The sequence below is a fragment of the Aeromicrobium sp. CnD17-E genome (assembly GCF_024124745.1).
Classification (GTDB): domain Bacteria; phylum Actinomycetota; class Actinomycetes; order Propionibacteriales; family Nocardioidaceae; genus Aeromicrobium.
Genome location: NZ_JAMXRU010000015.1, coordinates 1 through 43,548 on the forward strand (window position 1 = coordinate 1; position 43,548 = coordinate 43,548).

The following is a 43,548-nucleotide window of genomic DNA, read 5'->3' on the forward strand; positions in this document are numbered from 1 at the left end:
GGGCCCGCGGGTGCGGAGGTGGCGCGAGCGTCGCTGCGCGAGGGCGTCGCCGTCCTCGTCGGCGAGGTGGAGGCGGAGACGGTGGGCGGGCGGCGGGTCCGTCTGCTGCCGCGACGCGACGGCGGGAGCACGGTCGTGCTCCTGCGCCCGGACGGTCATCCGCTGGTGGTGCACGAACCGGAGACGGCGCTGGCGCGAGCCCTCGACGCCGCCTGCCCCCGGGTGGGGGTGCCGGTGCCGTGACGACGTTCACCTCCGCCTTCCTCTTCCCCGGTCAGGGCGCGCAGTCGGCCGGCATGGGGATGCGGCTCAAGGAGCGCTTCCCCGACCTGCTCGACGACCTCTACGCCGAGGCCGACGACATCGTCGGCTACCCCCTGACCGCGCTGTGCGCCGAGGGGACCCGGGCCGTGCTGCGGGACATGACCGTCACGCAACCCGCCGTCTTCCTCACGAGTCACGCCGCCAGCATCGTCGCCGACGACCTCGGGCTGCGTCCCGACGTGGTGGTGGGGCACTCCCTCGGCGAGTACGCGGCGCTCGCGGCCGCCGGTGTGCTCGACTGGCGCGACGCCCTGCGGCTGGTCCACGTGCGCGGCAAGCTCATGCGCAGCGTGCACCGTCGGACCGACGGCAAGATGGCGGCGGTCATCGGCGTCCCCGTCTCGGTCGTCGACGACTTCTGCGCCGACGTCCGTGCGGAGCTCGGCCAGGTGGTGGAGATCGCCAACGAGAACGAGCCGACGCAGGTGGTCGTCTCCGGCGAGAGCGGCGCCGTGGACGCGCTGCTGGAACGGATCGACGCCGCCGGCGCCGAGCGGACGCTCGTGCTGCGCATCGGAGGACCGGCGCACAGCAGCCTGATGGCCGACGTCAGCCGGACCTTCGAGCACGCGATCACCGCCACCTCGTTCGCTGACCCGACGCTTCCCCTCCTGTCGAGCAGCACGGCGGGCGTCGTCCCCGACGGCGCTGCGGTCCAGGCGGCGATGCGGCTGCAGCTCGTCCGCCGCGTCCGCTGGGTCGAGACCATGACGCTGCTCGTGCACTCGGGACTCCGCCGGACGCTCGAGCTGGGGCCCGGGAAGGTCCTGACCGGGATCGTCCGGCGACAGCACCCGCAGATCACCACCTACCGCACCGAGGACGAGAAGAGTCTCGGTACCGCCGTTGAGGAGTGGTTCCATGCATGACGTCCCGATGGGCGCCGACATGCGCGTCCAGGTGAAGGCGCTCGACAAGCTGCGGCAGGAGGCGCGCGGCGACCACGACGAGATCGGGACCCGACGCCAGCACGAGAAGGGCAAGCTGACCGTCCGGGAGCGGATCGACCTGCTCTTCGACCCGGGCAGCTTCGTCGAGATCGACACCTTCCGCCGGCACCGGTCGACCAGCCTCGGACTCGCGGACAAGAAGCCGCTCACCGACGGCGTCGTGACGGGATGGGGCGACATCCACGGTCGCCGGGTCTTCGTCTACGCCCACGACTTCCGGATCTTCGGCGGCTCCCTCGGCGAGGAGCACGCGAAGAAGATCCAGAAGGTCCTCGACCTGGCCCTCAGGGCCAGGTGCCCGGTGATCTCGCTCAACGACGGGGCCGGGGCGCGCATCCAGGAGGGCGTCGCGGCGCTCGCCGGCTACGGGGGGATCTTCACCCGCATCGTCAAGGCGTCCGGCGTCGTCCCCCAGATCAGCGTGATGCTCGGGCCGTGCGCGGGTGGTGCGGCCTACGCGCCGGCGCTGACCGACTTCGTCTTCATGGTCGACGGCTCCTCGCAGATGTTCGTGACCGGTCCCGACGTCATCAAGGCGGTCACCGGCGAGCTGATCTCCCAGGACCAGCTCGGCGGTGCGCGGGTCCACTGCGAGACGTCGGGCGTCGCGCACGGCTTCTACGACGACGAGCGCACCTGCCTGGAGGAGGTGCGGTACCTGGTGTCGATGCTGCCGCAGAACAGCTCCAGCGCGCCGACCCCGTACGTGCTGGAGGACCCGGTGGACCGGGAGTCCCCCGAGCTGCTGGACCTCGTCCCCACCAGTCCGACGGCGAGCTACGACATGCGCGACGTCATCGAGTGCCTCGTCGACGACGGCGAGCTCTTCGAGGTGCACGCGCACTGGGCGCGCAACATCGTCTGCTGCCTCGCCCGGATGGGTGGTCGGGTCGTGGGCATCGTCGCGAACCAGCCGCAGGTGCTGGCCGGCGCGCTCGACATCGACGCCTCGGACAAGGGGGCCCGGTTCGTGCAGATGTGCGACTCCTTCCGGATCCCGCTGCTCACCCTCGTCGACGTCCCCGGCTTCCTGCCGGGTGTGCACCAGGAGCACCACGGCCTGATCCGGCACGGCGCGAAGCTGCTCTACGCCTACTGCAACGCCACCGTCCCTCGGGTCTCGGTGGTCGTGCGCAAGGCGTACGGCGGAGCGTTCATCGTGATGGACTCCCAGTCCGTCGGGGCGGACGTCGCGCTGGCCTGGCCGACGAACGAGGTCGCGGTCATGGGCCCCGACGCCGCGGCCAACGTCATCTTCCGGCGCGAGATCGCGGCGGCCGACGACGGCGTGGGCGAGCACCGGCGCCGGGTGGAGCAGTACCGGGAGGAGTTCATGCACCCCTTCTACGCCGCCGAGCGCGGCCTCGTGGAGGACGTGATCGACCCGGCGCACACGCGGCGGATCGTCATCGACTGCTTCCGCTCGCTCGCCGGCGAGACGGACCTCGGTGTGCCGGCCTCCGCGCACGGGAACCCGCCGACATGAGCGAGGTCGTGTTCATGTTCCCCGGCCAAGGGAGCCAGTTCGCGGGCATGGCGACCTCCCTGCGCGAGGACCGGCGCTTCGACCGGGCGATGGACGACTGCCTCGAGGCGCTCGGTGAGGTGGGGCACCGATGCGCAACGGCGTGGACGTCGGGTGATCCCGACCTGGTGGACGTGGGGAGCATCTCCCAACCCCTGCTCATGGCCGTCGGGACGGCGATGGCCGCGTGCGCCGAGGACGCCCTCGGTCGTCCGGCGGACATCGTCGTCGGCCACAGCATCGGGGAGATCGCCGCGGCCCACCACGCCGGCGTCCTCGACCTGCGCGCGACCGGCACGGTCTGCGCCGAACGGGCGAGACTCCTGGACGAGGGGCCGCGGGGACGACTGATCGGGGTGGCGGGCACGTGCGAGGCGGTGGGCGACGCGCTGACCGGCCTGCCCGAACCGGTGTGCATCGCAGCGGTGAACGGACCACGGCAGGTGGTCGTCGCCGCGCCCGAGCACCTGGTCTCGGCGGCCCGCGCCGCGCTGCGCACGGCAGGTCTCGCCACGATGCTCGCGGGGGCGACGGAGCCGTTCCACAGCCCGGTGATGGGGGAGGTCGCACGGCGCTTCACCGCGGCCCTGGCGGGCGTGCCGCTGGCGCTGGCCGCTCGCTCACGCATGGTCTCCTCGCTCACCGCGGCCGACCTGCAGGACGTCGAGGCCGTCGACCCCGCCTTCTGGGGAATGCAGCTCGCGCGGCGCATCCGCTTCTGGGACGCCATGCGCCACCTCGACGCGCCGGGGCGGGTGTTCGTCGAGACCGGCCCCGGGCGCGTGCTGTCCGGTGCCGCCCGCCAGCTGACGTCGGTGCGCGAGGGCACCTCGCGCGTCGTGACCATGTTCCCTTCGAGCCGCACCGACCGCAGTGGCGCGGCGTGGCGCGAGAGCCTGACGACGCTCGCCGGGCTGGGCTAGGGGTGCAGGAGCGTGGCGACCATGGGAGACGCGACCTCGACGATGCGGTCGATGTCGGCGTCGGTGAGGTCCGGCAGTCCGATGATGTGCCGACCGCTCGCCAGGCCCATCATGATGGCGGAGAAGATCGCCGCGCGCAGGCGGGCCTCGTCGGCGTCGATGTGCCGCTCGATGACGTCGATCGACGCGCGGGTCATGTGCTCGCGGAGCATGCTCGCGGCCATCTCGCTCGTCATGCTGGTGCGGAGCAGGACGGCCATCGGCGAGTGCGGGTCGGTCTCCCACATGCGCAGCATCGTGGAGACGTACCGGTGCGCCGACTCCTCGCGACCCTCCGTCGTCAGTGCGTCGATCGGGATGTCCCACGTCACGCACTCGCGGAACAGGTTCTCCTTGGTGCCGAAGTACTTCATCACGGAGGACTTGTCGATCTCCGCCTCGTCGGCCACGCGACGGATCGTCGTCCGCTCGTACCCGTGCGTGGCGAAGCACCGACGCGCGCTGTCGAGGATTCGCTGCCGTGTCAGTCCTCCCTTGGAGGTCGGACTGAGTGGTGCGATCTTCTCCATGGCGTCCCATCGACTCGACTCAACGGCTCCCGCAGCGCGGAAATGTTATCGCGGCCCATTGTGGCCCGCGCGGACCAGTGAAAGTATACAAGCGTTGCCCTCGCCGTTCGTCGCTCCCTCGCGCAGCACCGGGAGCGGCTCGTATCGGCCTGCACCGGCCGGACAAGGAGACCCACCGATGGACCCGATCGAGAAGACCCCCGTCGGCACCTGGAAGGGTGTCGCGCCGCACGACGGCCGTGAGGACGCGTTCCTCCTGTCGTTCGCCGACGACGGCACCGTGGCCCTGCGGACCCCGGCGAGCGAGGGGCACGGCGCCTGGACGTCGCGAGCCGGAGGGTTCTCGTACACGCTCGTCGAGACCCTCTTCGACCGCGAGCACCCGGTCCAGGTGCACATCGCCGTCGACGCCGTGATCGACGGCGAGACGTACCGGGGCAGCGGCACGGCCGAGGTCCAGGTCGCCGGCCGGACGGTCGCCTCGACGACGACGGACTTCGTCGCGTCGAGGACGGGGTCGGGGGTGGCGCCGTGGCACGTCGTCGCCCCGGGCCCGGGGTACCTGCGCGCGGACCTCGACACGACGGTCGCGGCGTTCGCGGCGCTGTCGGAGCCGATCGCGACCCTCGTGCCGCAGACCGACGAGGACTGGCGCGGGTGGAACCTGACCCTCGACGTCCCGCCGGCCCTCGTCGTGCGCCCGCGGGACGGGCGCCAGGTCGCCACGGCACTGCGCGTGGCCGACGACCACGGCTGGCCCGTCGCCGTGCAGGCGACCGGGCACGGCGCCTCGGTCGAGCTCGGACGCTCGATCCTGCTGGACCTGTCCGGGCTCGACGACGTCGAGCTGCGACCCGACACGGTCGTCGTCGGCGCGGGAGTCCGCTGGCGCGACGTCCTGCCGACCGTCGTCGCAGCCGGACGGATCGCGCTCTGCGGCTCCTCGCCCGACGTCGGCGTCGCGGGCTACCTCTCCGGGGGAGGCCTCCCCGTCCTCGCCCGCAGCCACGGAATGGCGGCCGACACGGTGCGGTCGCTGGAGGTGGCGACGGTCGACGGCGAGCTCCGCGTCTGCTCGCCGTCGCAGCAGCCCGACCTGTTCGCCGCATCGCTCGGAGGCCGGGGCAACGCCGGGGTGATCGTGTCGGCCGAGATCGCCACCCCGGTGCTCGCGTCCTTCGTCGGCGGCAACCTCACGTTCGGGGAGGAGGACGTCGACGAAGCCATCCGCACGTGGGCCGCCTGGAGCCGAGACCTGCCGCAGGAGATGAGCTCCTCGCTCGTCGTGCTCCGCTTCCCCGACCTGCCGCAGACGCCGCCGGAGAAGCGCAACCGCTACTTCGTCCAGGTCCGGGTGGCCTACGTCGGGTCCCTCGACGCGGCCGACGCGCTCCTGAAGCCGCTGCGCGCCCTGACGGTGGAGGCCGACACGGTCGGGCCGATGCCCTACGACCAGATCGGCCAGGTCTACCTCGACCCGCCGCGGGCCACCCCGGCGTGGATCGAGACCCGGGTGCTCGACGAGCTTCCCGACGAGGCGGTCGAGGCCCTCGTGTCCGTCGCCGGGCAGCACGCGACGCTTCCCTTCGGCGGGGTCGAGCTGCGGCAGCTGGGCGGCGTGCTTGCCTCGACCGCGTCGGTGTCGACGGCCAGCCACGCCCGCGAGGGCTACCAGCTGTTCGTGACCAACCCGGCGTTCGAGGACCGTCGCGAGGAGGTCTTCGCGGCGCAGCGCTCGGTGCTCGACGCGCTGGCGCCGTGGCTGCCCGAGAAGGCGCTGCCCGGCTTCCTGTTCAGCAAGGACCAGACACGTCGTCGGGTCCGACGTGCCTACGACGACGCCGACTGGGAGGCGCTGTGCGCGGCCAAGGAGACCTACGACCCCATGAACGTGCTCCGGGTGAACCACAACATCAGCCGGGGCTGAGCCGGACCGGAACCGCCGGGCCGAGGACGAAGGAGTGAGCGAGATGACGATGAGTGTGACGAGGCAGGACGCGGCGGCCGAGGCCGACCGCGAAGGTCGACTCCCCGACGCGACGTACACGCGGCTCGTCGAGGACGGATTCGCCCGGTGGTTCGTCCCGACGGACCGAGGCGGCGACGAGCGCAGCTTCGAGGACCTGCTCGAGGCCGTGAGCAGCCTGGGGGAGGACTGCACCTCGACCGCGTGGATCGCCTCCCTGACGGCCTTCGGTGGACGCTACGTCCGATGTCTGTCTCCCCAGGCCCAGCAGGACGTCTGGGCCGGCGGTCCGGACGCCAGGGTCGTGGCCTCCATCAAGCCCCAGGGTCGGCTCCAGCAGGTCGACGGCGACATCGTGCTCGACGGGGTGTGGTCGTACGTCAGCGGTGTCGAGCAGAGCGACTGGGCCCTGTTGTCCACCCCGGGCGGACCGCCCGGCGCCGGACCCGCACCGATCATGGCGCTGGTGCCGAGGTCGGACTACTCGATCGTGGAGGACTGGTCGTCGTTCGGCATGCGGGCGACGGGCAGCCACTCCCTGCGGCTCGACGCCGTCCGGGTGCCGTCCCACCGCACTGCGCCTCGTGGGCCCGTGATGGCCGGGGTCCCCTGGGGGCGACCTGACCTGCCGGCGGTACCGAGCACGGCCGTCAACGGGATCACCTTCGTCGCTCCCGCGCTCGGGGCGGCGCGGGCGGCCCTGCGCGACGTGCTCCCCGCCCTGGCGGGCCCGGTCACCGGCCCGCGTGCGCTGAGCGTCCCGTCCTACCAGGTGGAGCACGCCCGGGCGTCGGCCGAGGTCGACGCCGCGGCGCTGCTGCTGCACCGCCTCGCCGTGGGAGCGGACGCAGGCCGGGCCGACCCTGCCACGGTGGCTCGCAGTCGCCGCGACGCGACGTACGCCCTGGAGGTGCTGGTGACGGCTCTCGACCGCTGCCTGCGGGTCAGTGGCACGCGCGGCACCAGCCGGGGGACGTCCATCGAGCGACGCTGGCGTGACGTGCACTCCATCGCGTCGCACGCGGTCATGCAGTTCGAGCCGGCTGCGGTCGAGCACACCGTGCTCCTCACCCAGGAGCCGGCGTGATCGTCGTGACCGGTGCCACCGGGACGGTCGGACGCCACGTCGCGCGCGGGCTGCACGAGCGCGGGCACGACGTCGTGGCCGTGTCCCGCGACCCTGACCGGGCTGCGAGCCTGCTGCCGTCGGGCGTCCGCCGCGCCACGGTCGATGACGTCGACTGGTCGGCGGCCGGAGGTCTGTTCGTCAACCAGGCCGCGTTCCCCGACGGCGTCGGGGACCTGCTCGACGCGGCCGTGGCCAGGGGTCACGTCGAGCGGGTCGTGGCGCTCTCGACCTACACCGTCCTCGACGACGACCCACGCAACGCCATCGCGACGAGGCACCGCGCGATGGAGTCGTGCGTCCGGGCTGCGGGGGTGGACTGGGTGTTGCCCCGCCCGGCCGGTGGCTTTGCGAGCACGGCGCTCGAGTGGTCGAAGGAGATCCGCGAGACCCGTACGGTGCAGGCGCCGTACGGCGACGCCGAGGGAGCGCCGATCCACGAGCAGGACATCGCCGACGTCTGCGTCGCCGGGTTCGAGGACGACACGCTCGTGGGGACCGCGCCGATGTTCAGCGGACCGGCCTCGCTGTCCTACCGCGAGCGGGCTCGCACCATCGGGGAGGTGCTCGGCGAGCCCGTCGAGTTCATCGAGCTCGACGACGCCGCGGCCCGCGAGCGGATGACGGCCGTCGGGGTGCCACCCCATGCCGTCGAGGCCCGGCTGAGGATGTTCGCCGCGCTGGTCGGCGTCCAGCACGAGGTGCACGACTCGGCCCCGTTCACCGGTCATGCGCCCCGGACCTTCCGCGACTGGGTCGAGGACCACCGCGATGCCTTCGCCTGAGGTGCTGGTGCCGCGGCCGCCGGACGTCGTCGCGGGGACGCCGCGGGTGCTGCTGGTGGTCGGCAGCGGACGGTCGGGTCGCACCGGATCGCGCGTGGGCCGGTGGACGGCCGACCGGCTGGCGCGGGTCCTGTCCTACGAGGTCCCGTGCGTCTACACCTCCGATCTCGGCCTCGCGGACCTGCCCGTCGAGCTGCTCTCCGAGCGCGAGCGTCGCCTCGTCGACCGGACGTCGCGGCTGCTGGCCTGGGCGACGTCGGTCGTGGTGGTGACACCGGAGTACAACCGCAGCTTCCCGGCCTCGCTCAAGGCCTTCATCGACGCCCACCGCGACGAGTGGGTGGCGACGCCCACGGCGTTCGTGAGCTACGGCGGAATCTCGCGTGGACTCCGGGCGGTCGAGCAGCTCGGCTCCGTGCTCGGCGAGCTCCACGCCGTCCCCGTGCGCGACGGCGTCCCCCTCGACCCCGGCCAAGCGGCGGTACTCGACGTCGAGGCGGACCAGGGCGGCGCCGAGGCCGGCTTCTCCCGGATGGTCGACCACCTGCTCTGGTGGGACGCCGCGCTCACGGCCGCGGTGCGGAGCTCTCCCCATCCCTCGTCCGCGACGGTGGGACGACGTCGATCAGGCTGAGCCGGCAGACGCAGGCTGCTCGGACGGGCTGGTCGGGCCCAGGCTGGGCGCGAGGCGCCGGGCGGTGGCTCGCACGAGGGGGTGCATCCGGAAGACCTGGTCGTCGACGGGCAGCAGCAGGTGGCACTCGTCGAAGGCCATGCACGCGCGTCGCGCGTCCTGGTGGCCGCGTCCGAGTACCCGACGGATCGACTCGACCGTGATGATCTCGACCGGGCTGGCGGCGAGCTGCAGGAACTCCCTGCGGCGCTCGTCCTGCAGCTTCAGGACCGACTCCGCCAACGTGTCGAACAAGTCGATCCCCGGTGCCTCGACGTCCAGGACGTCGGGCACCTCGTCGTTGAGCCAGGCCTTGCAGTCCCGCATGGACGCGGACAGCACCTGCGCGCACGCGAGCCGGAGCCCGAGGGGCAGGTGCCCCGCCCACTCGACGAGCCCGGCGAGCGTCTTCGGGGTCAGGTAGGGCGCCCTGCCGTCGAGGTAGGTCGTCAGGATCTCCAAGCAGGTCTCGGACGACGGTGGCGCGAGGCGTACGTGCTTGGCGCCCGCCAGGGCGCCGAGGAGCCGGCGGGAGGTGACGAGCATGGCGGCGTGCGGTGACGTCGGCACGAGCTCCGAGACCGCTCGCGTGCTGGAGGCGTTGTCGGCGACCACGAGAAGGGCCCGGTCGCGGGTGCGTGCTCGCCACATCGCCAGTCGCGCCGACGGCGAGCTCGGGATGTCGGACTCCTCGCAGCCGAGCTGGACCAGCAGCGACGCGACGGCTGCGTGCGTCGGCATCGCGTCACGTCCCGGCGTGTAGCCCAGCAGGTCGATGAACAGCACGCCGTCCGGATAGCGGTGCTGGACCTCGTAGGCCGTGCGGACGGCAAGGGCGGACTTGCCGACCCCGGCCATGCCGGAGAGGGCCACGATGTCGGTCGTGGACCCCGTGCTCGGATCGAGTCCGGCGATCGCCTCGCGCAGCTCGTCGGTGCGACCACGGAAGTCGCGCACGTCGCGGGGCAGGGAGGAGTGGCGCACGGACGGGGGCTCGAGCGCGATGCCCGCGGGCTCGCGCGAGGTCGTCGTCCTGGTGTTCAGGACCTGCCGACACTCCGCCAGCAGGTCCTGGGCGTCGAGGGAGTCGGCGTAGAAGGACTGCGCCTGGAGGACGTAGTGGCGTGCCTGGAGCCCGATCCCCGACTCGGCGAAGGTCCGTGACATGGCGAGGAGGAAGAGGACGTGCTCGTGCCTGAGAGCCTCGATGTCGGCCTCGGCGCCGTGCGGCACGCTGCCGGTGACCGGGGAGCCTCGCCAGAGACGGGCGGCACGGTGGAAGTCCTCGATCTGACGGTCCTCGAGGGTGCCCCTGCTGGGAAGGGCGCCCGACAGCGCCCGGAAGCGCAGGACGTCGGACTCCGTGGCGCCCACGCTCAGCCGGTAGCCGCCCGCCGTCGTCTTGACGACCTCCCAGGAGTCCGTCGCCAGCAGGCGCAGCGAGGAGACGAGCTTGCGCACCTGCTGCTCCGCGGTCGCGGGTGGCCGCTCTCCCCAGGCTCCGGCGACCAGGTCCTCCATCGCGACGGACTCGTCAGGACGGAGCGCCAGACGTGACAGGATCCGGCGCGCCACCGGTCCGCCGAAGCTGACTGCTCGGCCGCTGGCCCTCAGCTCGAGTGGACCGAGCGCGTTGACCGCGAGATCCATGCTTCCCCCCGGGACGGTGAACTCGTCGTCGGCCTCGACGCCGGCGGGCGGGACGGACGGACGGACCGTCGCCTCGCCCGCCGATACGAGGCACACGCGTGAGACTAAGGTGTACAGTTGTTGCTGTCCATGGAAGCGGGAACCTTCATGACCAAATCCGGTGAAATTTCCAGTTCGGCCGGTGAACGCCCGGTGGCGCACCTGTTCGCGGGTCAGGGAGCGCAGCGCGTGGGCATGGGGGCGTCCGACCTGGAACGGTGGCCAGAACGCGTGGAGGCTGCCTCCGACCTGCTCGGGTACTCCGTGCGGAGCCGATGTCTGGAGGGTCCCGCCGACCTGCTGGCCTCCACCGACGTCACGCAACCGCTGCTCTACGTCGTGGAGTGCCTCTCCTTCGACACCTGGCGCGCCGAGGGGGCCGAGAGGGAGACCGTGCTCGCGGGCCACAGCCTCGGGGAGTTCGCCGCCCTCTACGCGGCAGGTGCCTACGACTTCGTCGAGGGGCTGCGCGTGGTGAGGGAGCGGGGCCGGCTCATGAAGGCTGCCGCCAACGGCGCGATGGCGGCGGTGGCACGCGTCCCCGTCGAGGACGTGCAGGCCCTCGTCGCCGAGGGCGTCGTGCCTGGGCTCGAGGTCGCCAACATCAACGCGCCCACCCAGTGCGTCGTGTCGGGACCCCCGCACGCGGTCGCCGACGAGGGCCTGGCCGCGCGGATCGCCGCGCTCGGCGGACGTCTCGTCAGGCTCAAGGTCGGCGGGGCGTTCCACTCCTCCCTGATGCTCGACGCCCAGCAGCAGTTCGCGACGTTTCTCGCCGGAGTGGAGCTCGCTCCTCTAGGCGCCACGGTGCTGTCGAACGTGACGGGCGAGCCGATGCCCAGCACGGGATACCGCGAGCTGCTCGTCCGTCAGCTGGCCTCACCCGTGCAGTGGCGGGCCTGCTGCACGTGGCTGCGCCGGGCCGGGATCGAGGACGGCGACGTCGTCGAGCACGGTCCCGGCAGCACGCTGACCAAGCTCTACCAGCAGAACGGGGCCGCCTGAGGCGCGTACGCCCCAGTGCTGCGGGCTCGTCGGGCCGCGGAGAGGACTGGCCCGGGAGCTCGGCGTGGAGGTGAGCGGTCCCGGTCACGCGGTCTGGACTTTCCCGACTGACGTCTCGGGCGGGGCGCATGTGCTCCCGAGAGCGGTGTCGATCCCGGCGGCCTCGCACCGGCGGACGTCGGCCCAGTCGCTCGGGCGGAATTCACGGACGTCGACCGTCGTCATGTCAGGCCGTCGTGGGAGTCCGCAGGATGTCGGCCAGCCCGTCGAGCGCACCCGGGACGAGGGCGTAGAAGGACCAGGTCCCGCGCTTGGAGCGGGTGAGCAGGCCAGCATCGACGAGGACCTTGAGGTGGTGCGAGACGGTCGGCTGGGAGAGGTTGACCGGCTCGGTGAGGTCGCAGACGCACGCCTCGGCGCCTTCGTGCGCAGCCACCAGCGAGAGCAGGCGAAGGCGCGTCGGGTCCGCGATGGCCTTGAACTTCACCGACAGTGCGGCGGCGTTCTCAGGGCTCAGTGCGTCGCGGACGATCGGGGCGCAGCAGATCTCTGCGGTCGTATCGAGGACGGGGAGCGAAGTGGCCATGACACCAGTATGGCCCATGCATTGACATTCGTCGATGGACTGCTACGGTCCATGCATAGACGTTCATCAATCAAGACGAACGTCGAGTGAACGGGATCGAGGAGTTCAGTGAGCGACGCAGCGCACGAGAAGCCGGTCGGCAGCAGCGAGGACGCCGTGGTGGCTCGGCTCTCCCGCTTGGACCGCTTCCTACCGGTCTGGATCGTGCTGGCCATGGCTGCCGGACTTCTGCTCGGCCGGTTCTGGCCGGATCTGACCGAGGCCCTCGACGCCTTCAAGGTCGGGTCGGTGTCCGTGCCGATCGCCATCGGGCTCCTCGTCATGATGTATCCGGTACTGGCCAAGGTCCGCTACAGCGAGACCGCCCGCGTCACCGGAGATCGTCGCCTCCTCGCCGCCTCGCTGGTGCTGAACTGGCTGATCGGCCCGGCACTGATGTTCGCGCTGGCCTGGATGCTGCTGCCCGACCTGCCCGAGTACCGCACGGGCCTGATCATCGTCGGCCTCGCCCGCTGCATCGCCATGGTCCTCATCTGGAACGACCTGGCTTGTGGTGACCGCGAGGCCGCGGCAGTGCTGGTGGCGATCAACTCCGTCTTCCAGGTCATCGCCTTCGCCGCCCTCGGCTGGTTCTACCTCCAGACCCTCCCCGGGTGGCTCGGACTCTCCACGACCAGCGCCGACTTCTCCGTCTGGGCCATCACCGTCAGCGTCCTGGTCTTCCTCGGCATCCCCCTGCTCGCAGGCTTCGCCACCCGACAGATCGGCGAGCGAGCCAAGGGCCGCGACTGGTACGAGAACACCTTCCTGCCCCGACTCGGACCCTGGGCCCTCTACGGGCTGCTCTTCACCATCGTCCTGCTCTTCGCACTCCAGGGCGAAGCGATCACGAACGCCCCCTGGGACGTCGTGCGGATTGCCATCCCACTGCTTGCCTACTTCGCCATCACCTTCACGCTCGGCATGCTCATCGGGCGCGGCCTCGGGCTCGGGTACGCCAAGACCGCCACCCTCGCCTTCACCGCCGCGGGCAACAACTTCGAGCTCGCCATCGCCGTCGCCATCGGCACCTTCGGCATCACCTCCGGCCAGGCCCTCGCCGGGGTCGTCGGACCCCTCATTGAGGTGCCCGTCCTCGTCGGCCTCGTCTACGTGTCCCTCTGGGCGCGCAAGTACTTCACCACCCCCGAAGGAGTCCGGTCATGACCACCACCGACACGCAGCCACTCGACACGCAGGGCATCGTCGAAGAACTGACCTACGCCTTCGACGGCGTCTTCACCTCCGACGAGGTGACCACCGCCGTGCACGATGCCCGCTCGGCGCTGGAGCCGACCGCCACGGTCCGCACCTACCTGCCCGTGCTCGTCAAGCGCTACGCGAGGGAGTTGCTGACCGCAGGTGCACAGGCCGACGGTCGCCTCGCCAAGACCGTGCCCGAGGTCCTGTTCGTGTGCGTGCAGAACGCCGGCCGCTCCCAGATCGCCGCCGCGCTCACCGAGCACCTCGCTCCCGGCAAGATCCACGTCCGCTCTGCCGGATCGGCGCCCACCGGCGAGCTCAACCCCCTGGCCGTCGACGTCCTCGCCGAACGCGGGATCACGCTCACCGAGGCCTACCCCAAGCCGCTGACGGACACGGTCCTCCACGCCGCCGACATCATCATCACGATGGGCTGCGGCGACACCTGCCCCATCTTCCCCGGCAAGCGCTACGAGGACTGGGACGTCGCCGACCCGGACGGGAAGACCCTCGACGAGGTCCGCGACATCCGCGACGACATCCAAGGCCGCGTCACCACCCTGCTGCGCGACCTCGACCTCTGAGACCAGGAGAATCATGACCAAGCCCACCGTCCTCTTCGTCTGCGTCCACAACGCCGGCCGCTCCCAGATGGCCGCCGGTTTCCTCAGGGAGCTCTCCGCGGGCAGCATCGAGGTCCTCTCCGCAGGCTCCATGCCCGGCGACCAGATCAACCCCGTCGCCGTCGAGGCCATGGCCGAGGTCGGCATCGACATCGCAGGGGAGCAGCCGAAGAAGCTCTCCACCGAGGCCGTCCAGGCGTCCGACGTCGTCATCACCATGGGCTGCGGCGACGAGTGCCCGTACTTCCCGGGCAAGCGCTACGAGGACTGGGAGTTGACCGATCCCGCTGGCAAGGGCATCGAGACCGTCCGCGAGGTGCGTGACGAGATCAAGACCCGGATCGAGTCGCTCATCGAGTCCCTGCGTCCCGTCCCCGCCGAAGAGAACTGATCACGGACATGGCTACCTCCGACCTACCCGTCATCGTCATCGGCGCCGGACCCATCGGGCTCGCCGCCGCCGCCAACCTCCACCAGCGCGACATCCCCGCCCTCGTCCTCGAAGCAGGGGAGAACGCGGGTGCCGCAGTTCGCGCCTGGGCGCACATCAGGCTCTTCTCGCCCTGGTCCGAACTCGTCGACCCCGTCAGCGCCACGGTGCTCGACCGGGCCGGATGGGACGCGCCGAACGCGAAGCGGTACCCCACGGGCGCCGACTGGGCCGCCGGCTACCTCCAGCCGCTCGCCGACGCGCTCGGAACCGTCCGGTACGAGCACGTCGTCACCGGCGTGGCCAAGGAAGGCCGAGACGTCCTCGTCGACTCCGGGCGCGACCGGCAGCCCTTCACCGTCCACGTCACCACCCCCGACGGCGAGCAGCGCCTCCGAGCCCGAGCCGTCATCGACGCCACCGGCACCTGGGGCATCCCCAACCCACTCGGCAGCGACGGCCTCCCCGCCGTCGGCGAGCAGACCCATGCCGACAACATCACCTACCGCGTCCCTGACCTCGAGGACCCTGCCGTCCGAGCCCGGTACACCGGCAAGCACGTCGTCGTCGCAGGCACAGGAGCGTCCGCCAAGACAGCGCTCATCGCACTCGGCGACCTCGCGCAGCAGGACCCCGGCACCCGCGTCACCTGGATCGTGCGCCGACCGAGCACCGTCAACGCCTTCGGCGGCGGACAGGACGACGAGCTCAGCGAACGCGGCGCGCTCGGCGACCGCGCCCGACACGCCGTCTCCCAGCCAAGGACCACCACCGTCACCGGCTTCCGGACCGCCGCAGTGGAGACCCGCGACGACAGGATGGTGTTGACCTCCACCGACGGCGACACCCTCACCGACGTCGACGAGCTCATCGTGCTCACCGGGTTCCGACCCGACCTCTCCTTCCTGTCCGAGGTCCGCCTCGACCTCGAGAGCGTCCTCCAGGCCCCGCGCCAGCTCGCGCCCCTCATCGACCCCAACGTCCACTCCTGCGGGACCGTCTACCCCCACGGAGCGGCCGAGCTCGCCCAACCCGAGACCGGGTTCTTCATGGTCGGCATGAAGAGCTACGGGCGCGCCACGTCGTTCCTCGCCCTCACCGGCTTCGAACAGGCACGCTCCGTCGTCGCCAAGCTCGCGGGCGACGACGAGGCAGCCGCCCACGTCGACCTCGTCCTCCCCGAGACCGGGGTCTGCGGCGGCGCAGGGGACTTCGACGAGTCTGCGAGCGACTCGGGAGGCTGTTGCGGTGCGCCAGGCGACGCGGGCACGTTGCAGGTTGGTCTTGGGACTCGCTGAACGAGTCCCTTGGAGTTCAGTGCATCGCGGTCTTGGGTCGAAGATGAGCCGGGCGAGGCCCTGACGGCGCAGTACGCGATGCTCCACTCGTTCGCCGTGACCCCGCGATTGGCCGTCCTCCGCGGTGAGCATCCGCCGCGGAGACCGCTACTTCTTCTTCGTGCCGTACGGTGACTGATTCGTGGGCTTCAACGAAGTCCCCTGCTTTGCGGCCTGTCCTCGGATCGAGTCCTCGCTCCGCCCCATCTTGACGCCGATGACACGCGTGGGCGTGTTCCCGGCGGCAAGGTCCTTCAACTGCTTGCGGTCCGCAGCCGTCCAGGGATTGCCATGATTCTTCGGAGTCTTCGCCATCGTTCTGCCTTCTTTCGCATGCGCGGCGCCGACGCAGCCGCGTCGCTTTCGAGACTAGCCCCGGAACCGGACGAAAAGAGCGGATGGCGCCCTGTGTGATCGCTCTGGGATGACCGGCGCCGCTTGGGAGGCCGCTGGCCGTCGACATGCGAAGTGTCTCGCGAGACTCCGAGCCGATGAGAAGATCGAGTATGAGCGCCGATGCTGCCGCCGTCGTGTCGGCTATCGCGGCTGCGGCTAGCGCCGTGCTCACACTGATTGCCGTCGTCATCGCGGCCGCAACGCTCATCGGTGCGCGCAAGGACGCACAGCGCGCTACGGCTCAGGCAGAGACTGACCGCAGGGAAGATCTGCGGCCCTACCTCACGCCCGAACTGGAACGAGAACTCCTTAGCCACGGGACCTTGAACCTCGTCATCAAGAACTGGGGCCGCACGGCCGCACGCGACGTCCAGGTCGCCTTTACGCCTCCGCCCCCGACCGACTTGGTGTCGCTACCCGACAGCGACATGATGAAGTGGCTCTACGAGGCTTACGCAAAACCGATCACGCTTTGGCCGCCGCGGTGGCGCATGACGAACGTCTACCGCGCGGGACAGGACGAGACGGCGCCGGTCAGTCTCAAGATCACGTACGAGGGGCCCGATGGACACCAGTACGAAGACGACTTCACGCTCGACCCCGCGCCGCTGCTCAAGACCACTGCGAGCAGCCCGAGCGACCCTTCCACCTCTGACCCAGGCGCACGACAAGAAGCGTGGCTGAAGCGCATCGCTCGTGGTTTGGAAGCGCTCACCCGGACGATGCGGTGAACCCAAGGTGCAGTCAGCGGGTTCGAAGTACGCGCGCCCGCTCCGGTCTCGAGGTGCATCGCACACGACCGCACGAAGGCATCAACTGACAGGGGCCTCGTAGGACGCGATCGCTTGCGCGAGGAGCCGTTCGCCAGCGCGCACTGAACGTGCGTCACCCTCGAGGGGAAGAGATCCGACACGCTGATATCGAGGGCCTGGGCAAGCATCGGGAGATGACTCGCGCCAAGGTCCTGTTGGCCACGTTCGAGTCTCGACAGCGTGGAGTGGTGAACCCCAACGGCATCGGCGACAGACGCCAGGCTCAGGCCAAGTTCAGTTCGACGCGCAGCAACGCGGCGGCCCAGTTCGGTGAGGGTCGCTCGACGGCCTTCGGACCTGCCCGGGGTGTCAGTAACGGGCATCCACTCACTCCTTGATCGCGCAGGTTCAAGAGTTCAAACCCTCCCGCGACTTCCGCGGGCCTTCTTTGATCTGAGTCTGGGATTGGAGGGGTGGAGGGGAAACAATTACCCTGGAAAGCAGTCCCACTTACCGGGACCGCTCAGGTGGTCAGGAGCGGGGTCGAACCGCTGACCTTCCGCTTTTCAGGCGGACGCTCTACCAACTGAGCTACCTGACCGTCGCCCGTCGTCGTGCCGGGCGACGATCACCTTATCGCACGTCCTCGGGAGGATGCGCAGGCGGTGACCGTCGCCCGCGACGAGCGGGCTCAGACGACGGTGACGGCGTCGTCGAAGGAGATGCGCGGCAGTCGGTCGCCCCACGCGTCGGGGCCGGGGTGACCGATGTTGATGACGTACTCGGAGCGCCACGACGTGCCCGCGAGGAACTCGGCGTCGACGCCGGCGCGGTCGAAGCCGGCCATCGGACCTGCGGCCAGACCGGCCGCGCGGATGGCGAGGATCAGGTAGCCCGTCTGGAGCGCGGTGTTGAGACGTGCGTTGTCGACGCGCAGCTCGGCGTCGTCGTCGAACATCTTGCGCACACCGGGCGCGTGGGGGAAGTGCTCCGCGAGGCGCTCCTGGAAGGCCTCGTCGGCCGCGACGATGACGACGGCCGGCGCCGACGCCGTCTTCGCCTTGTTGCTGCCGCCCATGTGCTGCACGAGGCGCTCACGGGCCTCGGGGCTCTGCACCACGACGAGGCGCAGCGGCTGGTTGTTCATCGCCGTCGGGCCGAAGCGGAACAGGTCGTGGATCGCGCGGATGTCCTCGACCGTGACCGGCTCGTCGGTGAACGTGTTCGCGGTACGCGCCTCACGGAACAGCGCGTCGAGGGCCGCGTCGTCGAGGACGTACGGCGTCGTGCTCGTGGAAGTCATGGAACGTTCAACGATGTCCGGCGAGGGCCGATTCCCGGTGTGACGCAGACCATGTGCGGTCGGCGGTTTACCACGGTCCCGTGGTAAACGTCGTCGTCCCGAGGCAAGGATCCCGCGGGACGACGACGTTTCCCGCGGGAAGTTTGGACCGCGGGAGGGCGACGGCTGCCGGCTCCCGGGCAGGACCGCAGGACGAGGAAGGGCCCACGCCTCGCGGCATGGGCCCTTCCTCGTGCTTCTCTGCGACCCCGACGGGACTCGAACCCGCGACCTCCGCCGTGACAGGGCGGCGCGCTAACCAACTGCGCCACGGGGCCTTGCAGTGCGGCTCAACCGCGGACGCAACTGTATCCCATGCCCGCGACCACCCACACCAGGGCCCCCTCCCGGGTGGCTGGGTCGGGGGGCGCGGCTGCGCGGACCTAGCACGACCGACACCTCGCCAGCACCGCTCCCGCATCCTGGGACGTCGTCCGCGCGGACGCCCGGGACGGTTCGATCACACCCATGAGCCCACGACGTCGCCGCCACGCCCTGCCCCTCGCGCAGCTCGTGGAGCAGGCGACCTGTGTGGCCGAGCAGGTGCGGGCCGAGCTCCACTCCGTGCACGCCGACCCCGACGAGCGGTGGCACGTCCGCCTGCACCACGACGCCGACGTCGACGTCTGGCTCATCTCCTGGACGGAGGAGCAGGGCACGCAGCTCCACGGCCACGGCGGGTCCAGCGGCGCGTTCACCATCGTCGCCGGCGAGCTCGACGAGCTCGTGTGGGACCCGGGCACGCGCGACCTCGAGGAGAGCACCCGCACGCGCGGCGACGTGGTGGCGTTCGGCCCCGGCTACGTGCACGACGTGCGCAACACGCGAGAGGCCACCGCCGTCAGCGTGCACGTGTACTCGCCCCCGCTCGAGCGGATGGACTTCTTCGACGTCGAGCGTGGCTCGGACGGCGCCGACCGGCTCGTGCGCCTCGCGCACGTCTGGAGCGACGACCCCGAGATCGCCGCCCCCGAGAGCGTCCGCGGCCCCGCGGCAGGACGGGTCGCGTCGTGAGCGCGCTGCCCACCGAGCCGCCCGGACGGCGCGCCCGCTTCGCCTCCGTCGACGCGCTGCTCGCCGACGCCCGACGCCAGCTCGTGCGCGTCACGCCCCACCAGGCTGAGCACCGTGTCCGCGCCGGCGCCGTCCTCGTCGACATCCGACCGCAGTGGCAGCGTGAGGCCGACGGGGTGGTGCCGGGGGCGCTGCACATCGACCGCAACCACCTCGAGTGGCGTCTGCACCCCGAGTCGGGAGCGAGCCTCCCGCAGGCGGCGTGGGACGCCGAGTGGATCGTCCTGTGCACCGAGGGCTACACGTCGTCGCTCGCCGCCGCCGCGCTGCGCTCGCTCGGCCTCGACGCCACCGACGTCGTCGGGGGCATCCATGCCTGGCGTGCGGCCGGACTCCCGGTCTCGACCTTTCCGATTGCCGATGTCAGTGGGGCCGGGGAGACTGTCGTCCCATGATCGAGTACCGGTCCGTCGGGAAGACGTTCCCGGACGGGACCCAGGCCGTCGCCTCCTTCGACCTCACCATTCCCTCGCGCACCACCACCGTGTTCGTCGGCTCCTCCGGCTGCGGCAAGACGACGCTGCTGCGGATGGTCAACCGCATGGTCGACCCGACCGCCGGCCAGGTGCTCATCGACGACGTCGACGTCGCCACGCAGAACCCCGTTGCCCTGCGACGTAGCATCGGGTACGTCATGCAGCACGCCGGCCTGCTGCCGCACCGCAAGGTCGTCGACAACGTCGCCACGGTGCTCCGGCTCAACGGCTCCGACAAGAAGTCGGCGCGGGAGCGGTCGCTGGAGGTGCTGCACACGGTCGGGCTCGACGAGACCCAGGCGCGCAAGTACCCGGGCCAGCTGTCCGGCGGGCAGCAGCAGCGCGTCGGGGTGGCCCGCGGTCTCGCGGCCGACCCCAACATCCTGCTCATGGACGAGCCGTTCGGCGCGGTCGACCCGATCGTCCGGCTCGAGCTGCAGGCCGAGCTGCGCCGGCTCCAGACCCAGCTCGACAAGACGATCGTGTTCGTCACCCACGACATCGACGAGGCGTTCGCGCTCGGCGACCAGGTCGTCATCCTCAAGAAGGGTGGCGAGGTGGCCCAGGTCGGTGCCCCCGCCGACATCCTCGCCCGGCCGGCCGACGACTTCGTCGCCAGCTTCGTCGGCCTCGACAAGGGCGGCCGCTCGCTGCACGTGGAGGACCGCGAGGGCCGCAAGGTCGTCGTCGACGCGTCGGGGCGTCCCGCCGGCGTGCTGGAGGGCTGACCGGTGGAGTGGGCGTGGCGCAACCGTGACCAGGTGCTCGAGCTGTTCTGGCAGCACACCTGGCTGAGCGTCGTGCCCCTCGTGATCGGGTTCGCCGTCGCCGTGCCGATCGGCTGGTACGCCAGCCGGCACCCGCGGCTGCGGGGCACGCTGCTCGGCGCGGGCAGCGTGCTGTACACGATCCCCTCGCTGGCGCTGTTCGTCACGCTGCCCGGCATCATCGGGACGGGCTTCCTCGACCCCCTCAACGTGGTGGTGGCGCTCAGCATCTACGCCGTCGCGATCATGGTGCGCACCGCCGCCGACGCGTTCGCCTCCGTCTCGCCCGCCGTGCTCGACTCCGCGACCGCCACCGGGTACTCCTCCCGCCAGCGCGGGTTCGGCGTCGAGCTGCCGCTGGCCGGCCCGGTCCTGCTGGCCGGCATCCGCGTGGTCAGCGTCTCGACCGTCAGCCTGGTCAGCGTCGGTGCCCTGATCGGCGTCTCCAGCCTCGGGTCGCTGTTCACCAACGGCTACCGACGCGACTTCCTCACCGAGATCGTCGTCGGCCTCGTGGGCATCGTGGTCCTGGCGCTCGTCCTCGACGCCCTCCTGGTGCTCGCCGGACGACTGCTCATGCCGTGGAGCCGAGCGAGCAGTCGCCCACGCGGCCCGCTCTGGCGCCGTCTGGTCGGACGTCCGAGCGCTGTCGGAGGGGTCGCATGAGCGTCGTCTCCGACGCCGTCGACTGGCTCACCGACGGCGCGCACTGGACCGGCGACGCCGGCATCCCGAACCGCGTGCTCGAGCACCTCGGCTACACCGGCCTCACCCTCGTCGTCGCCTCGGCGATCGCCGTGCCGCTCGGGCTGTACATCGGTCACACCGGACGCTTTCGCGGCCTGGCGATCGGGGTCACCGGCGCGCTGCGCGCCCTGCCCACGCTCGGGGTGCTGACGCTCCTCACGCTGCTGCTCGGCCTCGGTCTCGAGGCGCCGATCCTCGCACTCACGGTGCTGGCGGTGCCGCCGCTGCTCGCCGGCGTGTACGCGGGCGTGGAGTCCGTCGACCCCCAGACCGTCGACGCCGCCCGCGCGCAGGGCATGACCGAGTGGCAGGTGCTCACTCGCGTCGAGGTCCCGCTGGGCCTGCCCCTCGTCGTCGGCGGCTTCCGCGCCGCGACGCTGCAGGTCGTCGCGACCGCGACCGTCGCGGCCTACGTGTCCCTCGGCGGCCTCGGGCGCTACATCTTCGACGGCCAGGCCGTGCGCGACTACCCGCAGATGGTCGGTGGGTCGGTCGTCGTGGTCGTCCTCGCGCTGCTGCTCGACGGTCTGTTCGCCGTCGCGCAGGCGGCGGCCGAGCGGCGGGCCCGCCCCTCCCGACCGGCCACCAGCGCTTCCTCCAGCACCGATCCGACCCCCACCAGCCAGAGCACGACCACCCCCTAGGAGAGACATGTCCGTGCACAAGATCGGGCTCGGCGCCGCGCTCGCGGCCGCTGCCCTGACGTTGACCGCCTGCGGCGGCGACCCCACCGAGTCGGGCGCCTCCAGCTCCGACTCCGACACGATCGTCATCGGCTCCGCCGACTTCGGCGAGTCCGAGATCATCGCCGAGATCTACGCCCAGGCGCTCGAGGCCAAGGACGTCAAGGTCGAGAAGAAGCTGCGCATCGGCGCGCGCGAGGCCTACATCCCGGCGCTGGAGAACGGCGAGATCGACCTGATCCCCGAGTACACCGGCAACCTCCTGCTCTACTTCGACAAGAACGCCACGGCCACCGAGTCCGGCGCCGTCGACGACGCCCTCGAGGACGCGCTGCCCGAGAAGCTCGAGACCTTCGAGCCGGCCGCCGCCGAGGACAAGGACTCCTACAACGTCACGTCGGAGCTGTCGGAGAAGGAGGGCATCACCTCCATCGGCGACCTCAAGAAGCTCGGCACCGTCAAGGTCGGCGGCAACCCCGAGTTCGAGACCCGCTCCTACGGCGTGCCCGGCCTGAAGAAGGTCTACGGCGTCGAGGACGTCGACTTCACGGCGATCAGCGACTCCGGCGGACCGGCCACGGTCAAGGCGCTGAAGGACGGCGACGTCGACGTCGCGAACATCTACTCCACGACCCCCTCCATCGCCGCCAACGACCTGGTGACGCTCGAGGACCCGGAGAACCTCATCGCGGCGCAGAACATCGTCCCGCTGATCAACGAGGCGAAGGCCAGCGACACGGTCGAGGACACCCTCGACGCGGTGTCGGAGCAGCTCACCACCGAGGACCTCATCGAGCTGAACGGTCGCGTCGACGGTGACGAGAAGGCCGACCCGGCCATGGTCGCCAAGGAGTGGCTGCAGGAGAAGAACCTCATCTGAGGTCGCCCACGCCCACCCGACGCCCCCTCCTCACGGCCTCTTCCGAGGCGCGCGGAGGGGGCGTCGTCGCGTGCGAGCACGCCGCCTCGACCTGTGGCACCCTGTGACTCGTGCCACACGCCGACCTGCGGGGGATCTCCTTCCACCACACCGACACCGGTGAGCCCTGGCCGGGTGCTCCGACCCTCGTGATGGGGCACGGTCTGCTGTTCAGCGGGTGGATGTTCCACCCGCAGGTGGCTGCGCTGCGCGACCGGTACCGGTGCATCACCGTCGACTGGCGCGGGCAGGGCGACACGCCGGCGGCCGAGGACGGGACCGCCGACATGGACTCCCTGACCGGCGACCTGGTGGCCCTGCTGGACCACCTGGGTCTCGGAGCCGTGCACTACGCCGGTCTGTCGATGGGCGGATTCGTCGGCATGCGACTCGCCGCCCGGCACCCGGAGCGGGTGCGCTCGCTCGTGCTGCTCGACACCAGTGCCGGTCCCGAGGACCCGGACAAGGTGGCCCAGTACCGGCTGCTGGCCCGGGTCTACCGCTGGCTCGGCATCGGACCGGTGCGCGGCAAGGTCGAGCCGCTGATGTTCGGGCCGCACCTGCTCGCGTCGCCGCGGCGCGCGGAGGTCGTCGACCCGTGGGTGGCCAAGCTGCGCACGGTCGACCGGCCCGGCATGCGCGCCGCCATCCTCGGGGTCACCGACCGGCAGCCGGTGGTCGACGAGCTGCCCCTGATCACCGCTCCCACGCTCGTCGTGGTCGGCGCCGACGACGTCGCGACGCCCGTGGCCAAGGCGGAGGCGATCGCGGCCGCCATCCCCGGCGCACGGCTCGAGGTCGTGCCGGACGCTGGGCACTCCAGCACCGTCGAGCAGCCGGAGGCGGTCACCCGGCTGATGGAGTCGTTCCTCGCCGAGCACTGACGGCCCGGACCACGCTGCGCGTCGCGCCCGCTCAGCCGAGGACGGTCCACGGCCGACGCGGCACCGTCGCAGGGTGGAAGGACTCCAGGAGCTCCGCTGGGGTGTCGCCGACGAGGCCCAGTGACTCGACGACCATCGACCACGCGCGGTCGCGACCGAGGTCGGTCAGGGTCACCGCACCGTCACGCTTCGCGAGGCGACGGCCGTCGACGTTGACCGCCAGCGGCACGTGCGCGTACGTGGGCTGGGGCAGGTCGAGCAGCGACGCGAGGTAGGCCTGGCGGGCTGCCGAGGTGAGGAGGTCGTCGGCCCGGACCACCTGGTCGACGTCCTGCGCCGCGTCGTCGACCACCACGGCGAGGTTGTAGGCGGGGGTGCCGTCGTTGCGGCGCAGCACGACGTCGTCCACGACGCCCTCGACGTCACCGTGCAGGACGTCGTGCACCGTCCAGGAGGTCACGGCGGCGCGTAGCCGCAGGGCGGCGGGCCGCGCCGTCGCCCGGGCCTCCCGCTGCGCGTCGGTCAGGTCGCGGCAGGTTCCCGGGTAGGCGCCCGGCGGCAGGTGCGGTGCGGAGGGCGCCTCCTGGACCTCTCGACGAGTGCAGAAGCAGGGGTAGACGAGGTCGGCGTCGGCGAGCGCCTGGACGGCCGCGTCGTACGCCGCGAGGCGCTCGCTCTGGTGGACCACCGGTCCGTCCCAGTCGAGCCCGAGTGCGACGAGGGCGTCGAGCTGTCGCTGCTCCGCGCCCGGACGGACACGGTCGAGGTCCTCCACGCGCAGGACGAAGTCCCGCCCGGTCGAGCGCGCGAACAGCCAGGCGAGCAGCGCCGTGCGGAGGTTACCGACGTGCAGGTCGCCGGACGGCGAGGGAGCGAAGCGTCCGGCGGGCATCTTCGGAGTATGTCGGATGGGTCTCGACGTAGCGGACGACCATCGTGACGAGGCGGTGGGCCCCGAGCAGGAAGATGGCGCCGACGAAGAGCGTCAGGACGAGGCTGAGGAAGGTGAGGAAGACGACGACCATGACGCCACTGTAGGTCGCGAACTACACCGTTCCAACTCGGATCTGCGCAGGTCAGACGGTATCTCTGGAGATTCGCCCACAATGTGACGAAGATCACTTCTGCGGTCTCGCGCGAGTGCTCCTGCGGTTGCACGTGCGGGCGGACGGGACGCACGACCGACGGTGGCGGGTCCGGGGGCGCGGGTGCCCGCTCCCGTAGGATCGGCTCTCGTCGGGCAGTGCGCCCGAGACCTGAGGAGGCGTGGTGGTGGCGGAGTCGAACGCGTCGACGATGCGCTCGCTCGACCGCGCCATCGACGTGCTCGAGGTCCTCGAGGCCGCGCCGCACGGGCTGCGGCTGAGCGAGATCGCCCGCCGCTCGGGTCTGCACGTGGCCACCGCCCAGCGGATCCTGGGAGCGCTCGAGACCCGTGGTCGGGTCGAGCGCGAGGACAACCGGTACCGCGCCGGGGTCGGCCTGCTCTTCGGGGCGCACGCCTTCCTGACCGGCAGTCCGCTGGTGCTGAACGCCCGTCCCGTGCTGCAGGATCTCGCCGCCGAGACCGGGCTCGCCTCGTCGGTCTTCGTGCGCACCGGCACCAGTCGCGCCGTCATCGCCCGTGTCGAGGGCTCCAACCCGCTGCGCTACGAGCTGCCCGTCGGGGAGCGACTGCCGCTGCACCTGGGAGCGGGCAAGGTGCTCGCCGCCTACCTGCCGGAGTCGTTGCAGCAGCGGGTGGTCGACGAGGCGGTGCCGTTCGTCACCGCCAGCGGCGTCGAGATCGACGTCGAGGCGTGGCGCGAGGCTCTGGTGACGATCCGAGCGCGCGGCTACGTGGTCTCCGAGGGAGAGCGCGTCATCGGTGCCCGCTCCGTCGCGGCCGCCGTGCGCCTGGGCGACGACGTCGTGGCCGCCCTCCAGGTGGCGGGCACGACCGAGACGTTCCCGGAGTCGCGGATCGAGGCGTGGTCGGCAGCCGTGCGCAACGCCGCCTCGGCACTCGGTCGCCGGCTCTGAGCCCTGCTCGCCGGAGCGGCCCCCTCGCTCAGCGCAGCGCCGTCGCGTTGGCCGGCGAGCCGACCCCGCCCTCGAGGTGCAGCGGCTTGACGACGACGAGGCACTGCCAGCGCTGGTCCTGCGCGCACGCCGCCGCGAGGGCGTCGAGACGCCACAGCTCGCCGAGCGGCATCCCGAGGGAGGCGATCAGCTCCTGGTGCATCATCCCGGCGTCCTCGACGGCCGACGCGGCGAATTCGCTGTCGGGCACCACAGGCAGCCGCTCGACCGCGAACGTGTCGGTGGCGAACAGGGCGACCCGGTGGTCCCAGAGCCACCGGGGGAGTGCGCGGCGCTGCGCGAAGCCCGTGGCGCAGCGACGGTCGCGGACCTCGGTGCGCGCCTCGCGGTCCAGGCCGAGGTACCACGACGCCCAGCCGGTGTGCACGAGCACGAGGTCGCCCGGCTCGACGGCGACGTCCTGGCGGCGGGCGGCGGCCTCCAGGTCGTCGACCTCGAGGACCTCGCCCCGCGCGTGGTCCAGCGGCGCACCGAGATCGACCCGGGCGGCCGCGACGTCGAGCAGCACCCCGCGCCCCACCACAGGCCGTTCGGCCCAGCGCTGCACCCCGAGGGTGGGACTGCCGACGGCGATCTGTGCGTCGGCGTGCCCGTCGTAGAACCCCCAGTCCTGGGCGCGGCGGTGCCGCAGACCGTCGACCTGCGAGCTCGCCTGCAGGAAGAAGTCGAGGCTGTCGTCGCGCGACTGGGGGTGCCCGGCGACGATCGTGTGCCGGGGGGCCTGGCGGGCGCGCGCCATGGGCGGGTCGAAGGCGGCGAGGCCGTGGTCGAGGTTCACGACCTCGCCCGTCCGCACCAGCGACGCCGCCGCGAGAACCTGCTCCGCTCCGGCGAGGTCGGCCATGCCGCGCTCGCTGGTCGGGTCGAACAGTCCCCAGGTGGAGCCGGGAGGGGCGTCACCGCGTCGCAGCAGGTCGTCGTACGACGCGGTGACGTCGAGGCGCCCGTCAGGCATCCTCGTCCCTCGCGCTGGCGGGTCGCAGGTACTCGAGCGCGAACGCGAACAGCCCGCACACGGTGGCGACCGTGAAGGTCGGCGGTCCGAGCCGTTCGCCGAGCGCGGCCACCGCGGGACCGTCGCCGGCGACGAGCTGCACGGCCTGTGCCCCGACGAGCACGAACCCGCCGGCCAGGAACACCAGGAGCGTGACGACGAAGCCGAGGCGCAGGAAGGACCGCAGTCGAGCCGTCGCCGGTCTCTCGGACGGTGCGGTGGACGGATCGATGGTCGTCGGGTGGTCGAGGGGGTTCATACGGGCAGCACTCCAGACGCGATGAGGACGCCGATGCCCAGGATGGGCAGGCAGAAGTAGGTGACGAGGGGGCGGAACATCGTGGCGGGGTCGACCTGGGCGAGTCCTGCGGCGACGTAGATCGGCGCACCGGACGGGGGCGAGGCGCCCTCGGTCGAGGCGAAGATCAGGACGGCCGTCGCTGCCACGGCCGGCTCGACGCCGACCCCGATGAGCGCGGCCACGGCCACCGGCCCGATCGCCGCCATCGTGGCCGACGCGGTCAGCGGGATGGCGATCGCGACCACGACGGCCCCGACGATGAGCGCCATCACCGGGCGGGGGGCGTCGACGGCCTCCAGCGCGGTGGTCAGCTGCGCGGGCAGTCCGAGCTCGCCGAGCACGTTGGCCGCCGCGAACGCGGCCACGATCGTCACGCCGATGACGCCGAACCGCGGCGCGGCTCCCGCGAGGAGCTCGAACCAGTTGCGTCCCCCGCGAGGCAGGTGTCGCCGGCCGAGGAACCCGACGATCGCGATCATGAGGACGGGGATCCAGACGATGAGGCTGAGCGCCTCACCCGTGTCGACGCCGACGTAGTCGCTGAGCCGCGCCGACGTCCAGCCCATCGTGAGCAGGACCGGCACGACCATCCCGATGAACAGGGTCAACGAGGTCCACCCCCGGGAGAGGCTGCGCCTGAACGGCAGTCGGTCGGCGGGGTCCATCGCGCGCAGGTCGTACTTGCGGACCATGTAGGCGTTCACCATGAGGCGCACGCCGAGGCACCAGAGACCACCGATCGCCAGCGGGATGACCAGCTCGTCCACCGTGAGCGTCCCGGTGGTCGCCAGGGCGCCCGTGAGGATGAACATCGTCGAGCTGAACGGGAAGGTGACGCCCATGCCGGCACACCCGGCAACGACGCTGCCCGCGATCTCCGGGCGGACCTGCGCGCGCTTCATCCAGGGGATCGTGATCGAGCCGACCGCCGCCGTGACCGACGCGCCCACGTGGGCGACGGAGCCGAACGCCCCGGCCGCGACGGTGCTCGTGTAGACGGGTCCGCCGCGGACGCGGCCGAGCACCGAGTTCAGGATGTCGATCATCCGGTCCAGCACCGGCGTCTGGCCCAGGACGTAGCTCATGAAGACGAAGGCGAGGCCCGCGAACATGACCTGCTCCTGCGTGGCCTCCCAGAACGCGTGGGTGAGGACGGTCCAGGCGTCGGCGCCGGCGAAGGCCGTGACGACGAGCAGACCGACCAGCATGGCCTCGCCGATGTTGCGGCCGAGGACGAAGTTCCAGACGATGATGGCCGCCATGTAGACGAGCAGGGCGATGATCGCGCTCACGACACCTCCTCCTTTGTCCGACGGTACGCGTCGACGGCTGCAGCAATGCCCTCACGACGCCGGGCCTCGTCCTCCTGCACGGCGCGGGCGGCGGGGAGGAGGGCCGGAGCCTCGTGCGGCCGGACGAACGTGACGCCGTCGCCGTCGGCCACCACGAGGTCGCCCTCGAGGCACACGACCCCGCCCACCGACACGGGCTCACCGTGGTGGAAGGGCCCGTTCTTGTAGGGGCCTGCGGCGTTGCGGGCGCGGTGCCAGATGGGGAAGCCCATGTCCTGCAGGTCCTCCGCGTCGCGGATGGCGCCGTCGATGACCATGCCGGCGACCCCCTTGGCGATGAGGCGACCGGCGATGAGCTCACCGACCAGGGCGCGGCTGGTGTCGGCCTGTCCGTCGACGACGATCACGTCGTGCGGGCGGGCCTGCTCGATGATGCGCTGGATCCCGACGTTGTCGCCGCCCGCGACGGTCACGGTGCGGGCGCGGCCGACCATGCTCGCACCGCGCCACGGGGCGTGCAGGTCGCGGGTGATGCCGAGACGGCCGCGGGCGTCGCCGATGTTCGCCACGGGCAGGTCCTGCCAGGCGCGGAGCACGTCGGCGTCGACGATCGTGTGGTTCTCGGCGAGCTGCTGGTGCAGGGCCGCGGTCGCGCGGGCCATGACGGGGACAAGGCCCGCGTCGGCGATCTGCCGGGTGGCGTCGCGCATCTCGTGAGCGCGGCGTGCGGCGTGCTTGTAGGTGCTGTCGTAGAGCCGGTCCATCGCGACGGCGCCGTCGGCGAGCTGCTCGGCGACCTGTTCGCGGGTCCAGTCCTCGAGCCCGGCGGCCCGGCCGGCCTCGAGCGTCTCGACGATGAGCGCCGCGACTCCCTTCATCCAGCTCGAGCGGACCAGCTTGCGGGTGGCGGCGTCGCCGGGCGCCCCGCCGATGTCGTCGACGTCGGCACCGAGCGCGGCGAACAACGAGGCGGCGACGGGGCTGCCGGAGCCGCTGACGATCAGCGGGGTGCGAGCGCCGAAGGTCGGGACCGAGCCGATCACGGCGACGTCGGCGAGGAGGACGTCGTGCCCCTCGAGCGCGGCGCGGACGTCGTCCTTGAGGGCCGACGAGCCCGAGTTCATGTCGGCGAAGCAGGAGCCGGGACGCATCGCGGTGGCGGCCTCGGTGGCGACGGCCACGGCGGCGCGCGCGCCCGTGAGGCCGAGCACGACGTCGGCCTCGAGGACCGCGTCGGCGATCGAGATCGCGCGGACGACGTGGTCGGGCGTGGGGACGTCGCCCGGGTCGTAGCCCGTGACGTCCCAGCCCTGCATCGTGCAGGCCGACGCGTAGAGCGCGCCTGCTTCCCCGAGTCCAAGTACCGCTACGTGCATCACATTCTCATTCCGTGAGAGGTTGTATCGAAACGAGTGTGAGGGGCGGCACACCATTCGTCAAGCGCGTCACGTGACAGGGGCCACGTGCGGGCCCTGGAGATGCCCTGACGTGGTGCCGTCAGGTCACGTGGTCGGGCGCGACGCAGCACGACGGCGTCACGGCGCGACACAGGGGGACGCGGCGATCACGCGTGCGGGAGGGCGGGTCGCCGAGCGACCTGCCGGTGGTACCCCCTACGGGATTCGAACCCGCGCTACCGCCTTGAAAGGGCGGCGTCCTGGGCCGCTAGACGAAGGGGGCGCGGCGGACCCAGCATACGGGTGGCGGGCCCCGTCGGCCTGCACGCCCGGGTCCCCACCGGCCCTCGGGCAGGATGGGGGCGTGGTGGAGATGAGCGAGGACCGGTTCGCCGAGCTGGTCGAGGCCGCGTTCGCGCAGGTGCCGCAGGAGCTGACCGCACTGCTCGACAACGTCGTGCTGTTCGTCGAGGACGACGCACCCGCCGACGACCCCGACCTGCTCGGTCTCTACGACGGGGTGGCCCTCACCGAGCGCGACACCGCGTACGGCGGCGTCCTGCCCGACCGCATCATGATCTTCCGCCGCCCGACCCTGGCGATCTGCGAGACGGAGGCCGAGGTCGTCGAGGAGGTCGGCATCACGGTGGTCCACGAGATCGCCCACCACTTCGGCATCGACGACGAGCGCCTGCACGAGCTCGGCTATGCGTAGCGAGGTCCGCCGCGCGGGCGAGCGGTACGTGACCGAGGGCGACGGCGTCCGGACCCTGCACTCGTTCTCCTACGGCATCCACTACGACCCCGCCAACACGGGCTTCGGCGCCGTCGTGGCGGTCAACGAGGAGGTCGTCGACCCGGGTTGCGGGTACGCCGAGCACCGCCACAGCGACGTCGAGATCGTCACCTGGGTGCTCGACGGCGAGCTCGCCCACCGCGACACGACCGGGACCCACGGCAGCGTGCGACCCGGCACGGCGCAGCGCCTGAGCGCAGGCGAGGGGGCGCGGCACGAGGAGCTGAACGCCTCCGACGTCGAGCCGCTGCGGTTCGTCCAGACGATGCTGCGCTCGCGGCACGCGTCGGCACCGGAGTACGCGTCGCTCGTCGTGCCGACGGGCCCCGGCCTGCACCCCGGCGTCACGCTGCACGCCGACGCGGAGCTGCTCGTCGCGCGCCCGAGCGTCGACGCGCCCGTGACCGTCCCCGCCTCGCCCGCCCTCCTCGTGCACGTGACACGGGGCTCCGTGCAGGTGGCGGGAGGGCTGCTCGGTCCCGGCGACGCGCTGCGGGCCGACGAGGTCGAGGACGACGTCGTGCTGGCGGGTGACGGCGAGGCGCTCGTGTGGCGGCTCGGCGCCGCGACCTGACACCTGTGCCGTGAGAGCTGGGCCGTGAGAGCTGAGTGGTGAGAGCCGCGCCACAGTAGTTGATGTTTGCAACCTCCGGGTGGCGTCTGGAAAAAGGTCGCACTTAGGCTGAGGTCATGGCTGACGTCCTGAAGGGGTGGACCGAGCACCAGCGCGCCGTCGACCGTCTGCTCGCCTCCTACGCGGCGATCCCGCCTGGATCGCCGGTACGACTGGCGAAGCGGACGAGCAACCTGTTCCGGCCGCGTGCCACGACCGACGCGCCGGGGCTCGACGTCAGCGGGCTCGACGGCGTCGTCGCCCTCGACGTCGACGCGCGCACGGCGGACGTGCAGGGCATGTGCACCTACGAGGACCTCGTCGACGCGACCCTGCCGCACGGACTCATCCCGTACGTCGTGCCGCAGCTGCGCACGATCACGCTCGGCGGCGCCGTCACCGGTCTCGGCATCGAGTCGACGTCGTTCCGCAACGGGCTCCCGCACGAGTCGGTGCTGGAGATGGACGTGCTCACCGGGTCCGGCGAGGTGGTCACCTGCCGGCCCGGCGACGACCTCTTCGACGCCTTCCCGAACTCCTACGGCAGCCTCGGCTACGCCACCCGCCTGCGCATCCGGCTCGAGGCCGTCCCGCCGTACGTCGCGCTGCGCCACGTCCGCTTCGACGACGCCAAGCAGGCGGCGCAGGCCCTGGCCGACGTCACCGAGACGCAGCAGTGGCACGGCGAGCCGGTGCACGGCCTCGACGCCACCGCGTTCACGCCCACCGAGGTCTACGTGACGCTCGCGCGGTTCACCGACGAGCCGGGCCCGACGTCGGACTACGCGGGCCAGGACGTCTACTACCGTTCGCTGCAGCGTCGCGAGACCGACCGGCTGACCATGTACGACTACCTCTGGCGCTGGGACACCGACTGGTTCTGGTGCTCGGCCGCGTTCGGTGCCCAGCAGCCCCTCGTGCGTCGGCTCTGGCCGCGACGCTGGCGTCGCTCCGACGTCTACCACCGCCTGGTCTCCCTCGACACCCGCGTCGGGCTGAGCAGGCTGCTCGACCGAGTTACGAAGGTCCCCGGTCGCGAGCGCGTCATCCAGGACGTCGAGGTCCCCGTCGACGCCGTGCCGGCCTTCCTGGAGTGGTTCGACGCCGAGGTGGGCATGCGGCCGGTGTGGCTGTGCCCGCTGCGCACCACCCGGGCCTGGGCCGGCTACCCGCTCGCGCCCGGCGAGACCTACGTCAACCTCGGCTTCTGGGGCACGGTCGTCGTGCCGGCCGGGACGCCCGAGGGTGCCGTGAACCGACGCATCGAGGAGCACGTGCACACCCTCGGCGGCCACAAGTCCCTCTACTCCGAGGCCTTCTACGACGAGGACACCTTCGCCCAGCTCTACGGCACCGCCGCGCTCGACGCGGTCCGCGCCGTCCACGACCCCGAGGGGCGCCTCAGCTCCCTGTACGAGAAAGCGGTGAGGAACTCATGAGCAGCATCCGCGAGAGCGAGACGTTGACGATCGCCGAGGCCGTGTCGCGCCTGATGCGCGACGGCATGCCGTTCCGGCTCGAGGCGTACGACGGCAGCAGCGCCGGACCGGTGGACGCGCCCTTCACGGCGCGACTGGTCAACGAGCGCGGCCTGGCCTACCTCATGACCGCTCCCGGCGACCTCGGCTTCGCCCGGGCGTTCGTCTCCGGCGACCTCGAGCTCGACGGCGTCTCGCTGGCCGACCCCTACGAGATGATGGCGCTCGTGCAGAGCCGGCTGCGCCTGCGCGTGCCCGGCCCGGCCGAGCTGCTGCAGATCGTGCGCAGCCTCGGCCTCTCGAACCTGAAGCCGCCGCCCCCGCCGCCGGAGGAGCACCAGCCCCGCTGGCGTCGCATGGTCGAGGGCCTGCGTCACAGCAAGGCCCGTGACGCCGAGGCGATCCACCACCACTACGACGTCTCCAACCGCTTCTACGAGGTCGTCCTCGGTCCGTCGATGGCCTACACCTGCGCCGTCTTCCCCGACCAGGACGCCACCCTCGAGCAGGCGCAGTTCGAGAAGTTCGACCTCGTGTGCCGCAAGCTCGGGCTCAAGCCCGGCGACCGGCTGCTCGACGTCGGCTGCGGCTGGGGCGGCATGGTCCGCCACGCCGCCCAGCACTACGGCGTGCAGGCGCTCGGTGTGACGCTGAGCCGTCAGCAGGCGGAGTGGGCGCAGCAGGCGATCAAGGACGAGGGCCTCGACCACCTCGCCGAGGTCCGCTTCGGCGACTACCGCGACGTCGAGGAGGAAGGCTTCGACGCCGTGTCCTCGATCGGCCTGCTCGAGCACATCGGGGTCCGCAACTACCCCGACTACTTCACGTTCCTGCAGGGCAAGCTGCGCGTCGGCGGTCGGATGCTCAACCACTGCATCACGCGTCGCGACGGGTCGCTGTCGACCAAGGCAGGGGCCTTCATCGACCGCTACGTCTTCCCCGACGGCGAGCTGGCACCCGTCGGCACCATCGTGACCGCCATGCACGACCACGGGCTCGAGGTCCGCCACGTGGAGGACCTGCGCGAGCACTACGCGCTCACGCTGCGCGACTGGTGCCGCAACCTCGAGCAGGGCTGGGACGACGCGCTCGGCGAGGTCAGCCTCGGCGTCGCCAAGGTCTGGGGCCTGTACATGGCCGGCTCGCGGCTCGCGTTCGAGCGCAACGAGATCGGCCTGCACCAGGTGCTCGGCGTCAAGGTCGGCGACGACGGCGACGCGCAGATGCCGCTGCGCCCGACCTGGGGCAGCTGAGCCTCAGGCGAGGTCGACCACGACGGGGGCGTGGTCGCTCGCGCCCTTGCCCTTGCGCTCCTCGCGGTCGATGAACGCCCCGTCGACGCGTGCCGCGAGGGCGGGGGAGGCGAGCACGAAGTCGATGCGCAGACCGCGCTTCTTCGGGAACGCGAGCTGCTGGTAGTCCCAGTAGGTGTACGTGCCGGGCCCGGGGGCGTAGGGGCGGACGACGTCGCTGAAGCCGGTGTCGACCATGGCGCGGAACGCGGCACGCTCGGGCTCGGACACGTGGGTCTTGCCCTCGAAGACCGCCATGTCCCACACGTCGTCGTCCTGCGGGGCGATGTTCCAGTCGCCGGTGAGCGCGATCTGCGCGTCGGGGTCGGCCGCGAGCCACCCCTCGGCGTCGGCACGGAGTCGGGCCAGCCACTCGAGCTTGTAGGCGTAGTGCTCGTGCTCGAGGTCGCGACCGTTCGGCACGTACAGGCTCCACACGCGCACGCCGCCGCACGTCGCGCCGACCGCGCGGGGCTCCAGCACGGGCGGGTCGCCGAACGTCGGCTGGTCGGCGAACGACGTCGTGACGTCGTCGAGCCCGACCCGCGACAGCAGGGCCACCCCGTTCCACTGGTTGAGACCGACGTGGACGTACTCGTAGCCCATCGACGAGAGCTCGAGCGCCGGGAACTGGTCCTCGCGGCACTTCGTCTCCTGGATCGCCAGCACGTCGACGTCGTGCCGCTCCAGGAAGGCCGTCACCCGGTCGACGCGGCTACGGATCGAGTTCACGTTCCAGGTCGCGATACGCACCCCCCGAACCTACCAACAGCCTCGCGACTCCCCACGATTCGGAACGTCATCGCCCTTCTTGGGCGCAGAGATGGGCGATGAGGTTCCGAATCGTCGGGGGAGGGAGGAGTCTGTGGGCAGCGGGATGAGCGGGCGAGGCGTCCAGGCCAGGCTTCCAGGCATGGAGGACGTGCCTGATGAGTTGCGGGACCGACCGTTCACGTCCGCCGAGGCGGCACGGTCGGGCGTGACGTGGAAGGCGCTGCAGGGTCGGCGCTACCGGCGCCTCTTCCCCGACGTGTACGTCTGGTCCGGGCTCGACGTCGGGCTCCAGGTGCTGGCCCGCGGCGCGCTGCTGAAGCTGCCCGACGACACCGTGGTCAGCGGTGTCACGGCCGCGCGTGCGTGGGGGTTCGACCCGTCCGGGCACCGGGGCCTGCACTTCGCGACGCAGTCGGACGCGCGGACGCGGCTGCCTGTGCACCTGCACCGGCACCGTCACCCGATCGACCACGTCCGACGCGACGGCTTCCGGGTCACGACCGCGGCACGGACGGTGGTCGACTGCGCGCGCGAGCTCGGCCTCGTGCAGCTCGTGCAGCTGATGGATCACCTGGTGAACATCGGGGCGCTGACGCGGGACCAGCTCTTCGGCTACTGCTGGGGTCGTCACCTGCACGGGGTCCGCCGCGCACGCCGCGCCCTCGTCCTGGTCGCCGACGGTGCGGAGTCGCCGCGGGAGACGACGCTGAGGCTGATGGTGGTGCTGGCCCGACTCCCTCGCCCTCGACTGAACGTCGACGTGCGCGACGAGCGAGGTCGGTTCGTGGCCCGGGTCGACATGCTGCTCGAGGAGTACCGCGTGGTCGTGGAGTACGACGGCCGTCATCACGAGACGGACCCGCGCCAGTGGCATCGCGACCGGTTGCGTCGCGAAGCACTGGAGGCGCTGGGCTACCGCGTGGTGATCGTGTCAGCCGAGGACCTGCGCGACCCTGCGCAGGTCGTGCGCCGGATCCATCAGGCTCTCGTCTCGCGTGGCTACCGCGGTCCCGACCCGGTCATGAGCGCGATGTGGCACCGCTGGTTCCCGGCATCGCGATGACTTTCGCCCAAGATTCGGAACGTCATCGCCCCTCTCTGGCGCGCAGAAGGGCGATGACGTTCCGAATCGGGGGGACTACGCGTCGTCGAGGTCGTTGCGCTCGAGGCGGGAGGTGTTGGCGATGCCGGTGCGGAAGGCGGCGCGCGCGACCATGTGGGCCGACACCGGGGCCGTGACGAGCTGGAACAGGGCGACGAGGGCGATGATCGTCAGGGCGCCGGGGTCGCGGACGCGCAGCGCCAGGCCCGCGAGCACCAGCAGGAGTCCGAGGGTCTGCGGCTTCGTGGCCGCGTGCATGCGGGTCAGCACGTCCGGGAACCGCACCAGGCCGATCGCGGCCACCAGCGCCAGCGCGCTGCCCACCAGCAGCAGCGCCCCCGACGCGACGTCGACGAGCAGGTCGGTCGTCATGCGTCCTCCCGGGGAGCGTCGATGTCGCGGGCGGCGAACCGGGCGATGCTCACCGAGCCCAGGAACCCGACCAGGGCCAGCGCGAGCAGCACGGGCGCCGTGTCGACGTGGCCGGCGATCGCCGCCTCGACGCCGACGGCGGACAGGCAGGCGGCGACGAAGACGTCGGCCGCGACCGTGCGGTCGAGCATCGTCGGCCCGCGGACGATCCGGACCAGGCAGAGGACGCCCGTGACGGCGAGCATCGACGCGCACGCGACGGCGACGGGGATCATCGGGACACCTCCTGCGCGAGGCGGCGGTAGGCGTCGCGCTCGTCCTTCGGCGCCATCGCCTCGACGACGCGTCGCTCCTGCTCGTGGACGCTCGCGACCGCCCGGTCGAGGTGCTCGGGGGAGCGGGCGTCGAGCACGTGCAGGTACAGCGCGGGCTGCTCGGGGTCGAGCTCGACCAGCAGCGACCCGGGCACCAGCGACACCAGCTCGGCCGTGACCGTCACCAGCAGCTCGTTGCGCGTCTCCAGGGGCACCCGCACGACCGCGCTGGGCGGCGGCGCGGCCGGGCGCACGGCCAGCCACGACACCTGCACCGACGCGCGCACGAGGTCGACGACGAAGCGCAGCAGCATCGTCAGGGTCGGCCAGGGCCGCAGCGTCCAGCGCCACGGAGCCTGCGGGAACGGGAACAGCATCAGCACGAGCACCGACGTGAGCACGCCGCCCACGACCAGCGTCGGCGTGATCGCGCCCCACAGCAGCAGCCAGATCGCGGTCAGGCCGACGACGATCCGCCAGCGCGGCATCATCGGTCGCCGCCCAGGACGGCCTGCACGTACGGCGTGCGCTGCAGTAGCTCGTCGGCCGCGGCGTCGGTGACCCGGAACAGCGGACCGGCGAACACCGTGAGCGCGACGGAGGCGACCACGAGGCCCAGGGTCGGCAGGCCCATGCCGAGCGGCAGCCTCTGCTCCTCGGCGACGCGCGCCCACGACGACGTCTGCTGCGTGCGGGTGGACACGTCGCCACCGCCGTGCAGGGCGCCGTGCGACCAGACGTCGGAGCCGTCGTCGACCACCGACTGCGCGAGGTCGTCGTCGACCGGCTGCCAGAAGGCCCGGTTCCAGACCTTGGCGACCGCGTACAGCGTCAGGAGGCTCACCGCGACGCTGGCCACGACGGCCGTCACGGCCAGCCAGTCGCCCGCCTCGATGCCCGCCCGCCCGAGCGCGACCTTGCCGAGGAAGCCGGAGAACGGCGGGATGCCGGCCAGGTTCATGGCGGGCACGAAGACGGCGACGGCGAGGATCGGCGCCGACCGGGCGAGACCACCGAGCCGGTCGAGGTTCGTCGTGCCCGTGCGGTACTCCACGAGCCCGGCCAGCAGGAACAGCGCCGTCTGCACGGTGATGTGGTGCGCGATGTAGTAGACCGCGCCCGACAGCGCGAGCTCCGAGCCGAGGGCCACTCCGAGCAGCATGTAGCCGATGTGGCTCACCAGGGTGAAGGACAGGATGCGCTTGATGTCGGTCTGCGCGACCGCGCCGAGGATGCCGACGACCATCGTCAGGATCGCCATGGTCAGCAGCAACGGTCGCAAGGAGTCGTCGGGGAACAGCAGCGTCTGGGTCCGGACGATCGCGTACACGCCGACCTTGGTCAGCAGGCCCGCGAAGACGGCGGTGACCGGTGCCGGCGCGGTCGGGTAGGAGTCGGGCAGCCAGGCCGACAGCGGGAACACGGCCGCCTTGATGCAGAACACGGTGAGCAGCAGCAGCTGCAGCAGGTGCGCGACCGCGGGGTCGAGGTCGCCGAGCCGCTGCGACAGCTGGGCGAAGTTCACGGTGCCGACCGCGGCGTAGATGCAGGCGATCGCGATGAGGAAGATGATCGACGACAGCAGGCTGACCACGATGTAGACCGTGCCGGCGCGGATCCGTGCCTCCGTGCCGCCGAGCGTGATGAGCACGTAGCTGGCCGCGAGCAGCACCTCGAACCCGACGAACAGGTTGAACAGGTCGGCCGACAGGAACGCGTTCGACACCCCGGCGCTCAGCACGAGGTACGTGGGGTGGAACACCGACAGCGGCGTGTCGCGGCCGTACTCGACGATGCCCTGCCCGAAGGAGTAGAGCAGCACGGCGAGGGTCACCACGGACGAGACGAGCAGCATCAGCGCCGACAGCCGGTCGGCGACGAGGGTGATGCCGATCTCGGGTCCCCAGCCGGCGACGGTCAGCGCCTGCGGACCCTGCGTGTCGGCCCGGTACAGCAGCACCGACGCGGTGGCGACCACGGCCGTCAGGACGGCGACGCTGACGCTGCGCTGGGCGCGCGCGGACCGACCGAGCACGAGGCACAGCCCCGCGCCGAGCAGCGGGAGGAGCACGGGCAGGACGACGAGCTGGGTCATGCGTCGGCACCTTCCTCGTCGGGGACGTCGGTCTCGGGCTCGTCGAAGGAGCTCGACGTCTCGTCGGCCTCCGCGCGCCGCCGGATCAGGTCGTCCTCGACGTCGTCCTTCACGTCGTCGTTGCCCGACAGCTGCCATGAGCGGTAGGCCAGCGCCAGCCCGAACGCGCTCACGCCGAGGGTGATGACGATCGCCGTGAGGGCCATGGCCTGGGGGAGCGGGTCGGTGATGCCGCCGCGGCCGACGATGGGCGGTGCGCCGCTGGGGCCCGACGCCACGAGGAACAGCAGGTTGACCCCGTTGCCGACCATGACGAAGCCGACCAGGATCCGGCTGAGGCTGCGCTCGAGCATGAGCGTGGTGCCGCAGCCGACGAGGACGACGATGGCGAGCACGAGGGCGAGGTCGACGGTCATGCGGGCGCCCCTCCCCGTGAGGGAGCGCTGGTGCACTCCTCGGACAGGCCGGAGTCGGTGTGTCCCTGCTCGCCGTGGCGGTCGATCCCGCCGCCCAGGCTGCGCAGGACGTCGAGCGCCAGGCCGACGACCACGAGGTAGACGCCGACGTCGAACGCGACCGAGGTGACCACGTGCACGTCGCCGAGCAGCGGCACCGGGACGTCGAAGACGCCGCTCTGGAAGGTGTTCGCGCCCACGAGCACCGGCACGATCCCCGACAGCGCCGCGACGGCCAGTCCCGACCCGAGCACCACGCCGGCGTCGACGGGAGCCGCGGCGTCGAGCTCGCGCCGCCCGCCGGCGAGGTAGCGCACCGCGAGCGCGAGGCCCGCGACCAGGCCGCCGGCGAAGCCGCCACCGGGCGTGTAGTGGCCCGTGAACATCAGGTAGACCGAGAAGATCATCAGCACCGGGAACACGGCGCGGGCCACCACCTCGAACACGACGGAGCGGCGCACGTCCTCCAGGGCCACGGCGCCGGGCAGCCAGCCCTGGCGCTCGTCGCTCGGTCCGGGCCGGGCGCGACGCGTCTCGCGGTGGGACTGCGCGCGGTCGGTGATGAGGAAGATGAGGCTCGCGATGCCGGTGGCGGCCACGACGAGCACGGCCAGCTCGCCGAAGGTGTCCCACACGCGGATGTCGACGAGGGTGATGTTGACGATGTTCTCGCCGCCGCCGAACTCGTAGGCCGGTCCCTCGAAGGCACGACCGATGGGCGACGCGGTCCGGGCGTTGGCGGCGACGACCGCGTAGGCGCCGACGGCGAGCCCCGCGGTCGCGCCGATCGCGATGCGAACGCGTCGGGTGACGGTGAAGGGCCGGTCGGAGAAGAACGGGGTGAAGCGACGCAGCACCAGCACGAACGTCACGAGCGCGAAGGTCTCGACGAGCACCTGGGTGAGCGCGAGGTCGGGGGCGCCGTGCAGCACGAAAAGCAGAGCCGTGCCGTAGCCGGTCACGCCCAGCAGGAGCACGGCTCGCAGCCTGCGGCGCGAGCGCACGGTCAGCAGGGCCGCGGCGCACACGAGCGCCACCGTCGCGACCCGCAGGGCGTCGTCGGGGCCGAACGTGCTGCCGTCGCCGACGGAGACGTCGGGCGTGCCCCACGCCCGCACGGCGGCCGTGCCCGGGACGACCACGAGCACCACGAGGACGATGCCCAGGTAGAACGGGAGGGAGCCGCGCTGCGTGAAGCCGGTGACCTCGATGCTCGCGCGGTCGACCCCGCGCACGATCGCGTGGTAGCTGCGCTCGGCGTCGGGCAGGTGCAGCCGCTCGACGAGGGTCGTCTGCAGCCGTGCGACGGGGCGGCGCAGCAGCCAGAGGGCGAGACCGCCGACCACCACGACGACCGACAGCCAGAGGGCCGGGGTGAACCCGTGCCAGAGCGTCAGGACGGGCGCGTGCGCGCCCTCGCCGAACGCGTCGCTGTAGGACTCGATGCGTGGGGTGAGCACCCCGCCCGCGAAGCCTGCCGCCAGGCCGAGGACGGACAGGACGACCGGCGAGGCCTGGAACATCGCTCCGGGCGGGTTCAGCGTCGGGGCCGCGACCTGCTTGGTGCCGAACGTGCCCCACACGAACCGCGCGGTGTAGGCGACGGTCAGCACCGACCCGACCACCAGACCGGCGAGGGCGAGGGTGCCCCAGGCGCCGATGCCGGCGTCGTCCCCGAGGTCGACGAACGCCGCGAGCGCGGCCTCCTTCGTGGTGAACCCGAGGAGCGGGGGCAGGCCCGCCATCGACGCCGCCGCCAGCACGGTGGCCACGAAGAGGACGGGCAGGGAGCGGGCGAGGCCCGTGAGCTCGCGCAGGTCGCGCGTGCCGACGCTGCGGTCGACCACGCCCACCACGAGGAACAGGGTCGACTTGAACAGCGCGTGGCCGAGGACGAGCGACAGGCCGGCGAACGCCGCCGCGCGGGTCCCGGCCCCCGCGACGGCCACCAGGAAGCCGAGCTGGCTCACCGTGCCGTAGGCGAGCAGCAGCTTGATGTCGTGCTGGCGGAGGGCGCGCAGGCCGCCGATGATCATCGTGACGATGCCGAGCGTCAGCAGCACGGGACGCCAGCCCGGGGTGTCGGCGAACGCGGGCGCCATGAGCAGCACGAGGAACACGCCGGCCTTCACCATGGCCGCGGCGTGCAGGTAGGCGCTGACGGGGGTGGGTGCCGCCATGGCGCCCGGGAGCCAGAAGTGGAACGGGGCCAGTGCCGACTTGCTGAGCGCGCCGACGAGGAGCAGCGCGACCGCGGCGGTGACGGCCGGGCCGGACGGCGGGTCGGCGACGACCTCGCTCAGGCGCGGGGTGCCGGTCTGCGCGTGCAGCACGAACAGGCCGACGAGCATCGAGAGCCCGCCGAACGTGGTGACGAGGAGCGCGTTCATCGCGGCGCGACGGTTCGCACGGCGCTCGGGGTTGTGGCCGATGAGCAGGTACGACAGGACGGTCGTCAGCTCCCAGAACACGAACAGCACGTACATGTTGTCCGACAGGACGAGTCCGAGCATCGCGCCCGCGAACGCCGTCAGGACGCCGGAGAAGCGCCAGATCTCGGGGTCGCCGTGGCGGAAGTACCAGCCGCAGTACAGGAGGACGAGCGCGCCGACGCCGGTGACGACCAGCGACATGATCGCGGTGAGCGGGTCGAGCACGAGGTCGACGTCGACACCCAGGCTGGGGATCCACGACCACCGCTCGACGACCGGCGCGCCACCGTCGGTGACGTCGAGCGCCCGGGGCAGCAGCCACAGGAACGAGGCGGCCGGGACGAGGGCCAGCACCACGAACGCGCGGCGGTCGAGCAGCCGGGTGAGGGCGGGGGCCCCCGCTGCGGCGACGAGGTGCAGCGCGAGGAGCCCGATCATTGCTGTGATCCTATCGGGCGGCCCCGTGTGACGGCACGTCGTACCGTACGGGCATGAGCGAGCGTCGGCGAGTGAACGGAGAGACCGTCATGCTGCGCGTCTCGTACCCTGTGCTCTTCCCGGGGCGCGGAGCATGATCGACTGGCGCGTCGCGCGGAGCACGGCGACGACCCTCACCCGTCCCGGCCCCGACCTGACGCCCGGCGAGGCCGACGAGGTCGTGGGCGAGCTGCGCGAGGCGGCGGCACGCTCGGAGGGTCCGGTGCGCGACTTCTCCGACCTGCACGCCCCCGACACGGTGCAGGCGCAGGCGCCGGTCCTCGTCGTCGACCGTCCCCGCTGGATCGAGGCCAACCTGGCCACGTTCGAGGTGCTGATGGACCCGGTCGTGGCCCGGCTCGAGCAGGGCCGCTCCGGCGGCGCGGGCCCGGTCGGCGGGCTGACGCGCGCCGTCGGGAGCCGGGTCAGCGGGGCGGAGGTCGGGGGCCTCGTCGCGCTCCTCTCGGGCAAGGTGCTGGGCCAGTTCGACCCGTTCTGGACCGGTCCGCGGGGCGAGGGCGGCCGTCTCCTGCTCGTGGCGCCGAACATCGTCCAGGTCGAGCGCAGCCTCGACGTCGACCCGCACGACTTCCGGCTCTGGGTCTGCCTGCACGAGGAGACGCACCGCGTGCAGTTCACGGCGGTGCCGTGGATGCGCGACCACCTCCGCACGCTGATCGACGAGCTGACGGAGGCCACCGACCTCGACTCCGAGGCGCTGCAGCGCTTCCTGAGCGAGGGCCTGCCGGAGCTCGTGAAGGTCGTGCGCGGCACCTCGGAGGCCTCGTTGGCCGAGGTGTTCCAGAACGAGCGGCAGAAGGCCGTCGTCGACCGGATCACGGGTGTCATGTCGCTGCTCGAGGGCCACGCCGACGTCGTCATGGACGGGGTCGGCCCCGACGTGATCCCGACCGTCGCCACCATCCGTCGCCGGTTCGACTCGCGGCGCAAGGGCGGCAACGGCGTCGACCGGCTCCTGCGCCGGCTCCTCGGCCTGGAGGGCAAGATGCGTCAGTACCGCGACGGTGCGGTGTTCGTGCGCCAGGTGACCGACCAGGTGGGCCTCGCGGGGTTCAACGCGGTGTGGGAGAAGCCCGAGAACCTGCCCGACCGCTCCGAGATCACCGACCCGGACGCCTGGGTCCGGCGCGTCCACGGCTGACGGGGTCGTCGGGTGAGGCTGCTCGACGCCGAGGCTCGTGGTCGTGCGGGGGTCCGGGCGGTGCTCGCCGACCTCGACGCTGCCGTGCCGGTCGTGCTCGGCGTCTCCGGTGGTGCCGACTCGTTGGCGCTCGCCGCGTGCGCGGCCTTCGTGGCCGACCGCGACCGTCGCCCCGTGCGTGGCGTCGTGGTCGACCACGGCCTGCAGGCCGCGTCGGACGAGGTCGCCGACCGGGCCGCCGACCAGGTCCGCGGGCTCGGGCTGCCGGCCGAGGTGGTCCGGGTGGTCGTCGGGTCCGACGGGGGACCCGAGGGTGCCGCGCGCTCG

At 71.7% G+C, this 43,548-nt stretch carries 46 protein-coding genes, 3 tRNA genes and 1 pseudogene; 29 read left to right on the forward strand and 21 right to left on the reverse strand.

The features are described 5' to 3' along the window. From NH339_RS05240 to NH339_RS05255, 4 genes are all read left to right on the forward strand, one after another. The coding region (locus NH339_RS05240) for a hypothetical protein (protein WP_253023224.1) at nucleotides 1-243 on the forward strand (243 nt) is incomplete at its 5' end. Further along, nucleotides 240-1,193: an ACP S-malonyltransferase gene (fabD, locus tag NH339_RS05245; protein WP_253023226.1), complete on the forward strand. Its 954-nt coding sequence runs from the start codon at nucleotides 240-242 to the stop codon at nucleotides 1,191-1,193. The genes NH339_RS05240 and fabD, both read left to right, overlap by 4 nt. Further along, nucleotides 1,186-2,760 (forward strand): acyl-CoA carboxylase subunit beta, encoded by a 1,575-nt coding sequence (locus NH339_RS05250; protein ID WP_253023228.1) that lies wholly within the window; start codon nucleotides 1,186-1,188, stop codon nucleotides 2,758-2,760. Before fabD ends, NH339_RS05250 begins: the two co-directional genes overlap by 8 nt. Further along, nucleotides 2,757-3,722 carry an acyltransferase domain-containing protein gene (locus tag NH339_RS05255; protein WP_253023230.1) on the forward strand — a complete coding sequence of 322 codons (966 nt, stop codon included), beginning with the start codon at nucleotides 2,757-2,759 and terminating at the stop codon, nucleotides 3,720-3,722. Before NH339_RS05250 ends, NH339_RS05255 begins: the two co-directional genes overlap by 4 nt. On the opposite strand, the gene NH339_RS05260 is transcribed toward NH339_RS05255, so the two are convergent. Next, nucleotides 3,719-4,291: a TetR family transcriptional regulator gene (locus tag NH339_RS05260; protein ID WP_253023232.1), complete on the reverse strand. Its 573-nt coding sequence runs from the start codon at nucleotides 4,289-4,291 to the stop codon at nucleotides 3,719-3,721. The two genes, NH339_RS05255 and NH339_RS05260, sit on opposite strands and share 4 nt — an antisense overlap. Nucleotides 4,292-4,469: 178 nt before the next feature. Here NH339_RS05260 and NH339_RS05265 point away from each other — a divergent pair, with 178 nt between their 5' ends. Genes NH339_RS05265 through NH339_RS05280 form a run of 4 tightly spaced genes read left to right on the forward strand, consistent with a single transcriptional unit; the run spans nucleotide 4,470 to nucleotide 8,802 of the window. Continuing rightward, on the forward strand, nucleotides 4,470-6,218 hold the full coding sequence (locus NH339_RS05265) for an FAD-binding oxidoreductase (protein WP_253023234.1): 1,749 nt from the start codon (nucleotides 4,470-4,472) through the stop codon (nucleotides 6,216-6,218). A 49-nt stretch (nucleotides 6,219-6,267) separates the two neighbouring features. Then, on the forward strand, nucleotides 6,268-7,344 hold the full coding sequence (locus NH339_RS05270) for an acyl-CoA dehydrogenase family protein (RefSeq protein WP_253023236.1): 1,077 nt from the start codon (nucleotides 6,268-6,270) through the stop codon (nucleotides 7,342-7,344). Beyond that, a complete protein-coding gene (locus NH339_RS05275; RefSeq protein ID WP_253023239.1) occupies nucleotides 7,341-8,168 on the forward strand; it encodes an SDR family oxidoreductase in 828 nt (275 codons plus the stop codon). Before NH339_RS05270 ends, NH339_RS05275 begins: the two co-directional genes overlap by 4 nt. Further along, nucleotides 8,155-8,802: an NADPH-dependent FMN reductase gene (locus NH339_RS05280; protein ID WP_253023241.1), complete on the forward strand. Its 648-nt coding sequence runs from the start codon at nucleotides 8,155-8,157 to the stop codon at nucleotides 8,800-8,802. The genes NH339_RS05275 and NH339_RS05280 overlap by 14 nt, the downstream gene beginning before the upstream one ends. On the opposite strand, the gene NH339_RS05285 is transcribed toward NH339_RS05280, so the two are convergent. Continuing rightward, nucleotides 8,794-10,587: a hypothetical protein gene (locus NH339_RS05285; protein WP_253023244.1), complete on the reverse strand. Its 1,794-nt coding sequence runs from the start codon at nucleotides 10,585-10,587 to the stop codon at nucleotides 8,794-8,796. The genes NH339_RS05280 and NH339_RS05285 overlap by 9 nt on opposite strands. Before the next feature lie 51 nt (nucleotides 10,588-10,638). On the opposite strand from NH339_RS05285, the gene NH339_RS05290 reads away from it, so the two are divergent. Then, nucleotides 10,639-11,535 carry an ACP S-malonyltransferase gene (locus tag NH339_RS05290; RefSeq protein WP_256475006.1) on the forward strand — a complete coding sequence of 299 codons (897 nt, stop codon included), beginning with the start codon at nucleotides 10,639-10,641 and terminating at the stop codon, nucleotides 11,533-11,535. A gap of 226 nt (nucleotides 11,536-11,761) precedes the next feature. Here the strand turns inward: NH339_RS05290 and NH339_RS05295 are convergent, their stop codons facing one another. Next, entirely contained in the window at nucleotides 11,762-12,121 is a 360-nt protein-coding gene (locus tag NH339_RS05295; RefSeq protein WP_253023257.1) for a metalloregulator ArsR/SmtB family transcription factor, read from the reverse strand. A 108-nt stretch (nucleotides 12,122-12,229) separates the two neighbouring features. Between NH339_RS05295 and arsB the strand changes: the two genes are divergently transcribed. From arsB to NH339_RS05320, 5 genes are all read left to right on the forward strand, one after another. After that, a complete protein-coding gene (gene arsB / locus NH339_RS05300) occupies nucleotides 12,230-13,327 on the forward strand; it encodes an ACR3 family arsenite efflux transporter (RefSeq protein ID WP_308207033.1) in 1,098 nt (365 codons plus the stop codon). After that, on the forward strand, nucleotides 13,324-13,947 hold the full coding sequence (locus tag NH339_RS05305) for an arsenate reductase ArsC (RefSeq protein WP_253023259.1): 624 nt from the start codon (nucleotides 13,324-13,326) through the stop codon (nucleotides 13,945-13,947). Before arsB ends, NH339_RS05305 begins: the two co-directional genes overlap by 4 nt. Before the next feature lie 13 nt (nucleotides 13,948-13,960). Beyond that, nucleotides 13,961-14,377 carry an arsenate reductase ArsC gene (locus NH339_RS05310; RefSeq protein WP_253023261.1) on the forward strand — a complete coding sequence of 139 codons (417 nt, stop codon included), beginning with the start codon at nucleotides 13,961-13,963 and terminating at the stop codon, nucleotides 14,375-14,377. Between the two features lie 8 nt (nucleotides 14,378-14,385). Then, on the forward strand, nucleotides 14,386-15,714 hold the full coding sequence (locus tag NH339_RS05315; protein ID WP_253023263.1) for an NAD(P)-binding domain-containing protein: 1,329 nt from the start codon (nucleotides 14,386-14,388) through the stop codon (nucleotides 15,712-15,714). A 545-nt stretch (nucleotides 15,715-16,259) separates the two neighbouring features. Next, nucleotides 16,260-16,880 (forward strand): hypothetical protein, encoded by a 621-nt coding sequence (locus NH339_RS05320; protein ID WP_253023265.1) that lies wholly within the window; start codon nucleotides 16,260-16,262, stop codon nucleotides 16,878-16,880. A 179-nt stretch (nucleotides 16,881-17,059) separates the two neighbouring features. Here NH339_RS05320 and NH339_RS19000 read toward each other — a convergent pair. The 4 genes and pseudogenes from NH339_RS19000 to NH339_RS05335 form a co-directional block, all read right to left on the reverse strand. Beyond that, nucleotides 17,060-17,284: pseudogene (locus tag NH339_RS19000) on the reverse strand (helix-turn-helix domain-containing protein); the annotation flags it as partial. Between the two features lie 145 nt (nucleotides 17,285-17,429). Continuing rightward, nucleotides 17,430-17,502 (reverse strand) — tRNA-Phe (locus tag NH339_RS05325). A 90-nt stretch (nucleotides 17,503-17,592) separates the two neighbouring features. Continuing rightward, nucleotides 17,593-18,204 carry a malonic semialdehyde reductase gene (locus tag NH339_RS05330; protein WP_253023267.1) on the reverse strand — a complete coding sequence of 204 codons (612 nt, stop codon included), beginning with the start codon at nucleotides 18,202-18,204 and terminating at the stop codon, nucleotides 17,593-17,595. A gap of 243 nt (nucleotides 18,205-18,447) precedes the next feature. Further along, nucleotides 18,448-18,521 (reverse strand) — tRNA-Asp (locus tag NH339_RS05335). A gap of 190 nt (nucleotides 18,522-18,711) precedes the next feature. Here NH339_RS05335 and NH339_RS05340 point away from each other — a divergent pair. From NH339_RS05340 to NH339_RS05370, 7 genes are all read left to right on the forward strand, one after another. After that, nucleotides 18,712-19,257: a cysteine dioxygenase family protein gene (locus NH339_RS05340; protein ID WP_253023269.1), complete on the forward strand. Its 546-nt coding sequence runs from the start codon at nucleotides 18,712-18,714 to the stop codon at nucleotides 19,255-19,257. Next, the gene (locus tag NH339_RS05345) at nucleotides 19,254-19,712 is read left to right on the forward strand and encodes a rhodanese-like domain-containing protein (protein ID WP_253023271.1); all 459 of its coding nucleotides are present in this window, start codon (nucleotides 19,254-19,256) and stop codon (nucleotides 19,710-19,712) included. Before NH339_RS05340 ends, NH339_RS05345 begins: the two co-directional genes overlap by 4 nt. Beyond that, nucleotides 19,709-20,521, forward strand: a complete 813-nt coding sequence (locus NH339_RS05350; protein WP_253023273.1) for an ABC transporter ATP-binding protein — start codon at nucleotides 19,709-19,711, stop codon at nucleotides 20,519-20,521. Before NH339_RS05345 ends, NH339_RS05350 begins: the two co-directional genes overlap by 4 nt. Nucleotides 20,522-20,524: 3 nt before the next feature. Next, a complete protein-coding gene (locus NH339_RS05355) occupies nucleotides 20,525-21,226 on the forward strand; it encodes an ABC transporter permease (protein WP_253023275.1) in 702 nt (233 codons plus the stop codon). Beyond that, on the forward strand, nucleotides 21,223-21,951 hold the full coding sequence (locus tag NH339_RS05360; RefSeq protein WP_253023277.1) for an ABC transporter permease: 729 nt from the start codon (nucleotides 21,223-21,225) through the stop codon (nucleotides 21,949-21,951). The genes NH339_RS05355 and NH339_RS05360 overlap by 4 nt, the downstream gene beginning before the upstream one ends. Nucleotides 21,952-21,958: 7 nt before the next feature. Then, nucleotides 21,959-22,870, forward strand: coding sequence for an ABC transporter substrate-binding protein (locus NH339_RS05365; RefSeq protein ID WP_253023279.1), 912 nt, complete (start codon nucleotides 21,959-21,961; stop codon nucleotides 22,868-22,870). A 110-nt stretch (nucleotides 22,871-22,980) separates the two neighbouring features. Continuing rightward, nucleotides 22,981-23,793: an alpha/beta fold hydrolase gene (locus NH339_RS05370; protein WP_253023281.1), complete on the forward strand. Its 813-nt coding sequence runs from the start codon at nucleotides 22,981-22,983 to the stop codon at nucleotides 23,791-23,793. A 31-nt stretch (nucleotides 23,794-23,824) separates the two neighbouring features. Here the strand turns inward: NH339_RS05370 and gluQRS are convergent, their stop codons facing one another. Beyond that, nucleotides 23,825-24,685, reverse strand: a complete 861-nt coding sequence (gene gluQRS, locus NH339_RS05375; RefSeq protein ID WP_253023283.1) for a tRNA glutamyl-Q(34) synthetase GluQRS — start codon at nucleotides 24,683-24,685, stop codon at nucleotides 23,825-23,827. After that, the gene (locus NH339_RS05380; RefSeq protein WP_067854345.1) at nucleotides 24,633-24,818 is read right to left on the reverse strand and encodes a hypothetical protein; all 186 of its coding nucleotides are present in this window, start codon (nucleotides 24,816-24,818) and stop codon (nucleotides 24,633-24,635) included. Before NH339_RS05380 ends, gluQRS begins: the two co-directional genes overlap by 53 nt. Before the next feature lie 247 nt (nucleotides 24,819-25,065). Here NH339_RS05380 and NH339_RS05385 point away from each other — a divergent pair, with 247 nt between their 5' ends. Further along, nucleotides 25,066-25,815: an IclR family transcriptional regulator gene (locus tag NH339_RS05385; protein ID WP_253023285.1), complete on the forward strand. Its 750-nt coding sequence runs from the start codon at nucleotides 25,066-25,068 to the stop codon at nucleotides 25,813-25,815. Between the two features lie 28 nt (nucleotides 25,816-25,843). Here NH339_RS05385 and NH339_RS05390 read toward each other — a convergent pair whose 3' ends face one another. The 5 genes from NH339_RS05390 to NH339_RS05410 form a co-directional block, all read right to left on the reverse strand. Continuing rightward, nucleotides 25,844-26,830 carry a cyclase family protein gene (locus NH339_RS05390; RefSeq protein ID WP_253023287.1) on the reverse strand — a complete coding sequence of 329 codons (987 nt, stop codon included), beginning with the start codon at nucleotides 26,828-26,830 and terminating at the stop codon, nucleotides 25,844-25,846. Next, the gene (locus NH339_RS05395) at nucleotides 26,823-27,128 is read right to left on the reverse strand and encodes a hypothetical protein (protein ID WP_253023289.1); all 306 of its coding nucleotides are present in this window, start codon (nucleotides 27,126-27,128) and stop codon (nucleotides 26,823-26,825) included. The genes NH339_RS05390 and NH339_RS05395 overlap by 8 nt, the downstream gene beginning before the upstream one ends. Further along, the gene (locus NH339_RS05400; RefSeq protein WP_253023291.1) at nucleotides 27,125-28,462 is read right to left on the reverse strand and encodes a TRAP transporter large permease subunit; all 1,338 of its coding nucleotides are present in this window, start codon (nucleotides 28,460-28,462) and stop codon (nucleotides 27,125-27,127) included. Before NH339_RS05400 ends, NH339_RS05395 begins: the two co-directional genes overlap by 4 nt. Beyond that, nucleotides 28,459-29,838: a DUF1932 domain-containing protein gene (locus NH339_RS05405; RefSeq protein ID WP_253023293.1), complete on the reverse strand. Its 1,380-nt coding sequence runs from the start codon at nucleotides 29,836-29,838 to the stop codon at nucleotides 28,459-28,461. Before NH339_RS05405 ends, NH339_RS05400 begins: the two co-directional genes overlap by 4 nt. A 228-nt stretch (nucleotides 29,839-30,066) precedes the next feature. Then, nucleotides 30,067-30,142: transfer RNA gene (locus NH339_RS05410), tRNA-Glu, on the reverse strand. A gap of 90 nt (nucleotides 30,143-30,232) precedes the next feature. Between NH339_RS05410 and NH339_RS05415 the strand changes: the two genes are divergently transcribed. The 4 genes from NH339_RS05415 (at nucleotide 30,233) to NH339_RS05430 (ending at nucleotide 33,999) form a co-directional block, all read left to right on the forward strand. Continuing rightward, nucleotides 30,233-30,574, forward strand: coding sequence for a metallopeptidase family protein (locus NH339_RS05415; RefSeq protein ID WP_256475015.1), 342 nt, complete (start codon nucleotides 30,233-30,235; stop codon nucleotides 30,572-30,574). Further along, complete coding sequence (locus NH339_RS05420) at nucleotides 30,567-31,229, forward strand: pirin family protein (protein WP_253023297.1); 663 nt, start codon at nucleotides 30,567-30,569, stop codon at nucleotides 31,227-31,229. Before NH339_RS05415 ends, NH339_RS05420 begins: the two co-directional genes overlap by 8 nt. A 116-nt stretch (nucleotides 31,230-31,345) precedes the next feature. Then, nucleotides 31,346-32,707 (forward strand): FAD-binding oxidoreductase, encoded by a 1,362-nt coding sequence (locus NH339_RS05425; RefSeq protein WP_253023299.1) that lies wholly within the window; start codon nucleotides 31,346-31,348, stop codon nucleotides 32,705-32,707. Then, nucleotides 32,704-33,999 (forward strand): class I SAM-dependent methyltransferase, encoded by a 1,296-nt coding sequence (locus NH339_RS05430; RefSeq protein WP_253023302.1) that lies wholly within the window; start codon nucleotides 32,704-32,706, stop codon nucleotides 33,997-33,999. Before NH339_RS05425 ends, NH339_RS05430 begins: the two co-directional genes overlap by 4 nt. A 3-nt stretch (nucleotides 34,000-34,002) precedes the next feature. Here the strand turns inward: NH339_RS05430 and NH339_RS05435 are convergent, their stop codons facing one another. After that, on the reverse strand, nucleotides 34,003-34,791 hold the full coding sequence (locus NH339_RS05435) for an exodeoxyribonuclease III (RefSeq protein WP_067854369.1): 789 nt from the start codon (nucleotides 34,789-34,791) through the stop codon (nucleotides 34,003-34,005). A gap of 169 nt (nucleotides 34,792-34,960) precedes the next feature. Here NH339_RS05435 and NH339_RS18780 point away from each other — a divergent pair, with 169 nt between their 5' ends. Beyond that, entirely contained in the window at nucleotides 34,961-35,875 is a 915-nt protein-coding gene (locus NH339_RS18780) for a DUF559 domain-containing protein (RefSeq protein ID WP_253023304.1), read from the forward strand. A 75-nt stretch (nucleotides 35,876-35,950) separates the two neighbouring features. On the opposite strand, the gene mnhG is transcribed toward NH339_RS18780, so the two are convergent. The 6 genes from mnhG to NH339_RS05470 are packed head-to-tail and all read right to left on the reverse strand — an operon-like array spanning nucleotide 35,951 to nucleotide 42,020. Next, nucleotides 35,951-36,286 carry a monovalent cation/H(+) antiporter subunit G gene (gene mnhG / locus NH339_RS05445; RefSeq protein WP_253023305.1) on the reverse strand — a complete coding sequence of 112 codons (336 nt, stop codon included), beginning with the start codon at nucleotides 36,284-36,286 and terminating at the stop codon, nucleotides 35,951-35,953. After that, nucleotides 36,283-36,561 (reverse strand): monovalent cation/H+ antiporter complex subunit F, encoded by a 279-nt coding sequence (locus tag NH339_RS05450; RefSeq protein WP_067854374.1) that lies wholly within the window; start codon nucleotides 36,559-36,561, stop codon nucleotides 36,283-36,285. Before NH339_RS05450 ends, mnhG begins: the two co-directional genes overlap by 4 nt. Next, entirely contained in the window at nucleotides 36,558-37,091 is a 534-nt protein-coding gene (locus NH339_RS05455; protein ID WP_083516206.1) for a Na+/H+ antiporter subunit E, read from the reverse strand. Before NH339_RS05455 ends, NH339_RS05450 begins: the two co-directional genes overlap by 4 nt. After that, nucleotides 37,088-38,695, reverse strand: coding sequence for a Na+/H+ antiporter subunit D (locus NH339_RS05460; protein WP_253023306.1), 1,608 nt, complete (start codon nucleotides 38,693-38,695; stop codon nucleotides 37,088-37,090). Before NH339_RS05460 ends, NH339_RS05455 begins: the two co-directional genes overlap by 4 nt. Next, nucleotides 38,692-39,111: a Na(+)/H(+) antiporter subunit C gene (locus tag NH339_RS05465; RefSeq protein ID WP_067854384.1), complete on the reverse strand. Its 420-nt coding sequence runs from the start codon at nucleotides 39,109-39,111 to the stop codon at nucleotides 38,692-38,694. Before NH339_RS05465 ends, NH339_RS05460 begins: the two co-directional genes overlap by 4 nt. Continuing rightward, nucleotides 39,108-42,020 (reverse strand): Na+/H+ antiporter subunit A, encoded by a 2,913-nt coding sequence (locus NH339_RS05470; RefSeq protein WP_253023307.1) that lies wholly within the window; start codon nucleotides 42,018-42,020, stop codon nucleotides 39,108-39,110. The genes NH339_RS05465 and NH339_RS05470 overlap by 4 nt, the downstream gene beginning before the upstream one ends. Before the next feature lie 133 nt (nucleotides 42,021-42,153). Here NH339_RS05470 and NH339_RS05475 point away from each other — a divergent pair, with 133 nt between their 5' ends. Next, nucleotides 42,154-43,221, forward strand: a complete 1,068-nt coding sequence (locus tag NH339_RS05475; RefSeq protein ID WP_253023308.1) for a zinc-dependent metalloprotease — start codon at nucleotides 42,154-42,156, stop codon at nucleotides 43,219-43,221. A 12-nt stretch (nucleotides 43,222-43,233) separates the two neighbouring features. Next, nucleotides 43,234-43,548: ATP-binding protein (locus NH339_RS05480; protein ID WP_308207035.1), on the forward strand; the 315-nt coding region annotated here is incomplete at its 3' end.

Coding starts and splice junctions, on each gene's coding strand:
- NH339_RS05455 (WP_083516206.1), bottom strand. CDS start 37,091: ATGATGCCGCGCTGGCGGATCGTCGTCGGCCTGACCGCGATCTGGCTG.
- NH339_RS05350 (WP_253023273.1), top strand. CDS start 19,709: ATGATCGAGTACCGGTCCGTCGGGAAGACGTTCCCGGACGGGACCCAG.
- NH339_RS05290 (WP_256475006.1), top strand. CDS start 10,639: ATGACCAAATCCGGTGAAATTTCCAGTTCGGCCGGTGAACGCCCGGTG.
- NH339_RS05250 (WP_253023228.1), top strand. CDS start 1,186: ATGCATGACGTCCCGATGGGCGCCGACATGCGCGTCCAGGTGAAGGCG.
- NH339_RS05415 (WP_256475015.1), top strand. CDS start 30,233: ATGAGCGAGGACCGGTTCGCCGAGCTGGTCGAGGCCGCGTTCGCGCAG.
- NH339_RS05320 (WP_253023265.1), top strand. CDS start 16,260: ATGAGCGCCGATGCTGCCGCCGTCGTGTCGGCTATCGCGGCTGCGGCT.
- NH339_RS05450 (WP_067854374.1), bottom strand. CDS start 36,561: ATGATCCCCGTCGCCGTCGCGTGCGCGTCGATGCTCGCCGTCACGGGC.
- NH339_RS05305 (WP_253023259.1), top strand. CDS start 13,324: ATGACCACCACCGACACGCAGCCACTCGACACGCAGGGCATCGTCGAA.
- NH339_RS05295 (WP_253023257.1), bottom strand. CDS start 12,121: ATGGCCACTTCGCTCCCCGTCCTCGATACGACCGCAGAGATCTGCTGC.
- NH339_RS05380 (WP_067854345.1), bottom strand. CDS start 24,818: ATGGTCGTCGTCTTCCTCACCTTCCTCAGCCTCGTCCTGACGCTCTTC.
- NH339_RS05395 (WP_253023289.1), bottom strand. CDS start 27,128: ATGAACCCCCTCGACCACCCGACGACCATCGATCCGTCCACCGCACCG.
- NH339_RS05260 (WP_253023232.1), bottom strand. CDS start 4,291: ATGGAGAAGATCGCACCACTCAGTCCGACCTCCAAGGGAGGACTGACA.
- NH339_RS05360 (WP_253023277.1), top strand. CDS start 21,223: ATGAGCGTCGTCTCCGACGCCGTCGACTGGCTCACCGACGGCGCGCAC.
- NH339_RS05425 (WP_253023299.1), top strand. CDS start 31,346: ATGGCTGACGTCCTGAAGGGGTGGACCGAGCACCAGCGCGCCGTCGAC.
- NH339_RS05280 (WP_253023241.1), top strand. CDS start 8,155: ATGCCTTCGCCTGAGGTGCTGGTGCCGCGGCCGCCGGACGTCGTCGCG.
- NH339_RS05465 (WP_067854384.1), bottom strand. CDS start 39,111: ATGACCGTCGACCTCGCCCTCGTGCTCGCCATCGTCGTCCTCGTCGGC.
- NH339_RS05340 (WP_253023269.1), top strand. CDS start 18,712: ATGAGCCCACGACGTCGCCGCCACGCCCTGCCCCTCGCGCAGCTCGTG.
- NH339_RS05365 (WP_253023279.1), top strand. CDS start 21,959: ATGTCCGTGCACAAGATCGGGCTCGGCGCCGCGCTCGCGGCCGCTGCC.
- NH339_RS05470 (WP_253023307.1), bottom strand. CDS start 42,020: ATGATCGGGCTCCTCGCGCTGCACCTCGTCGCCGCAGCGGGGGCCCCC.
- NH339_RS05390 (WP_253023287.1), bottom strand. CDS start 26,830: ATGCCTGACGGGCGCCTCGACGTCACCGCGTCGTACGACGACCTGCTG.
- NH339_RS05420 (WP_253023297.1), top strand. CDS start 30,567: ATGCGTAGCGAGGTCCGCCGCGCGGGCGAGCGGTACGTGACCGAGGGC.
- mnhG (WP_253023305.1), bottom strand. CDS start 36,286: ATGACGACCGACCTGCTCGTCGACGTCGCGTCGGGGGCGCTGCTGCTG.
- NH339_RS05310 (WP_253023261.1), top strand. CDS start 13,961: ATGACCAAGCCCACCGTCCTCTTCGTCTGCGTCCACAACGCCGGCCGC.
- NH339_RS05475 (WP_253023308.1), top strand. CDS start 42,154: ATGATCGACTGGCGCGTCGCGCGGAGCACGGCGACGACCCTCACCCGT.
- NH339_RS05330 (WP_253023267.1), bottom strand. CDS start 18,204: ATGACTTCCACGAGCACGACGCCGTACGTCCTCGACGACGCGGCCCTC.
- NH339_RS05460 (WP_253023306.1), bottom strand. CDS start 38,695: ATGACCCAGCTCGTCGTCCTGCCCGTGCTCCTCCCGCTGCTCGGCGCG.
- NH339_RS05405 (WP_253023293.1), bottom strand. CDS start 29,838: ATGCACGTAGCGGTACTTGGACTCGGGGAAGCAGGCGCGCTCTACGCG.
- gluQRS (WP_253023283.1), bottom strand. CDS start 24,685: ATGCCCGCCGGACGCTTCGCTCCCTCGCCGTCCGGCGACCTGCACGTC.
- NH339_RS05315 (WP_253023263.1), top strand. CDS start 14,386: ATGGCTACCTCCGACCTACCCGTCATCGTCATCGGCGCCGGACCCATC.
- NH339_RS05430 (WP_253023302.1), top strand. CDS start 32,704: ATGAGCAGCATCCGCGAGAGCGAGACGTTGACGATCGCCGAGGCCGTG.
- NH339_RS05265 (WP_253023234.1), top strand. CDS start 4,470: ATGGACCCGATCGAGAAGACCCCCGTCGGCACCTGGAAGGGTGTCGCG.
- NH339_RS05270 (WP_253023236.1), top strand. CDS start 6,268: ATGAGTGTGACGAGGCAGGACGCGGCGGCCGAGGCCGACCGCGAAGGT.
- NH339_RS05255 (WP_253023230.1), top strand. CDS start 2,757: ATGAGCGAGGTCGTGTTCATGTTCCCCGGCCAAGGGAGCCAGTTCGCG.